The organism is Saccharicrinis aurantiacus (assembly GCF_947489045.1).
GTDB classification, from domain to species: domain Bacteria; phylum Bacteroidota; class Bacteroidia; order Bacteroidales; family Marinilabiliaceae; genus Saccharicrinis; species Saccharicrinis aurantiacus.
Genome location: NZ_CANLCN010000003.1, coordinates 115343 through 173013, shown reverse-complemented (window position 1 = coordinate 173013; position 57671 = coordinate 115343). Strand labels below are relative to the sequence as shown.

Annotated in this window: 36 protein-coding genes and 1 pseudogene (2 of these 37 running past the window's edge); 6 read left to right on the top strand and 31 right to left on the bottom strand. The window is 34.4% G+C overall.

Annotation, left to right across the window (positions count from 1 at the left end; all coding sequences use genetic code 11):
• Positions 1–668: the 3' portion of an NAD(+) diphosphatase gene (gene nudC / locus QMO11_RS05545; RefSeq protein ID WP_282036401.1), read on the top strand. The gene continues 163 nt to the left of window position 1, outside the view; only the last 668 of its 831 coding nucleotides appear in the window; its start codon lies beyond the left edge, outside the window; the stop codon is at positions 666–668.
• A gap of 41 nt (positions 669–709) precedes the next feature.
• Here the strand turns inward: nudC and pnuC are convergent, their stop codons facing one another.
• The 3 genes from pnuC to QMO11_RS05530 all read right to left on the bottom strand — a co-directional run bounded on the left by pnuC (position 710) and on the right by QMO11_RS05530 (position 4731).
• Positions 710–1291, bottom strand: coding sequence for a nicotinamide riboside transporter PnuC (gene pnuC, locus QMO11_RS05540; protein ID WP_282036400.1), 582 nt, complete (start codon positions 1289–1291; stop codon positions 710–712).
• 13 nt (positions 1292–1304) lie between these two features.
• Positions 1305–2075, bottom strand: a complete 771-nt coding sequence (locus QMO11_RS05535; protein ID WP_282036399.1) for a 2OG-Fe(II) oxygenase family protein — start codon at positions 2073–2075, stop codon at positions 1305–1307.
• A 115-nt stretch (positions 2076–2190) separates the two neighbouring features.
• Entirely contained in the window at positions 2191–4731 is a 2541-nt protein-coding gene (locus QMO11_RS05530) for an endonuclease MutS2 (RefSeq protein WP_282036398.1), read from the bottom strand.
• A 165-nt stretch (positions 4732–4896) separates the two neighbouring features.
• Between QMO11_RS05530 and QMO11_RS05525 the strand changes: the two genes are divergently transcribed.
• Positions 4897–5571, top strand: coding sequence for a porin family protein (locus tag QMO11_RS05525; protein WP_282036397.1), 675 nt, complete (start codon positions 4897–4899; stop codon positions 5569–5571).
• Between the two features lie 237 nt (positions 5572–5808).
• Here QMO11_RS05525 and QMO11_RS05520 read toward each other — a convergent pair whose 3' ends face one another.
• The 4 genes from QMO11_RS05520 to QMO11_RS05505 form a co-directional block, all read right to left on the bottom strand.
• Entirely contained in the window at positions 5809–6642 is an 834-nt protein-coding gene (locus QMO11_RS05520) for a hypothetical protein (protein WP_282036396.1), read from the bottom strand.
• A gap of 943 nt (positions 6643–7585) precedes the next feature.
• Entirely contained in the window at positions 7586–8968 is a 1383-nt protein-coding gene (locus QMO11_RS05515; RefSeq protein WP_282036395.1) for a DUF3078 domain-containing protein, read from the bottom strand.
• 101 nt (positions 8969–9069) lie between these two features.
• The gene (locus tag QMO11_RS05510; protein ID WP_282036394.1) at positions 9070–9507 is read right to left on the bottom strand and encodes a methionine-R-sulfoxide reductase; all 438 of its coding nucleotides are present in this window, start codon (positions 9505–9507) and stop codon (positions 9070–9072) included.
• A gap of 50 nt (positions 9508–9557) precedes the next feature.
• Positions 9558–10067 (bottom strand): SixA phosphatase family protein, encoded by a 510-nt coding sequence (locus QMO11_RS05505; protein ID WP_282036393.1) that lies wholly within the window; start codon positions 10065–10067, stop codon positions 9558–9560.
• 77 nt (positions 10068–10144) lie between these two features.
• On the opposite strand from QMO11_RS05505, the gene QMO11_RS05500 reads away from it, so the two are divergent.
• The gene (locus tag QMO11_RS05500; protein WP_282036392.1) at positions 10145–10681 is read left to right on the top strand and encodes a metallophosphoesterase family protein; all 537 of its coding nucleotides are present in this window, start codon (positions 10145–10147) and stop codon (positions 10679–10681) included.
• Between the two features lie 43 nt (positions 10682–10724).
• Here the strand turns inward: QMO11_RS05500 and QMO11_RS05495 are convergent, their stop codons facing one another.
• The 11 genes and pseudogenes from QMO11_RS05495 to QMO11_RS05445 form a co-directional block, all read right to left on the bottom strand.
• On the bottom strand, positions 10725–11849 hold the full coding sequence (locus QMO11_RS05495; RefSeq protein WP_282036391.1) for a hypothetical protein: 1125 nt from the start codon (positions 11847–11849) through the stop codon (positions 10725–10727).
• Between the two features lie 181 nt (positions 11850–12030).
• Positions 12031–13671 carry a glycoside hydrolase family 43 protein gene (locus QMO11_RS05490; RefSeq protein WP_282036390.1) on the bottom strand — a complete coding sequence of 547 codons (1641 nt, stop codon included), beginning with the start codon at positions 13669–13671 and terminating at the stop codon, positions 12031–12033.
• Between the two features lie 468 nt (positions 13672–14139).
• Complete coding sequence (locus tag QMO11_RS05485) at positions 14140–14532, bottom strand: hypothetical protein (protein ID WP_282036389.1); 393 nt, start codon at positions 14530–14532, stop codon at positions 14140–14142.
• 15 nt (positions 14533–14547) lie between these two features.
• The gene (locus tag QMO11_RS05480; protein WP_282036388.1) at positions 14548–23607 is read right to left on the bottom strand and encodes a T9SS type A sorting domain-containing protein; all 9060 of its coding nucleotides are present in this window, start codon (positions 23605–23607) and stop codon (positions 14548–14550) included.
• Between the two features lie 28 nt (positions 23608–23635).
• A complete protein-coding gene (locus tag QMO11_RS05475) occupies positions 23636–24271 on the bottom strand; it encodes a hypothetical protein (RefSeq protein ID WP_282036387.1) in 636 nt (211 codons plus the stop codon).
• Positions 24272–25085: 814 nt separating this feature from the next.
• Positions 25086–25286 (bottom strand): annotated as a pseudogene (locus QMO11_RS05470) (transposase); the annotation flags it as partial.
• 370 nt (positions 25287–25656) lie between these two features.
• Positions 25657–27894, bottom strand: coding sequence for an NADP-dependent isocitrate dehydrogenase (locus QMO11_RS05465; RefSeq protein WP_282036386.1), 2238 nt, complete (start codon positions 27892–27894; stop codon positions 25657–25659).
• A gap of 182 nt (positions 27895–28076) precedes the next feature.
• Complete coding sequence (locus QMO11_RS05460) at positions 28077–28625, bottom strand: hypothetical protein (protein ID WP_282036385.1); 549 nt, start codon at positions 28623–28625, stop codon at positions 28077–28079.
• A 77-nt stretch (positions 28626–28702) separates the two neighbouring features.
• The gene (locus tag QMO11_RS05455; RefSeq protein ID WP_282036384.1) at positions 28703–29803 is read right to left on the bottom strand and encodes a DNA polymerase III subunit gamma/tau; all 1101 of its coding nucleotides are present in this window, start codon (positions 29801–29803) and stop codon (positions 28703–28705) included.
• 160 nt (positions 29804–29963) lie between these two features.
• On the bottom strand, positions 29964–31739 hold the full coding sequence (locus QMO11_RS05450; protein WP_282036383.1) for a hypothetical protein: 1776 nt from the start codon (positions 31737–31739) through the stop codon (positions 29964–29966).
• Positions 31740–31764: 25 nt separating this feature from the next.
• Positions 31765–34827: a tetratricopeptide repeat protein gene (locus QMO11_RS05445; protein WP_282036382.1), complete on the bottom strand. Its 3063-nt coding sequence runs from the start codon at positions 34825–34827 to the stop codon at positions 31765–31767.
• Between the two features lie 219 nt (positions 34828–35046).
• Here QMO11_RS05445 and QMO11_RS05440 point away from each other — a divergent pair, with 219 nt between their 5' ends.
• On the top strand, positions 35047–35772 hold the full coding sequence (locus tag QMO11_RS05440; protein WP_139314954.1) for a cell division ATP-binding protein FtsE: 726 nt from the start codon (positions 35047–35049) through the stop codon (positions 35770–35772).
• Positions 35773–35777: 5 nt separating this feature from the next.
• Here QMO11_RS05440 and QMO11_RS05435 read toward each other — a convergent pair whose 3' ends face one another.
• The 6 genes from QMO11_RS05435 to QMO11_RS05410 all read right to left on the bottom strand — a co-directional run bounded on the left by QMO11_RS05435 (position 35778) and on the right by QMO11_RS05410 (position 42283).
• Complete coding sequence (locus tag QMO11_RS05435) at positions 35778–36428, bottom strand: RNA polymerase sigma-70 factor (RefSeq protein ID WP_282036381.1); 651 nt, start codon at positions 36426–36428, stop codon at positions 35778–35780.
• 396 nt (positions 36429–36824) lie between these two features.
• Positions 36825–38492 (bottom strand): T9SS type A sorting domain-containing protein, encoded by a 1668-nt coding sequence (locus QMO11_RS05430; protein ID WP_282036380.1) that lies wholly within the window; start codon positions 38490–38492, stop codon positions 36825–36827.
• A gap of 241 nt (positions 38493–38733) precedes the next feature.
• Positions 38734–40344, bottom strand: coding sequence for a T9SS type A sorting domain-containing protein (locus tag QMO11_RS05425; RefSeq protein WP_282036379.1), 1611 nt, complete (start codon positions 40342–40344; stop codon positions 38734–38736).
• A gap of 231 nt (positions 40345–40575) precedes the next feature.
• Positions 40576–40920, bottom strand: a complete 345-nt coding sequence (locus tag QMO11_RS05420) for a hypothetical protein (RefSeq protein ID WP_282036378.1) — start codon at positions 40918–40920, stop codon at positions 40576–40578.
• A gap of 158 nt (positions 40921–41078) precedes the next feature.
• Positions 41079–41630, bottom strand: a complete 552-nt coding sequence (locus tag QMO11_RS05415; protein WP_282036377.1) for a hypothetical protein — start codon at positions 41628–41630, stop codon at positions 41079–41081.
• Positions 41631–41725: 95 nt separating this feature from the next.
• Complete coding sequence (locus QMO11_RS05410) at positions 41726–42283, bottom strand: carbohydrate binding domain-containing protein (protein ID WP_282036376.1); 558 nt, start codon at positions 42281–42283, stop codon at positions 41726–41728.
• Positions 42284–42892: 609 nt separating this feature from the next.
• Between QMO11_RS05410 and QMO11_RS05405 the strand changes: the two genes are divergently transcribed.
• Complete coding sequence (locus QMO11_RS05405) at positions 42893–43108, top strand: hypothetical protein (RefSeq protein WP_068475364.1); 216 nt, start codon at positions 42893–42895, stop codon at positions 43106–43108.
• Positions 43109–43186: 78 nt separating this feature from the next.
• Here QMO11_RS05405 and QMO11_RS05400 read toward each other — a convergent pair whose 3' ends face one another.
• From QMO11_RS05400 to QMO11_RS05390, 3 genes are all read right to left on the bottom strand, one after another.
• The gene (locus tag QMO11_RS05400; RefSeq protein ID WP_282036375.1) at positions 43187–45622 is read right to left on the bottom strand and encodes a TonB-dependent receptor; all 2436 of its coding nucleotides are present in this window, start codon (positions 45620–45622) and stop codon (positions 43187–43189) included.
• Between the two features lie 146 nt (positions 45623–45768).
• Positions 45769–47799 carry a thioredoxin domain-containing protein gene (locus QMO11_RS05395; protein WP_282036374.1) on the bottom strand — a complete coding sequence of 677 codons (2031 nt, stop codon included), beginning with the start codon at positions 47797–47799 and terminating at the stop codon, positions 45769–45771.
• 240 nt (positions 47800–48039) lie between these two features.
• A complete protein-coding gene (locus tag QMO11_RS05390) occupies positions 48040–49389 on the bottom strand; it encodes a S41 family peptidase (RefSeq protein ID WP_282036373.1) in 1350 nt (449 codons plus the stop codon).
• Positions 49390–49613: 224 nt separating this feature from the next.
• On the opposite strand from QMO11_RS05390, the gene QMO11_RS05385 reads away from it, so the two are divergent.
• Positions 49614–50441: a nitroreductase family protein gene (locus QMO11_RS05385; RefSeq protein WP_282036372.1), complete on the top strand. Its 828-nt coding sequence runs from the start codon at positions 49614–49616 to the stop codon at positions 50439–50441.
• 42 nt (positions 50442–50483) lie between these two features.
• Here the strand turns inward: QMO11_RS05385 and QMO11_RS05380 are convergent, their stop codons facing one another.
• The 4 genes from QMO11_RS05380 to QMO11_RS05365 form a co-directional block, all read right to left on the bottom strand.
• Positions 50484–52121, bottom strand: coding sequence for an ABC-F family ATP-binding cassette domain-containing protein (locus QMO11_RS05380; protein WP_282036371.1), 1638 nt, complete (start codon positions 52119–52121; stop codon positions 50484–50486).
• 269 nt (positions 52122–52390) lie between these two features.
• A complete protein-coding gene (locus QMO11_RS05375; protein WP_282036370.1) occupies positions 52391–53767 on the bottom strand; it encodes an efflux transporter outer membrane subunit in 1377 nt (458 codons plus the stop codon).
• Positions 53768–53802: 35 nt separating this feature from the next.
• Positions 53803–56994, bottom strand: coding sequence for an efflux RND transporter permease subunit (locus tag QMO11_RS05370; protein ID WP_282036369.1), 3192 nt, complete (start codon positions 56992–56994; stop codon positions 53803–53805).
• Positions 56995–57055: 61 nt separating this feature from the next.
• Positions 57056–57671: the 3' portion of an efflux RND transporter periplasmic adaptor subunit gene (locus QMO11_RS05365; RefSeq protein ID WP_282036368.1), read on the bottom strand. Its footprint extends 494 nt past the window's final position; only the last 616 of its 1110 coding nucleotides appear in the window; its start codon lies off the right edge, out of view — the gene reads right to left on this strand; its stop codon occupies positions 57056–57058.

Below are 57671 nucleotides of genomic sequence, written 5' to 3'. Positions count from 1 at the left end.
CTTCTAGCGGACGTTTTTTATTCACCCTAAATGAGGTACACTGTTACTTAGTTCTGGATTTTAAAATTGAAGAAGAAGAAAACAACTTTATTTATCAGGAAATACGATTTCCGAATGTGATTTCTGCTCCTGAAATAGATTGGGCAAGTATTGTTGCATTACAATTACGTAATTGGTATTTACAGCACAAGTATTGTGGAAAGTGCGGATCTGAAACTCATGCAAAAACAACTGAGCGATGCATAGAGTGCAGCAACTGTGGTAATATCATATACCCAAATATTGCACCTGCTGTGATAGTGGCTATTTTAAAGGGCGATACATTATTAATGGCTCATAATGCCAATTTTCCTGAAGGCTTCTACTCTATTATTGCCGGATTTGTTGATGTGGGCGAAACTGTTGAGCAATGCATACAGCGCGAAGCTATGGAAGAAGTAGGAATTAAAGTAAAAAACATACGCTACTATAAAAGTCAGCCTTGGTCGTATTCAAGCTCGCTTATGCTGGGCTTTATTGCTGAAGCAGATGACGATGCTGTGCTTGAACTAGATAATAAGGAGATTGTAGCTGCCGATTGGTACTCAAAAGACAAACTACCCGATCATCCGAATACCAGAAGTATTGCCGGCGAGTTAATTGAATTATTTAAAAAAGGAGCCTTATAAATTCTCGTTTACAAGGCTCCCTCAATCAATATTTACACAAGTTAATGCACAATATTATACGGCTTATTTTCTTTATTTAGATGCTTTTTCCACTGTATGTAACCAACTACCGAAAACACGGTATAAACCACGGTTAAACCAGCATAATAATCTAAAGACCTGTTGTGGTATAAAAATATAGTGCTCAAATTAATTACCACCCAATAAATCCATCCACTCAATTTCTTTTTAGCTTCAAGATAGCTGGCAATAAAACTAAAAATAGTTGTAGTAGAATCCAGAAATGGACTTTTGGCATCGGTGTAATTAGAGAATACGTAACCCAAAGCATACGACAAAAGAATTCCTACTGATATAATCAGTAAATGGCTAGATGCTTTTACATCGGTAACCTTAAGTTGTTCTTCCGGACTTTTATTCCATAAAACATAACCGTAAACACCAATTATTACATAGTATACATACAAAATTGACTCAGCATACAAGGTTGATCTATAGAAAAGCCAAATACTTACCAAGGAAGATGCAATCCCAAAAAACCAACATATTTTATTCTCCTTTATTATAAAGTATAGATAGGCAAAACCTAATATAACAGCTGTTATCTCTAAAACTAAATCCATTTATTGCTTGATATTAAAATAAGTTTAAATAATCGCGATAATAATCTAACGCATCCACTTGGGTATTTTGTAATGCTATTTTTGCATCAGGTTTAACTAAAGAAAAAAATGCGAATGAGTATCTTTCTTCATCAATATTTGGCAGCTCAACGTGGTGCATCAGTGCAGTTTGTTTTCCGGCTGTGATATATTGCATTAAATAACCATTAAAGGCAAAAACATTCTGTTTCTTCCCCACTATAAAGGATTGATCATTCTGTACATATGCCAAGCCTTCCTCTACCCCAAAGGGAAAAGTTGTAAGTAAGGAGACATCAGAATGGTCCGACAAACGCTTATTATCATTAGCATTTTTACTCCTGTTATTTACTTTAGGATAGTAATTACATGAAACCATATGCCCTACCGATTCTTTATAAAATTCGCGTAGGTTCTGATCTCCTATTTTCTCAATAATTCCTAATTCAATTGTTGAGATAAGCTCTTTTATTTTCTTCCATTCCAAATCAAAGAAATCTTTAAATTCGATAGGGAAATCAAATGAACCAGCGAAATCAGACAATACAAAAGTATGCAACATATCTGAAGGATATTGATTTAAACTATCGGCTTGACCCATATAAGAATAACCATCAAAAGCTCTGTTGTAACATTTTTGTAAATACTGATTCTTATAATCAGAATCCTTACTTAAGAAAGACCGAAAAGCATTACGCAATAGTGCATCCGAAAAAGCAAGCTGAGACGTAGTGGTAATCAATTCTTCATTTATAATGTGGCTCATTAACTCTGTGTTTTGTGCCTCTGTTAAATCACCAAATGAGATAATTGTTCAGTACAAATAAAAAAAAGTGCAACATCGTTAAATATTGCACTCCATATCAATATTATTGTAGTATTTATAAATCTAAATCAACTATAGTTATGCCACTACCACCTTCTTGGATATGTGCATCCTTGCAACTTTTCACATGTGGCATAGTATTCAGCATTTCTCTAATCATGGTGCGCAAAATCCCATTTCCTTTTCCGTGAAGAATCTTCACTTCACTTACTTCGCACATTATGGCATCATCAATATGATTCATAACAATAGCAATGGCTTCTTCTCCTCTATGCCCGCGCACATCCAAATCAGGTTTAAAACTTAATTTCTTAGTACGTACTTTTTCAGCAATACCTGAGCCAAAACTCTGTTGGTTCATACTGCGCATAGTCTGCTTTAATTGCTTATTACTAATTTTCTCTAGTCGAGATACCTTTACTGAGGTTACCATATGACCAAATGCAACTGAAGCATTATTGCCTTTAATGCTCATCACTTCACCTGGAAGCGACTGTCCTTCTAGTTTTACCTTATCACCCTCTCTAATTATGCCATCATCCTCTGGCTTGGCTTTCTTCTTGAGTTTTTTGGGGGCTTGAACCTTTTGCTCTACTTGCTCATCCAACACCTCGTCGGGCCCAGCTTCATCTTTATTTTTCTTACGCTGCTGGCGATTCTTGATGCGCTCAATCTCTTTATCTATTCTGGCCTTTTGCTTATCGTCGGTTTGCTCTAATCGCTCCTTAAATTCATTTAATCCGACACGAGCCTTTTTAGTTTTTTCTTTTTCAGCTTGGCTTTCCTTAATCTCACGAATGGTACGTTCAATACGCTTATTCGCTGTTCCTACCAATTCTTCAGCTTCTTTACGTGCCTTTTCAATTATGAGATTACGCTCTTTCTTACTTCGTTCAAGTTCTGATAAATATTTTGCAGATAACTCTTCAAGCTGCTTGTCTTTTCTGCGAATATTATCGCGCTTCTGCTCCCAGTAGCGTTTATCACGAGCAATCTCACGTAAGTGCTTATCAAAGTTAATATGATCTTCTCCTATTTGCGATTTGGCTCCATCTAACAAATCCTCGGGCAAACCAATTTTACGTGCAATTTCGAATGCAAATGAACTACCGGGCTGTCCGATCAGTAACTTAAACAATGGCTTAATTTGATGCGTATCAAACTGCATCGCGCCATTCTCTATTCCGTTAATACCCGAAGCGTAATGTTTTAAATTGGTATAGTGCGTTGTAATTACACCATTCAATTTCATCTCGTTAAAGCGCTTTAAAACCGCTTCTGCAATGGCTCCACCTAAAGCAGGTTCTGTTCCCGTACCAAACTCATCCACCAAGATTAAAGTTTCAGGAGTTCCATAACGCAGAAAATGCTTCATATTTAACAAGTGAGAACTATAGGTACTCAAATCATTTTCGATGGACTGCTGATCACCAATATCAATAAATATTTGATTGTAAACACCCATTGTGCTTCGGGCATCCATTGGCACTAACAAACCACACTGAAACATATATTGTAACAAGCCAACCGTTTGCAAACATACAGACTTACCACCAGCATTAGGTCCGGATATAAGCACAATACGCTGCTCGGTATCTAACTTAATGGTTAGCGGAACAACTTCTTTTTCTTCAGCCTTATGCTGAAGGTATAGTAATGGATGTACTGAATCTTCCCAATTTACCTCTGGATGATTTACCATTTTAGGCAAACAGGCATTTATTTGAAGCGCAAACTTTGCTTTTGCCCTAATAAAATCCATGATACCCAAAAATTCATACGAGAATATTAAATCATCAAGGTAAGGTCGGATACTATCTGAAAAGTTTACCAAAATGCGAATCATCTCACGCTTCTCAGCATACTCTAATTCACGTATTTCATTATTTACTTCAACAATCTCGGTTGGCTCAATAAACGATGTTTTACCCGTAGCAGATTCATCATGAATAATACCGTTTAGCTTACGCTTATTACCTGCAGGAACTGGAATTACTGCTCTACCATCGCGAATAGCAACATTTGTATCTGCATCAACCAACCCCGCTTTACGCGCATTGGCCAATATGCTTGCCATTTTGCGAGATACTCCGGCTTGTTTTTTAAACTTATCATTACGTATTTGAGCCAATTCAGGAGAGGCATTATCCTTTATCTTCCCAAATTTATTTAAGATACCATCAATACGATCAAAAATATATGGATATACCATTACTTTTGAAGCAATCTCTCTTAGAAATGGGTATTGATTAGATTCTTCCTTATTATTAAAAAATCGTACAATATCTTTAACGGCAGATAACGATCTTCGTAAATCATACAATTCTCGCTCCTCTAAATAAAGGCCTTCAACCTTTATTCTGCCCAAAGGGCCTCGCACATCAATATAATAACTTGTTGGAAATGTGGACTCAGAAACGCAAATTTGCTTAAACTCGTTAGTTTGATTAACCCAGCGGTTAATTACATCGTGCAAGGTTACAAAACGCATTTCACCAACACGCTCTTTCCCCATGCTACTTAAGCACTGTTCTTTTATTAAATTACGAACTTTATCAAAACGGATCTTCTCTTCAAAAAACTCAGGATATATCACTTCGTTGTACTCTATTATTGGTATTGCGCAAAAGTAATAAAATAAGATCGTTGTTTGAAATAATTATAGTGCAGACAAGTTTTTAAAACAATAAAAGCCAAATTTCGCAATTATTAAGTAATATTGTGTCAATATTTAAACATGCTTAATTTTTAAACACTAATTATGAAGAATTTTTTATTGATTATATCAGTTTTATTAATAGCCGCTAATGCAAATGCTCAAGAAGCTTTTTCGTTTGGAGTAAAAGGTGGGGCTAGTTTTTTTAATTATGACACCGAGTTTCTGAATAAACATGATAATCCAAATATCAGTAACTACGAACAAGAAACTCTACCAGGATACAACATTGGAGTATTTGCAAAAATATTTTTAACTGGGCCACTTTATTTTCAACCAGAAGTATATTACTCGCAAAAATCGATGAAAGAAACCATTACAGTGGTTGAAGGCTCAATTCCTTTAAAATTTGCTAAGAATGATGTAATGCATTTCGTAGATGTTCCATTATTGCTTAATGCAACTATCTTTGATTTTACATTTGCCGGCAAAATTTATGGAATGGCAGGACCTAACTTTTCTTTTTTAACAAGTAGTAAAGAAACTTACGGTACAAACTTTGGAACTACGAGCAACCCTAATACTGAAGATTTAATTAAGGATGCCACTGAAAATGATTTTAAAACCCTTAACTATACATTACAGGCTGGTCTTGGTTATGAAATAAGAAAATTTCATGTAGACTTCCGTTACGAAAGAGGTTTAATGAATATGTCAGAAGAAAACTTTGATATGACTTTAAATAACTTCATGATTGGCATAGGTCTTAGATTTATGTAAGCTTACTTAAGCTTAAAATTTAAAAGCGCAATATTTAAACAAGGGCACTGAAAAGTCTCCCCCTACATTAGGGTAAAAATATATAAGGTTGTAGAATGAGTATTTCACATACTTTTAACTACAACCTTTTTTTATGTAATAAAACCTCGATAAGAACTTAGACAACTTAGGGTATAGCTTAACAGCTCGAATAAAGAGCGTGACAATCGCTTGTTATTATTTATTGGCAACTGGTGTTTAATCTGGAATTATTAGATTAATCCCAAATTGATTACAAATAGCTTTTAGTAAATCTGTATTTTCTTCCTCGGTTTTTCCAATACTGGTTCTACCTATTTTAACTATTTCTCCTTTTTTAATTATGAATGGCTTAATAACTGTTGTTCTAGAAATATATTCAATATTTTTAGCATAAAAATATAATACGTCACTCATTGTTAAATCTCGCAATTTTAATTCTTTATACTCTTCCATTATCCCTTTATGGTCTTTAAAAAATTGGCAATCTTTTATAAAGACAATATACCCTCTATTACCTAAAGAGATAAATATTGAACTCGAATTTATTATATGAATAAAATTGAACACTTGCTCCTGCTTGAAAGTAAATTTGAAAACCGATCCGAAAGGGTCTGGACTGCATTTAAAATCTCCAGAAACACAATGTAGATAATGTCTAGCTTCCTCTAACGGATCTTTAGGAGAAATTACATCGCCTATTTTATAACCAGAATTTTTTCTGTCCCATTCAAATATTTTATCTTTGATTGTCAGACAAAAATGAATCTTATTAGCCCAACGCCAAATATCCGAATCGGTTTCAGATTCACTGGAGATAACTTTTTCTATTCTCCCAAATACTTTCCCATTACATTTTGAACAACATGGAACAACTAATTGCTTATATGAAATCTTAGTCTGGTTTGGTAATACTAATTTCTGATCCCACAAATTAAATTTATGCTGTAACCATTTCGGAAATATATGTTCACGTGTCTTAGCTTTTCGCCCACATACAAAACATGTTTCATTATTTATGTCGAAACTTTTAATCTTAGTAAATTGCTCCATATCATTTGCTGCTATCTAACTTATACCCTCACCACATGCATATATCATTCTACCATATATTCTATATACTCACCTCAAAAAGCAACATAAACACAAGTGGGAATACTTAATTCTGTATGAAAATAGCAAAACTTCTGTTATGTTCATCTACATATATTCATTTAGGAATGAAAATGCACCGCCTACAGTATAATTGATGTGCCATATATCATAAACAAGCCTCTTATAGCCTCAAAGCCTGCGCCTAGGGCAAAAAAAGTGCTGCCCAGGATTAAAGAGTGACTCTTTGTCAGAAAAAGGCTGTTCCCATAGGCGAAAAGGCAATTCCCTAAGGTCAAAAGTGACTCCTTGTCATGAAAAGGCGAGGTATAACCTTCAAAAGGCAAGGTATGGTGATTAAAAGTATCATTTTGTCAGACAAGAAGCAATTAGAGGCATCTTCCTATCAAAATTAAATGAACCCAAACTTTGGATCAGAACCAAATATCGTGTGTGATCCAAAACTTTCTAAATTGATCCGTATCTCCCAATTATATTAGGCAGTATTTATAAAAAAGAAAACCGCGATTAGAATAATCTAATCACGGCTTTCAATCTTTAACCAAACCTAACCCTATCTTTAAGAGATTGCTCTCTAATATTTTGAAGTTGATTAAAAGAAATCGCCTCCAGCAGGAGCCTTTGGCGATTTCCAATCTTTAACCAAACCTAACCCTCTTTTTAAGTCTCATATAAAGAAATCGTCTCAGGCAGAACCCTCGACGATTTCCAATCTTTAACCAAACCTAACCCTAAACTATGAGAAAATTTAAGACCTTTAATATTTTGTTTAGCAAATCTTTATTTGCTATTTTTTGTTCTAATTGTGTAGTACAAATATATGGTCTGTTTTTTAATCCACCAAATATTTAAGCAAATAAATGTCAAAAAAATCACATTTTTCTTAAAATTCATAATTGAAACTTACCGAAAAATACTCTCTAAACTGCAGTTTATCAGACTCATTAGTAAAATATCGCAACTGAGTGTTTATTCGAGTAGACAAATACCTATTTATGCGCATATCAAAAATTAATTCCCAATCTACTTGGTAAAAGTTTTGTGCTATCCGGTAATCAACAAAAGCATCTAAATTAGATACTAATTTAAATTCTGTTGATATATCCCATATAAATGTATTCAGCACCGAAAAACCTGTATTATTTGCAGATTTCTTATCTTCCGCAATGGAATATCGGGTTTGATCAACTTTAACGGTATCCATTACATAGGTAAATTTTGTAGACAAAGGAGAAAATAACAATGTGAAATTCTCATTTGGTTTGTAATCCATACCCAGGGAGAATGTAATATATGCAGGAGCCAATAATGACGATACCGCCTTCTCCCCCTCATCTCCATCTACAGTAAATAATTGCGACTTAAAATTAGATACCAAACTGTAGTACCATTTTTTAGATGCCTTTATACCATATTTATTGAAAAGCTCAATTTGATCCGTATTAATCCTTGCGGGATCAGATTCGGAGCTGATGATACCGAGTTTCTGCCTTATATAATTTTCCCATTCAACATTTCCCTGTTTATAATCTGCCTTTAATATTAAATCACTTTGTAATGAAATGGTACTCTCTCCCCCTTTGGTCCAATTGCTTAGGTGAGTTTGTGCGAACTGCAGACTTTCTGTACCTCCGGTATACCATGGGCCTTCTTTTCTAACACGCTTTTCTAATTGCTTTTTTGTTTCATAATTATCATAATCTAACAATAGTGCAATACCCTCTTCTGCAGAGCGTTTACTCAAATACTTCCTATCTGTTATTAAACGATGTGGTTCTGGTATTTCACTCCAAACAAATTCAACTAGCTCGGGATTGGTTACAAATAGCTTTTCACTGCTTTTTACAAGGTTAAGTGGTTCTCCAATTAAACTACTTGTTTTATTAAAGTAGGCTAGACTATCTAAAAAACCCTGCTTAGAACTTAAAAGATAAGTTTTTTCAAGAGTAGGTTGGTAAGCAATTTTTAGATTATCATCAGAATAATACTTAAGCGATAAAGAATACCCCCTGTAATCAGAATCATCAAAATTTTTAAATAATGTTTGATTTCTAATTATACTATTTGAATCAGAAAGATATACTTGTGGATCTTCAAAATCCTGTAAATTTAAATTCTTAAATAGCAATGAGGTTTCATCATAATCAAAACTATCATTTAAGATGATATTTTGTGTAGAATTACGAAGGCTATCTTGAGAATAGATAGAACTATTTAACAAAACTACATAAACAAAAATACAAGATACTTGGAGTAGATAACGCAAGGGGATACACATCTTTATTACAAATCAAAATTTGAGCAAAAATAGTTTTTTTTTGATAAATTAAGTTAATAACAAGAATAATGGAGTGTAAATAAAGCTTTTTATTTGTCTTCAATTTTTAAAGGCTTAAAAATTAATGAAATTGAATTTACACAATGACGTGTGTTTTTATCGGTAAATCCTTCTCCATAGAAAACATGCCCTAAATGCCCATCACAGTTACTGCAAACAATTTCAACTCTATACCCATCGGCATCTCTCACCTTCTTAACTGCTCCTTCTATTTCATCATCGAAACTAGGCCAACCACAATTAGATTCAAACTTATCTTGCGATAAATATAGTGGTGCATTACAGCGCTTGCATTGATAAACTCCTTTTGCCTTGTGTTTATTATATTTGCCTGTATTAGGCATTTCTGTTCCTTTGTTTATTATAACACGCTGTTCTTCTTCAGTAAGCTTATTACAATTCTTATTTTGCGATACCATACTTACAGAGATTAACAATAGTAAAATAATAAAATTGATTGCTTTCATAATTACTTGCATTTAATATGAAACAAGCATCTGCAACTTTAGTTTTCCAATTAATTTGAACCCTTAAACATACTAGGATATAAATAAGTTTCAACACGTCCTTGCCTGGCCTCTATCTGATCCCAAGAGTCTACATCAAATTTTAATACCACAGCCACACCTGTTGGAAAGTGAAATAAATCTTCGGAAGTTAAATTTACGGTAAACCCAGCAATATCAGGATTATGCCCAAACAAAATTACTGACTCTTTCTTATTATCTATACCAGATAAGTATTTTAACATCGTTTCGGTTGTATACCCTTCATATATAAAGCGCTCATAAAAAACTTCGGTTCCCATAGGACCAAGGTATTCTAAAAACAATTCACAAGTTTGTTTAGCTCTATTAGCGCTGCTGCTTATGTATACATCTGGCTTGCAACCAATTTCCTTAAGTTGAGTTGCAATAAGTTTACTATCCTCAATGCCCCTTGGGAGGAGATTGCGATCATAATCTGATCTAGAATAATCAAACAACTGTTCTGTTTTAGCATGCCTAACTAGTATGAGCTTTTTCATCTGTCTTTTTATTATTTACTATTAACATGGCTAAGTTAAAAAAGTACTTTGTGAGTTAAACAAATTTCTACCTATTTTTGAAGCGACTTACTAATATATTTTTAATGATAAAAATTGGTTTACTTTCGGATACTCACTCACATTTCGACCCTCGATTCATCGATCTCTTTGCAGACTGCGATGAAATATGGCATGCTGGTGATATTGGCGACATTAAAGTTTTAGATAAATTACAACAACTACAGGAAACAAGAGCAGTTTATGGTAATATTGATGATGCAATTATAAGGCGTTCTATTAAAGAAAATGAGCGTTTTATGATTGAAGGAGTTGATGTTTGGATTACTCACATTGGTGGATATCCTGGAAAGTATGACCGAAGAGTTAAAGCTGAATTATTTAATAATCCACCAGATTTATTTATTGCAGGACATTCTCATATATTGAAAGTTATATATGATGAGAAATTGCAATGCTTACATATCAATCCTGGTGCAGCAGGCATTAGCGGGTTTCATGCTGTAAGAACAGCTGTTCGGTTTAATTTAGACAATGGAAAAGTTAAAGATCTTGAAATCATAGAATTAGAGAATAAAAGATTTGGTGGCAAATAACTTTATTAATTGATGTTATTAAAAGTTATATTAAAAACTTCAATTAAAATCGGTACACAAACATTAATTGAATACCAGGCCCTTGATACATATTTTTCAAATTTCGCAGATTAGGTAATCGAGTATCATCAGCATTTACATAGGCCATTAAATGTGCCGATAATCTTTTGAAGGTACGCTCCCACTCAACAAAAGTATACCCTTGCTTATTGTCCCAATCGTAAAATATTATGGATTTAAACTTATCTCTATTTGAAATAGGATAAGAAACTTCTAAAGCAGAAATATTACTGCTGTTATCGAAAGAAAAAGCAGATTGATGATAGGATACCAACATATGCTCAAAAGCAAAGTAAAGGCCATTTCCTACTTCAATCTCTCTATCAATACCAATAGTAAGCAATGATTGATTAGAAAATAAGTATAAGCCTTTATTGTTTATATTATTCCATGATGCTTCAACCCAAGCGCCAAAAGTATAGTTTAGCCTCATATCAAATCCGTATTTTCGCTCTCCTAATACGGTTGATTGAAATTCTTGCTCCACATTTATCATTCTATGATGATAACTAAAGGCCATATGCCCCCGCTCGAATGGGTACTTATAACGTCCGCCAAATTCGGGAATAGTGGGTACGCTTGGAGACCAGTCCCATCCCCTAAGATTATCATTCCCATAAAGCGACCATAAACTCAACTTGGATGAGTTGGAGAAAGTGTAAGTTCCATAGGCTGAATAGACACCATCTGTAATCTTCATCGGATCGCGAGGATCGAGAAGATCAAACCACATTAATGGCCGTAACATACGCGCCGATCCAAAACTAATATCTTGTAAGCCTAATGAAAATGAGAAGTTTTCATATAAGTAACTTCCGGCTAAGCGATACAAACTAATTTCTCCATCAGAATTATAATCATCAAAATTAGTATTTATAACTCCCCAGGCATATGCAGCTGCATTAACACTAAACTTATGCTTATTTTCACTTGAATAGTCATATGTTAAGCTTGGTACTATTCGCGCTCCTAATGATAATGGATAATTATTATTACTATGAACCCAAGTACCTATATCACCCTTAAAATAAAGCGAATCAGATTTATTTTGACTACTCAAATGAAAAAGACTAAATACGAAGGAAATTAAAAGAAAACTGGCTCTCATTTACAATTTATAAGTAACCATAAAATTACTAGATTTTAAACTAAAAAAAAGGATATCGCAGACTTGTTTTAATAACTCTAGATATTAAACTATTTATTAGTGTATTACTCTATTATTAAAAACAACAAAGCCAACAGTTTAATACTATTGGCTCTGATGTATTTAAAAATGCACTAAAAACTTATTTTTTTGACTTTAGCTTAAACCAATCAAAAGCTGCCTTTTTATTACTCTCACTACCTTCTGACGTGGCATACATTCCAATATAGGTTCCATTAAATCCCCAAGCTACTTCATCACTAAATGAAGACATATCTTGTACTCCTCCAATTTGTGTTAAGTCTTTGTCTGAACTTCCAAAGAAGAATGTTACATTCAAACCATCACCTACAGTTTTTAATATTACTTGTTTCCCTTTATAAGGCAAACGAGCTATTTCTTCGCTTATTCCTTTTTCACCTTTTACTGTTTTTGCCGTTGTTTTAAGCAAAACAATCTCATTTTTCTGACGAAGTAATTGATAATGAGTTGATGATTTACGATAAAGCACTAAACCTGCTTTCTCATTATCCTTTTTAGAAGAAAACTCCATTTGAGTGGATGCTTCATAATAATGACTTTTAACTCGGCGTGCTAAATAAGAAGGGTTTTTCCACTCATTAACCGTTTCCGGACGTAAATCAATTTGCATTTTACCTTTTACCTGCTCATACCATGATACATTTGGCGTGCGCAAACAATTCCATTCTAAATCAATATTGTCGCCATCAAAATTATTAAGCTCTTTTACTGCAGGTACTGGCGTCCAGGGTAAATTTGGTCTTTGCTGCTCTTCCTTCAGTAATCCGAAACCTGGATTGTACATTAATGTTAATCCACTTTCGTTATTCCAAAGCTCAACCTTTGCAAGAAAAGTTTCTCGTGCTAAAATTGCATGCTTTTCAACAGGACGTTTTGCCAACATAACACTCCACCATTCTCCATTTTGGGTTTGTACTAAATCAGCATGCCCAGTTTGTGTGATGGGATAAGTATAGCCCAAATGGCGATGCGTTAATACTGGGTTTGCATGATTTGGTACATACGGTCCCCATAAATCTTTACTATTAAAAATAGTTACAGCATGGAACTCACTTGTTCCGCCCTCTCCTATTAGTAATACATATTCTCCATTTATTTTATACAAATGTGGTCCTTCGGCCCAACGTGCATTTGAAGCGTGGCCATAAGTTAACTGCTTTTTCTCGCCTAATAACAAACCTTTATCCGGATCAATTTCTTGCATCCAAACACCATTTTTGCCGGGCCATTCCCCTTGGGTTCCATCAACAATACCAGCTCCTGTATAATAACATTTGCCATCATCATCCCAAAATAATGATGGATCAATACCCGGAGCATCATTAATCCACATTGGATCACTCCATGGTCCTGCAGGATTTTTCGCAGTAATTATAAAATTCCCCTTTTGTCCTACCATCGTAGTTATAATGTAAAAGGTACCATTATTATACCTAATACTTGGCGCAAAAATCCCATTCGAGTTTTTTAAGCCATCATTATACTTTATCTGATCAGGACGATGTAAACCATGCCCAATTTTCTCCCAATTTACCAAATCCTTGCTTCTATGAATTGGCAATCCTGGGAACCATTCAAATGTGGAATTTACCATATAATAGGTATCTCCCACTCTGCAAATAGACGGATCAGGGTAGAACCCAGATAAAATAGGATTTTTAAATGTTTCATTAGTTATTTGACTTTCTATTGTGCCAAATATCATCAACAGAAAGAATAAATGGAAATTTCTAAATAACATATCAATTAGAGTTAATTTATTTAAATGATTATTACCTGAAAGATGATAAGCTTTGATCAATAACTCAAGAATTAATACTTAGCAATATATGTACACACCAATACACCCCCCAAATTAGCACAAATTAAAGGTACATTTCTAGACCATGGTAAAATCAACTTATGCATGTTATAATACAATTTTGCGTAATTGATTAGTGCTGTATTTTTAAAATAAATGCACCTACTAAAAAATAAACTGCTATTGGCAGATAAAAAGCTCTATGTGCTAGCTAGTAGAGATATTTTTAAAAAAGCCGTTTCAAACGATTGAACTTACATTTTATTTTTGGCAGATTGATTTTAAGTAAAGATTACAAGCCTTTGGTTATTATTTTTAGTAGATTTTAATTTAAAGATAAGTAAACAAAAATGCCTGGTAGCAAAATACTACCAGGCATCATTATTAAAAATTACAATAAACTAGTTCTTAGTTTATTCTTCGCATCAAATACCTAATAGTTACGGTACTTTCACCAATTGTCATAGCTCTAAATATTTCAAGCTTATCCCAATCAACATATGCAACTGTATACTCTTGTACATAATCATCATCTCCCGTTAAGGTTAACTTATCTGTGCTTTCAGATTGCCAATCTCCAGCAGAAGCGAAATTATCTACATTAATAAATAAAAATTTACCATTATTATTTAAATGTAGTGATGACATGGATACAAACTCTACTTCTCCGTCTGCCATTACATTCTCAACTTCCCATTCACCTGTTAAAATACTTGCAGGCTCTGGTGTTTCTGTTTCAAGGCAGGAGCTTAAAGCTCCTGCAATGAATAACAATAACACTGCTATTTTTATATTCTTCATTTTAATACTGTTTTTTTAGTTTTTAATAAAACGCTCAACAATAGTTTTGTCACCAGCTGTAACCTCAAGGTTAAAGTAACCTTTGCTAACGTTACTTAAATCAATCTGTTTATCAGAGCTAGCATCAGCCTCGTAAGTATATGACCCGAAAAGAGTACCAGATACATCGTAAATCTTCACATTTACATCGCCTTCGTAATTAGCAAGCTTAAGATTTACAAAATTAGTTGCTGGATTAGGATAAATTGATGCTTCGATCTCAGTATCAGGTTCAGTAGATGCTAATTCACCAAATGTAGCTTCTAATTTACATCCATCTGAACTATTTGGTGTTGCAATAACTGAATATTGAGCATCATCGTAAATAGTAATTGAACTTCCTGATTGATTGTTCATACGATTTCCGTTACGGAACCAAACGTAACTGTACGATCCTGAAATAGTTGTTTCAACTTCAAGTACATTACCGTACGCAACAATTTCTATCATACTTGGACTAACTTCAAATGGTAATGACTCTACAGAACAAGCTTCTTCTCCAACCTTTTGCGCAACTATTGCAGCAGTTACTCTACCCGATATTTCAGAAGAAAGCTGCATTGTGAAACTACTGCTACTTGTTGCAACATATGAGTTACTTAAAGTCTCACCAGTTTCGTAGTTAATGATTGAATAAATTGCATTTGTTGTTACACTCGACACAGAAACTTTAACCATTTCTGGATCACAAATTTGAGATGCCTCTGGAACTGATGGTTTAGAATAAATCTCAACACTAACAGCATCAGACATAGGACTTACACAACCAGCTTCGTTCTTTACTTTTACATAGTACGAACCTCCACCATTGGTTAGCGATAGTGTATTTACATCTGAAGGATAATCTGTCATTGGGTAAGAAGTATTGTTTCTATACCAAATATATCCAGCAAAATCTTCTGGTGCAATTAAAGTATACTCACCTTCTCCTTCACAGAATTGAGATTCACCATCAGCAGTTAACATTGGTTTCTCAACTCTTGGCAATACTGTAACTGTAGCGATATCGTACTCACAATTACCGTTTCTAAAACGGGCAGTATAGGTACCTTCTGTTGCATTGCTTACATAGCTCTCTGAAGAGACAGTATACCCATCTTTGTACCAAGTGATGTTCGTTCCGTTACTTTGCTCATCTGCTGTTGAAACTTTTAAGCTAGCACCATAGCAAACTTGCATATCCTCAGTTACCTCAGTATAAGAATTTACAGTTTCATGATTTACAAACATCACATACTCAGGAGTAAACTCAACCGTAACTAGTAATTCTTCAAATATTTTAGCACAGTTTTCGTCGTTATCCCAAACAGCTTCAACATATAGTTGCTGCATGTCTTTCTCAAAGGCTTCTGTAGTAAATGTTACAGTCGAACCTGTTCCAACCACAGTGGCAAATACCTCATTTGAAACCTCATCCTTAAGTAGGTAAGTAACTTCTGCCTGAGTGTTATACATTGTTAACTCGCCCACATTATCATCGCCACATAAAGAAATGTTAGTTGCAGACAATGAAATATCATTAAAAGTATGTAAATCAATAGCTACAGGAGTTGATATGGCACTTACACATTCTTTGTCAAATGCAACATTAGATACTTCAACTTGATAAACTCCTGATTCATTAACTTCAAGAGTTTGGTTATAAGTATACTGCTGTGAACCATCTTTGTACCAACGATAGAATGTGTACCCTTCTGTTGCAGTTAATGTTACTGTTTCAGTTTCACAAGTAAACTCTTCTTCAGGCATTGTAACAGTAGGTTGTTCTGGAACTTCGTATATTTCGATAGCGAATGTTACTGGTTCTAGTAAACTACAGTTTTCATTTAAATCATACTCAATAGTATAATTACCATTAGTTGAATAATCATTGTAGTAAGATGAAGTTGCTACCGTAGTACCATTACGTAACCATTTTGTAGAAACCGAATTCCAAGCACCATCTTTATAATAACCAAAGTAGAAAGTATAAGGATAAGTACCTTCGCATACTTCAAATAATTGAGCTTCCGTAATAGGCTGTTTTACACTATTTGTACCATCGGTATAGTGAATAGCCGGAATTGGATTTATATAAAATTTAGCTTGTTCATTAGGTATTTCTGTAACACATGTAAATGAATGATCGTTAGCTTGAGAAGTAACTTGAACCTCTACAGTTAACTCTTCTGTAAGTAGACCTAAGTTAATATCTAAAGAAGATCCATTATAATAAGGGAACGTTTCTTTATCCATAAGGTCTTCATCCTCTGTATCTACAACAACAGCATCTCCAACAAGCTCACCAGTTACATAATTACGTAGCTGATAAATAAAGTGCTCTTGCACCCCTGAAATAGTTGCAATACGATCAGCCTCAACGCAATTACGATTATCTGCGCTTAAAGTAACATTATTAATTTCAGCTACTTTATATAAGCTTGCAGTCATACGACTTGACTCACCAGATATAGACACCTCATAATCTGATTCTTCATATAATTCAGAAGCAGTTTCATCTTTAACATCAAATTCAAATGTCTGATTCTCGCTCTCGCTGAAATAATCAACTGTATTTAAATGAAGCGTGATAATACCTGAACCTTCTGTAATACTAGTCCATACAATATCTTCACCTTCTAGATCTTCATAGTAACTACCATTTGTAGATTTTAACTTAAGCTCTGCATCTGCTCCAAATTTACCTTTAATACTATAAGTTAAATCAAGTACACCACCTTCACAACCTGGTGTATATACCACATCCTCAATGTTAATTTTTTGAGATGATACAAATTCACTAACAGATTGAGAAATAACTGGAGCGTATGTATAATCAGTAGACATATACTCAAGCGCAATGTTAGATAAGTTAAATGACTCTTTAAACTCTTCAATTCTCCAACGAAGAAGAGCACCTTCGATATTAGCTTCAGATGGAATAGCAATTCTTTCTTCTTGACTCATGTTTTCTTCATCGAAACGCTCATCAGGATAAGAAGCCATTGCAACGTAGGTATAACCACCATCAATAGAATACTCAAGAACTACTTTTTGATTATCAGTAACAGCTAATTCTGTTGCAGCTATATCAAATTTAACAAAGGCTTTATCTGTTAAATCTAATTCTGATGTAGTAGTTAATGTAACACGTGTACCTTCAGAATAATTTGGAAGATTAATTCTACTCTCTTCAAAATCATCAGAACTGTTAAGTACTTTATCATCTATTGACTCATATTTTTCGCCAACAACACCAACTGCACTCTTCATTGATACTACAATCTCGAATGTACGATTTGCACCACCAACAAATGTAGGTATAACAACATTGTTAAATTCAGTGCTTCCTTGTTGAGTAGCTAATAACCACTGATCACCAATTTGATCTGTTAATACTAGGTTATAGTAATAATCGGCATTCGGCGTGCGATCAGAGTTTTCGTAAACACCAGATACACTCACTGTGTTACCTGCATAGATTACTTCCTCTTCGTTAACTACTGTTTTAAGAACTGGGTTGTAAACATTAATTGAACCAGCATATGATCTTAAATCACCATCTTCATCCAATAACTCCTCGTATACATACTCACCATTTGCAACATGTACGTACACATTGTAAGTGCCACGCTCAATATCGTTAGGCAATGTAAATGTAAATACAGTATCGGCCGCTGAAGCAATCATGAATGGCTCTTTTATATAATCTTCGATATAGAAAGAGAATTCTGTACCTTCAGGATAGTTTACAGCATCTGTTGTATAAGTAAACTGTGCTTCATCAGTTGGGAATAATACAGGTTCAAAACCATCTTCATCGCTCACAAGTTCGAAAGTATAATCAGAAACTAATGGTTGAAGAATGTTAACTTCCTGAGATCTAAACTCTTCCTCAGCATCATCATTTACATTAATACTTGGTTCTACAATATTATAAGTACCATAAGTATATTTAAAATTATATACAGCCCACATTTCTTCGTCTGCATCAAAACTTGTTTCTTGAGCAATACGGAACTGAGTAGCAGAAGACAAATATTCCTGAGGTACATCTACAGTAAACACTCTCCATCCTGTTACAGGAAGGTAACCTTGATTTCCAAATTGAGATTGATCTTCACTTATTTTTAAGAAAGTAAAGTTTTCTCCATCAATTGAAACTTCTAACCTAGGTAAGGTTGCTGGGTTTTCAGTAATAGAGTTCGTTGCATATTCAAAAGACAATGTCATATTATTCATACCGAATAAATCATATGCAGGTGTTGTTACTGATCTGTTACCTTCTGCATTCATGTACCAATAAGAATAATCATAATCAAAATCACCTCCTTCAACGATTAGCTCTTTGTTTTCAATATTTATAGTAGTTCCAAATTCGATAGCATCGCCAATATATGGGTATAGTTTTAATTCATAGCGCTTAGCTTCTTCTACCGAATTAGGTATCTTAACAGCTATTGAATCTCCAATTAGTTCATCAGCTATTTCAAGCACTTGTCTTTCAATTAAATCATCTGATCTGTCAAACAACTCAAGTACACCTGCCATTTGAATATCCTCAGTCCACTGACCATGTAATTCGTATTTAACTACAGCTGTATCAGCTAAATAGAAATCGACACTTGTTAATTGCTCAGCATTTAAACGACGCAAGGTTGGTGTAGTTTCGTTAATAAATAACAATTGCATTGGATCCCACTCGCGTGTAGAGATATCAACATGCGAATTTTGAGCCCCTTCAGAAGGATATTGATAAAGCACCTCTCCTTCTTCATCTACAATAGTAGCTTTAACTTTAATATTATAAAGCCCAGTAGTAACATCTACTGAATCTGCTAAAGTAAAATCAAACTCTTGTGTTGCAGCGTCAACTGTTACAGTATGATAGCCGTCGTTATTGTTACATGGTAACATGAACTCAAACATTGTGTTTGCTGGCCACTCAATACCTCGTACTAACTCACCTTCTTCGTCATAAACAGGTTTCCAATCTAATGTAATTGTTTCCCCTTCATGAACCTCTGGTAAAAAGCTATTTTCATTATCATAATCGAAGCTAGTTACCGACAATTGGTAAGCATCAAAGTTGATATATGGTGCATACTCATCATTCTCGAAGTAATTAATTTCGCGCTCTCCAGGTAAACGAAGTACATAATCCAATAGATTATTAATTCCAGAAAGGTGTACATTACTCACTCTCCAAGTATTAATATCAGCTCCTGCTACTACATCTTGTATAAAACGTATATAATTACCTTCAGATAGATACTCTACAGGCATCTCTACTTCGTAAGAGTGTGTTCCTGAGGCATCAAGGCAAGCCAATGAAGCATATTCTGATTCAGGAATCTCTATACTTGTATAAGTTTCTCCATTATCACTTGAAATTTGAACCTTTGGTAAGGTGCTCTCTGTTGGATATTGGATGCTTGCGTAATAATCAAAAGATAAAGTAACTGTTTCATTATAATCAGCTAAATTTTCAAGTTTCTCAACTATTACAATAGAACGCTGTCCTTCTTTTGAGAAATAAAAATCATATCCATCAGAATTAATGGTATATCCATATCCTGTAAAATCACTTGTTACAAACGTTTTGTCAATATCTGAGATTATAGCCTCTTCATCAGCTGGATCAAAAGCAACAATTTGAACATCAAATTTGCTATTCAGATCAAAACCTGCCTCTGTTAAAGCCGCGCTTGTAGGCATTGTTACTATTCGATTTACTAAACCAACGCTAGAATTAATATCTAACATAATATACTCAGAACCTTGCTCAAGATAGATAGCAAACTTAGCGTCGCCCTCTTCTATAGCAAAGGTAGAGTATTGAAACTCCATTTCTTGGGCTGAATAAAACTGTGAGCCATAAAACTCATTAATATCAGAAAGTGAAACTGTTGGATAAGCAACATTAATTTCTTCTGCTGCAGATATAACTTTTCCTTGGTAAGGAGTAATTACTCTTAACTTGCGTAGATTAACATCTGCATCATAAGTAATTCCTAATTTACCACTAGTACCTAATAAATCTTCAGGAACAGCGATATAATCATTAAAATTAATTACGGATGATTGATAAACATTGCTAGAAACAATTGGATTTGTTGAAATTACTTCCCAATCAGAAATATACGGATAAATATAAGCATTATCATAGCTCTCAGATTCTGTTTCCGTAATTACTGTAACATCAGTTAAATACTTTGAGCCTGGTAGTGCCGATGAAAAATCGTACCACCTGTATTCATCATCACGAAAATGCGAAGTTTGATCTTTGTATGAATAACAAGCAAAACTATCCTCACACTCTTTTGGTAATAATGCTACTCTTATACTAGAAACATCACCAAAATAAGCAACTGGTAATTCACCTGCTATTGTACCTGTTGTTCCAGAAGTAAGCTCTTGTTGTGCTATACTCATCCACTCAGAACCATCAAAATACTCTAATGATAAATAAGCGATATCGCTACCAACATTACCATCTAATTTAAATGCTACCTCAATGGTTTTGCCTGCAACATTAAATTCAGTATCATTATCAACAAGATCGTTAGAAACAGATGTAATTTCAACCGAAGGAGACTGAACAGTAAACGGTGCAGATGCCTTATTAGAAAATCCGTCTGCCACAACACTTACAAATAAGTTTTTAAACCCTCCGTTATCAAATGGGATCTTTACATCAAAATCACCGTCCTTTAACTCTTCTAAAGTTTGTAAAAACCTATTATCAACAACATAACCATTATCATCGTAGCTTGTGTAAGTAACTTCAATATATGCATAGTCAGGCAATACAAAGTCAGAGTCTACATCCTTAATAGTAAATGTTACTTCATCACCAGGATATATCAGCTGATTATTGGCATCCTTTAACTCTACGGCCATTGTTGGGGCAGCAATCGAAACATTTGCAGAAACAGGGTTCTCAATAATATTACCCCCTCTACCAGAAATAAACAAATGGAAATTTCTTAACTGCCATGTGTTAATATCTTCACGATTATTATCCGTTATCTGACGGGCACGGAATTGTGTTGTTTCAGAAACAATACTCTCATTAAGACTAAACTCAAAGTATTTACCTGCTAAGCCAACACCATCGACTCCACCTAAGGCAATATTATCACCAAGTTGTGTCCATGTAATACCATTTGTGCTATACTCAATAACAATATCACTACCTGTAGTAGGTACTGCTTCGTTTAAACGTGTTATTGTTGCAGATAATATGGCATTACTTGCGTTAGTGATCTCAATAGGTAGAGTTGTATATTGTCTTGTACCTGATAAGGTAAAATCAATATCGTTACCAGCAACTGAATTAGAACCCATTAAGTTTTCCGCATCAAAGAACATTTCTGTGGTAATAATATCATCGTATCCGTTAGAACCTTCAACAATTTCGTCACCCTCAACTAACATTGCATCAATTTTCATCACCTGACCATAATACATTTCAATGTCACTTGGTATTACGTATTTAAAATTCAATTGATCATTTGCTAAATCAGTAGAAGAAGGTATTACTTTTTGGTATTCACCTGAAGTCCCTTTTACAAATAAAGATAAACCATTGAAGTCATCAATATTTTCAATTTCCATTTTGAATTCTACCTCTTCTCCAGGGTATTTATCACTGTTATTTACAGCAGAAATACTTTTAACGGACGGTACTGGATCAGTATTAACATGTTCTGATACAATTTCAAAATCGCCTAATTTTTGCGTGTAAATTGCTTGAATAGCCTCTCCTTTTACAATTGACATAGAATTTATTGTAAAAGAATTACTATTGGGCGTTAGAGCAGATGCATCGACCTGACGGACACGAAACAATGTTGCTGATTTTAAAGCTGCAGCTGGTAGTTCAAATGCATCAGGGAAGTTTGATGTTGGGAATATTTCGCTTACATCTTCAGTACCATTATTATACTCTAAAGCGGTAAAAGAACTACCTCCATTTGTTGAGTACTCAACCACAAGAGGATAAGTTTGTGAATTTTGCAGATCAAAATCAACAACTAAATTTACATCTCCTTCTATTTCAGTATTTAATGCAAAAGCATTAGTAGTTAGGTAACGGTTACCACTTTTAGTAAATGATATAGGGAAATCAACAACTGCTTCTCTATAGTTTACTGTTATTGTCCAAGTTCCATTATCAACCTTATTAAATGAAGTTCCACATCCTCCAGTATCAGAATTTGAATCCCAGGTTCTATATGCATCCATTTCAAAAACAATAGCGCCACCTGCTGTTACACCATTAGCGATATCTAACGAACGAGTGTAAGAATACGTACCTGCACTATTTCCTGTTCCAGAAGAATAAGAACTTTCGCTTAAACCTCCTGCAGTAATACATGAAACCTTAGAATATTGCTCACTCATATAAGCACCATTTGTAGCTGTCATAGAATAGCTAACATCTGCACTAGTAATCTGAGCCCCTTCCGGTATAGAAACTACTAATTGAGCCTTTGGGAAACACGGCGTTTTCAACTTATGATACGTAGGTATATGTCCTTTTGTATAAGTACTTGTTGCACTACCAACCACATAAACTTCAGACGTTTCACCTCCAACAAGATCATTTATATCATCGGTATAATTCAATTCACTTAAATTATCGAAACGACCTGAAAAGTGACCTGCAAATACAGAATACTCCCCTACCGTATTAATCAAACCGTTTAAAGAATGTGACGACCAATTTGTGTCGAAGTATTTAGTATCAATGATTTGTTCTTTATTTAAATCAGATGCATCATTGCTCTTATTATAATAAAGATAAAGAGGGTCTCCATTATCTAGGCCAACAAAGTTTTCTAAAACAGCTTTAATTAGTGTTTCCCCTGCAACGTATTGATAAACTCGGTTATAATCGTCATTATCCGGCTTGGAATCAGCAGGGTCTGAGCTTTGACTTGCATCAATGCTAAAATTTTGCGCATAGGAATTGTTATGTACTGCTCCAAATAGCAGAGCACATACCATTAACAACCTACACAGCTTAAACGTGTAATTTTTGTTTCTCATGATTTTCTTTTAAAAATTAAGTAAAGGTTTAAAACGCAACACCAATACGTAGCATACTACTTAATGTTGGTTTAAATTGACGCATAGTAGTAGAAGAACTCAACACTTGTTCGTTCCATTTTACTTCAGCGTAATTAATGTTTAAAAACTCGAATCCAACTTCAGCTCCTACATAAAAATTACTACCTTTGATAAAGTAGTCGCCACCAGCTACTAGGTTAACTCCCCAGGCATTGAAGCCTCTTGAATTCTCGTAATCATCTACATCCCAGGCGCCATCAACAGGAGCTCCAGCTTCTGTATCAAAACTTTTTTCTTGCGATGCATAAATAAAATCTACACCTATAAAAGGTATAGCATTCTCACTAGCCGAGATATGATACTCAATACCAGGCCTAATCTCAAAGTCAGCCAAATTCTTTACCGATTCTGCGTTATTTTCCTGATCGCTTACAAAAAGCATATCAGTGCCAATGCTCAAACGAGCTGCAAAATCAGAAAAGAAGTAACGTGCTTTTAAAAACGAGGGCGTGAGTAACGCCTCGCTGTCCACAAATGGCGATGTTCCAATTTCAAATGAAGCAGTACGATCAGAATTTCCTTGCGCAAATACTCCAATGGAAAAAATTAAGAACAACGCACCTGTTGCAACATAATTTCTCATAAAATAGATTATAATTATTAATAATATAAATAACGCGACAAAAATATTACAATTATGTTATATTCAAAATAGAATACATACATATAAACGATATTCATCATTATGGTAGTTTTTTTTAATGTGGTAAGTAACTATACATGGGCTTTCATAATGAAAATACTTTTTATGTGTTATACAACATGTATTTTGGCTTGATTATAACACTAACCTTTTGTTACTATTAAGCCCGTAAACACAGCGCTACAGAGATTTATCCGTAACTCAAAGGAGGTTATTTTTATATGTAAAATTAATTGGATAAAACTCAATATATATTTTATATTAATAAACTATCTAATTTGACGAACACAAAATTGGCAGTGATAAATAAACATAATCACTACACTAATCTCATATTTTACACAAATTCCCAGTGAACATAATATATGTATTTAAAGGACACTTATGTACATACTGTTATGTAAAAGTTACCTACATTAAAACTATTTCTAATAAAAGTGACTTAGGAATAATATCGCAGACTATTAATAGCTTTGCAAAATCATATGATCGTTATACAGCTTTTGTTGATAGGCTAGTAATAGAATTTTAAGGATGAATTTGATTAAAAGGATATACTCAAGAGAAAATAACTTTTTTGAAGGGATAAAAAGAATAATTAACCTGAGTTCGATCTAATACCAATTATATTTTAAAGTGAGCCTTAAATTATTTTGTGTATTTTTAGCCTAGCAAGGCGAAAAATTGAGGCATAGCATGGCTACAGTGATATTTTTTAACGATGGATAAGTTAAAAAGGACGAAAGAATAAGGCTCATTTTAATGTAGTATTGGTATAAGTAGCCTTATTAATATGGTCATCACCTATGATGTATATATTTACAGAGAGCCTCTTAGGTAAGAAATAATATGCTATTAAACTGGCAATTAAATTTGCGAGAAAGTTTTCAAATGACCTGTGTCTTGTATGTTCAATCTGACAGATATTTTTTAGTTCATCATTTACCGTTTCAATGAAAGTGTAGTTTGAATCCGTAAAACCATCCAATTGAGCATTAGCCTCTCTGAGCGCGGTCTTCAAATACCTTATTCTGCTTTTCTCTTTTAATATAACATGCTCTATGGGGATTGAATTTTTGCCACTATATATTTAAAAGTCGGACACACAAATACAACAAATGCTTTATTTATTTTCTCTTCAAATAGAACTTTTCTTACGTCGAATTCACGTTAATTAAATTCATCACCATCAACAGTGTTTTCATTACTACCCATTAGTTATATATTAAACGACGAACGCCCCAAGGATAACCTTGAGGCGTTCAAAAATATTGTACTTACCATATATGTAATTATATATTGGTCCAAAATGAATTTATCAACTTTTATAAAGCTGCTAACAAACTATTAAATGTTGCACTTGGTCGCATTGCTGCAGAAGTTTTCGCATCGCTTGGAAGGAAATATCCTCCACAATCAATTGCTTTACCTTGTGCCTTATTTAGCTCTTCTACAATTACTGATTCTTTAACTTCTAATTCTGTAGCTAATTTTGAGAATCGAATTTGTAATTCAGCATCTTCAGTTTGATCAGCTAAAGCTTGAGCCCAATACATAGCCAAATAAAAATGACTTCCTCGGTTATCTAGTTCCTTCACTTTACGTGAAGGCGATTTATCATTTTTAAGGAATAATCCATTGGCTTTATCGAGAGCCTTAGCTAAAACGATTGCCTTTTTATTATCAGTTTTAATTCCAAGATCTTCGAGAGAAACAGCTAAAGCTAAAAACTCACCCAATGAATCCCAGCGAAGGTGTCCTTCTTCAACAAACTGTTGAACGTGCTTAGGAGCAGAACCTCCTGCACCAGTTTCGTATAATCCACCACCCGCAAGAAGAGGAACAATAGAAAGCATTTTAGCGCTAGTTCCTAATTCAAGAATTGGAAATAAATCTGTTAAGTAATCACGCAATACATTTCCTGTTACTGAAATTGTATCCTCACCTGCTTTTACACGTTTTAAAGTATATTTTATAGCATCAACTGGAGTTAAAATCTGGATATCTAAACCTGCTGTATCGTGATCTTTTAAATACGTATTTACTTTTGCAATAACAGCCGCATCATGAGAACGCGCTTCATCTAACCAAAAGATAGCAGGATTGCCGGTTGCACTAGCTCTATTAACAGCTAACTTAACCCAATCCTTAATCGCAACATCTTTAGTTTGACACATGCGCCAAATATCTCCTTCTTCAACAGCATGCTCAAAAACAACATCACCTGCATTATTTACTACTTTAACAGTTCCGTTTACAGGAATCTCAAAAGTTTTATCGTGCGAGCCATATTCCTCGGCTTTTTTAGCCATTAAACCAACGTTTGAAACGTTACCCATTGTGGTTACATCAAATGCTCCATTGGCTTTACAAAAAGTAAATACTTCTTGATAAATACCTGCATAACACCTATCCGGAATTAAAGCTTTGGTATCCTTAAGGTTTCCATCTGGTCCCCACATTTGTCCTGAAGTACGCAATGCAGCAGGCATAGAAGCATCAATGATAATATCACTAGGTACGTGAAGATTTGTAATGCCTTTATCTGAATTTACCATCGCCATTTCAGGACGTGTTTTATATACATCTTGAATAGCCGCTTCAATCTCAGCTTTTTCAGCTTCAGGTAAGCTAGCTATTTTAGCGTATACATCGCCTAATCCGTTCTTTTGATCAACACCAAGCTCAGCGAATTTATGGGCATATTTTGCAAAAACATCTTTATAGAAAACGGTAACCGCATGTCCAAACATAATTGGATCAGATACCTTCATCATAGTAGCTTTTAGGTGAAGAGATAATAATACATCTTCATCTTTTGCTGCTGTAATTTCTTTTTCGAAATACGCACACAAAGCTTTTTTACTCATTACAGAACCGTCAATAACTTCGCCCTCTAATAAATCAGTACTTTCTTTTAATACTTGTACTTTACCTTCTGCATGTAACTCTATTCTAACTGAATCTGCTTTTGGTGAAACATATGACTTCTCACTTGAATAAAAATCACCTTCAGTCATATGAGCTACGTGAGACTTAGAATCGGCACTCCATGCACCCATCGAATGCGGATTATCTTTGGCATATTGCTTCACTGCAGCAGCTACTCTACGATCAGAATTTCCTTCGCGAAGAACAGGGTTTACCGCACTACCTAATACCTTTGAATAACGCGCTTTTATTTCTTTTTCTGCATCAGTTGTTGCTTCTACAGGGAAATCAGGAATATCATAACCATTATCCTGCAACTCCGCAATTGCTGCAGTTAACTGAGGAATAGATGCACTAATATTTGGGAGCTTAATAATATTGGCTTCAGGGGTTTTTGCCAATTCTCCAAGCTCAGCAAGGGCATCACTTTGTTTTTGCTCAGCTGTTAATTTCTCAGGAAAGGTAGAAATAATTCTTCCTGCTAAAGAAATATCTTTTAACTCTACGGCTACTTCTGCAGCCTCGGTATAAGCTCTAACAATTGGTAAAAAAGAATAGGTCGCCAAGGCTGGTGCCTCATCTGTTTTTGTGTAAATTATTCTTGAAGTCTCTGTCATAATCAATTTTATCATTTGTGATGTTTCATACCTGAAAACATCGTTTTATATAGACTTATTATAGTTTATCAATCTTATAATATTTCTGGTTTAAACAATATCAAACCAAAGAATTAACAAGTAAATTTAAGAAGGGTTCAATATACAATCAAGTATAAATGCTCCAATATTAAATTATAAATACCTGTGTTGTTTAATTACTCAACATCAAGATTAAACTTCTTTGTTAACTCGAGTAACATTGGGTTTTTCTTTAGCATTACTTTTGCTTTATCTGCTGCGGTAAATGCTTTTCCATCATTACTATTATCTAATACCAACTTTGTTTCTAATTGCACATTGGCATTTTGTAAATGATGCCTAAGATGCTGCAATATCAAGCCCTTATTGGTTTTTATTTCGTTTTCTTGAGTTACATTTTTTAAACTCAACTCAATATTATTCCCTTCGATAATATTTGGAACATGCACAGCTATAATACTAGCAAACCTAGGATTTTTCTGTTCTATGCCTCTTCCAAATTTCAACCAAACATCGCGCAATTGGTCCTGATTAAAAGCAGTACTCCAATTAGGATCAACAAATAATTTACTGGTTAGAACCTGCTTACTTTGATTAGGATTTACTTGCGGATTAGGGGCGGGCGGATTATTGCTTAAGGCCGCCTTTAATGAAATGGTTTTTAATGGTTGACGTGTTACTTCTGGTTTATTTGCTTTTACTGCGGGCTTAGCAGGTGTTCGCACACCTGTGGCTTGAGTACCGGTTGCAGCCTTTGGGGCTTGCTTTGTTCCGGAACCGCGTTTTAACTCAGCCTTTTTCTTTACTTTTTTTCAGTTAATATCCGGGCAACTTTTAAGAGGGAGAACTCAACATGTAACCTCTTATTTTTTGCTACCCTATATTGTAAATCGCATGCATTTACTATTTCTAATGCATCCATTAAAAAATTTACATCACACTTGCTGGCCTGCTCGCCATATCGTTCTTTGGTTTTAGTACCAACATCCAATAATTGTATTGTGGCCGGATCTTTACAAACTAGCACATCTCTTATGTGAGAATTTAAGCCCGATATAAAGTGATGGGCATCAAAACCGCGTTTCAATATTTCATCGAAGAGTAACAACACATCGGATGTATTCTCCTGTAAACAAGCATCGATCAATCTAAAATAGAAATCGTAATCTAATACATTTAAATTATCAATAACTTGTTGATAGCTTACCGACTTCCCTGAAAAGGCAATGATCTGATCAAAAATAGATAGAGCATCACGCATGGCACCATCTGCCTTTTGAGCAATAACCGTTAATCCCTCCTCTTCTATTTCAGCAGATTCACTTTTAGCAACATATTTTAAATGCCCTACAGCATCTTCAATAGTGATTCTATTAAAATCGTAAATCTGACATCGCGATAAAATCGTAGGTAGTATTTTGTGTTTCTCAGTTGTAGCTAAAATAAATATAGCATGCTTTGGTGGCTCTTCTAAGGTTTTAAGAAACGCATTAAATGCTGCCTGAGATAACATATGAACCTCATCGATTATATAAACGCTGTATGTTCCTATTTGAGGGGGAACACGTACTTTATCAATTAAGCTACGAATATCTTCTACTGAGTTATTAGAGGCTCCATCAAGCTCATGAATATTGTACGACCTATTTTCGTTAAACGAGATACACGACTCACACTCATTACAAGCTTCGTGTTCAGGTGTAATATTAGAACAGTTGATGGTTTTAGCAAAAATACGAGCACAAGTGGTTTTTCCAACACCTCGCGGACCACAAAATAGATATGCATGTGCTAACTGACTTCCTATTATCGCATTTTTTAATGTGGTTGTTATGTTTTGTTGTCCTACTACTGAAACAAATGTAGAAGGACGGTATTTTCGGGCTGAAACAATATAATCCATAGTATATTTTTTGCTGAATGCAAAGATAAAATATTTACTGATTGAAACAACGGATACATTGATTTGACAAGCCTGTAATTCGGAAAATTACTCTTTAAAGAAACCGAATCTCACTTTAGCAGCTTAAACCACTTTTCTTTAACTTAAGTAAATGAGTTTTTTAGAAACTATAACCTACCCCTACATGCATATTAAGGCGTTGCATCGGGTAGCCATTCCATTGGTAATACTTTGATGCAAACATATTATTAATGTTAGCAAATACATTCCATTTAGAACTGATGAAATACTGCCCTCCTACATTAAAGTCATAAACAGCAGCTAACTCTTTAGCTTCATTAGTTGCTGCATCATAAGCATATCTTTTACCTTGAGTATTCAAGCCGATAGTAATCCAAAGATCTTCCATTGGAGAAAAGTTTGCACGTGCATTTATCTCAACTTCTGGTTTATGCCAAGCGTATTCTAAATCATTTAAGTTCCATCCATTGTATTTTGCAAAAAACAACACATTTAACTTTTTAGTAGGCTCATATTTCAATTCACCTGAAGCACTAAACAAATTACCATCATCATACACAACATCAAATAAGTTGGTTTGATGAGTAGATTTTAGAACATTAGCATCCTCTGGAATAAAAGTACTATAAGATCTATTTACATAGAAATGCTCATTAGTAAAAACAGAATGATCGACACGCGCTACAAAACTTACCGATGAGCTAAAATTTCCTTTTACACCACCAAATAAATGTAAGCCATGAAAACTATTAGCCACCATTTGATCCGATGCTATAAATTGGTTTTCGCGCTGCATTTTTTCGTAATTATTTACAAAATAATCTCCTTTTACACCACCAAAAGCAGTTACGATACCTTCAGCAATAACTAAATCACCCTCGATATGAGGTGCAATATTAAAATCATCGCCAACATTTTCACCATCAACTCCCGTTTGAGCAAACATATCAAATCCTATCCTAATGCTACCCATATCGAATCCGTATTCGATATTAGGAGACAAGTTAGCAACAGTCATTTTGCGTTCGTTAAATTGATAAATCTCGTCAGAATCAGGAACTGAAGCACCAAAATAATCAAAACCTCCATCAATGTTTACCGATAGGTTTTTAGACACAAGAAACTTAACATCACCCTGTATTCCTATATTTCCTTCGCTCACACCAGTTACGTTTGAGAATGTACCCAGATTTAGTTTAATGCTATATGGAGTATCTTTACTTTCTATTTCTTTGTTATTAAAGCCAAGTGTAGTTTTAAAACCACTTAAGCGTTGTCTATCATCATGCAATAAATCACTACCTAATACATTATTTCCTATGTTACTGGTGTATGTTGCCGCTTCATCAATAGTTTGATATCCATAGTATCGGTATACATTATGTAAAAAATCAGCATCTAAAGAAAAGGTGCTCTTTTTCAGAAAACGACGAAAATACATTGATGCATAAGTATCGTGAAATGGTGCTTCTGATTTAGTATCATCCTCTAATGTTACTTTGCCCATTGAAGTGGTATGCGCCACATTTAATCCTAATGCATAATCTTTCGACCTTAATATATTATAGTACAACTCACCATTAACAGTAGTGTAATTTCCTAAACTACCTTTGGCATAAGACTTATCAAGAATCGTTTTATGTTCTGGCTTTAATTTAGCTGCTGTAATTGGCTCAATACTTATACCCGATGACATTGCTTTGGTGAGTATTTCGTAATCAAAATCCATGTTAGGCTGATTACTGTCATCCTCAGCATTGGGTAGCTCATTTATTTTAAAAGCATCAGATATAATAGGCGTATATTCTCGCACTACTTTCACATCTTTATTTACATCATCTTGAGCAAATAGATTTGCTGATAAAACAATGAAACAAATTGAGATTGATATTTTATTGATGTATGTTGAATTCATAAGGATTTTATTACAATAGGTCAATTTACTGAATAGTGATACTGTCTGATTTTAGCTCGCTAACTACTGCCATTTTTCTTTCCAATAGTTTCAAACGCTCCTTAACCATTGGTTTAATATCATCGTCGGTTGCTTGATAGTTTTCATTAATACTTTCGAGGTATTGCTTAGCTTGAAAATACTCTGAACCCGATTCATATATATCAGATAGAAGAATAAAGCATCGGGCTAACCAATACTGATGCGAAGTGCCTTTGTTTGCAAGATCGAACACCTCATTCTCAGCCTTTTCTTTTTCACCTTTTTCGAAATAATAATTGGCTACAATATATCTTGATTCAGCGCCCTCAGCACTTTGCGGACTCTCAGACAATACCTTAAATTCTTCAATGGCTAATTCTTTCTGACCTTTATTTAATAAAGCTTTTGCTTTTAGATATCTTGCCTCGCGTACAATTTCAGCAGCTACCCTATTATTAAGCATTAACTTATCGGCAGCTTCAATACAATCGTTGTAATTGGTTAATTCGTTATAACAGCGCATTACTCCAATTTGAGCCTCTACCTTATTTTCGGCAATCTCTGCAATACTTTCTAATTCTTTAAAAGCCTGAAGGGCATCCGCAAATTTTTGCATCCCAAAACTAATCTCGCCTTTGCGTAATAAGGCATCTTCTGAAAAGATATTTTTGCCGCGCTGAGTAACATTTGTAAAGGCCTGTAAAGCTTCTGCTTTAGCTCCTTTTTTATACAAGCAATCAGCTAAATAATAATTGGCGTTTGTTTCAAATAAACCTTGAGGATATTTATCGAGGTATTTTCTGAAACTTGAAACGGCTGCTTCGCTATTCCCCTCCATATAATATTTTTCAGCAGAAACATAACTTAGTGAATCTTGCTCACGAACATCAATTTGTGCAAAACTACCCAAGCCTTTTGTATATTTTACGTATCCATTTAAATCGTTACGATCCATGTAAATGTTTCTCACACCTTGCAACGAAGCCTGAGCTTCTTCAGAATTTGGATACTCATTTATCACTCTTTTATAAAAGGATAATGAATTATTATAATCGTTATTATTATAGTAAACCAAACCTAATTGTAGCATCGCCTTTTTACTATAACTACTTGATGGGTACTTTTCTTTAATTGTTTTAAATTTTCGAATCGCATCATCATATTTCCCAATAGTTACATAAGATTGCCCCATTTCATATAAAGCATCATCTACATAAGGCGAACTTGGATATTTTTGAACGATATCCTGAAGCTCTGCAATTTTAGCATCGTGCTTTTTCAAAATCCCTAAAGAAATAGCCTCTTGATACATTGCATAATCGGGAGATGATTTAGAAATAGAAGCTCCTTGGTTATAATAAGAAATTGCGGTATTAAAATCGCGCTGTACAAAATAGCAATCTCCAATTCGGTTATAGGCATCACCAATGGTCCTTGATGATTTATCTTTTTCTAAACTGATATATTTTCGCCACCACGATTGAGCCTCTGTATAATTTTTCTGTTTAAACTCGGCGTAAGCAATATTATAATGTGCCAAATCGAAGTGTCCAGTATTAAAGCTTCCCGGATTTAAAATATACGTATTATAATCAGCAACTGCAGCTTCGTATTTTCTTAAACGATACTTTGCTTCGCCCCTCCAATAATAAGCTTTAAGTTCTAAATTATGATTGTATGTTTTGTATTTTAAACTGTACGAAAAGTAATCTATCGCATCAGCAAAACGAAGGTTTGTAAATAAATCTATTGCATGAAAATAAGCAACGCGCTGAAGCGCCTCGTATATACGCGCATTTTTCATTTGAATATTTTCGAGAGCATCTAAGGCACTTTTGTAATTTTTTGTGGTTAAGAATACTCTACCCAAATAATCGTATGCTAAATCAATTTTATCGCTATTCGGAAATTTCTCAATAAAATCGAGAAAAGAATTGATGGTTTCGTTAAACGGAGAAAACGATAATTCATAGTTTAATTTAATGGTATTAAACAAAGCATCCTCCTGAATATCTTTATCAAAACTATATTTTGATGCAGCATCAAATGCAACACGTGCACGCTTCTTCTCATCAGACTTAATATAACAATCTGCCAAATGATAGAATGCATTTTGAGACATTTCATCAGCTTCGCCCGTTACACGAGATAAATTATCAGCAGCTTTTGAATAATCCTTCATATAATAGAAAGAGAAACCAAGGTGGTAATAATCCTCGCGACGTGCCTTTGACGACAAACGAATGGTTTCTTCGAGATACTCTATTGATTTGGCATATTCTTTTTTCGCAAAATAAGCTTCGCCAACAATACGATACATATCTGCCTTGCGCTTGTTACTGCCATTATCGAGCATAGGCAAAGCGTATTCTATGGCCTTATCATACTCTTTCTGAAGAAAGTATATTTGTGCAATATAAAATGGAACTACCTTTGAGAAAGATGGAGAATCGTTAAGCTTATTAAAGCTCTTTAATGCAGTGTCGTAATTTTCTTTGCGATATTGTATGTGCGCGTAATAATAATTGGAAGCTTCGTAATATTTACCATCTATATTCTTCAGATCGTTAAAATAACGATTTGCCACATCAAATTCTTCTTGCTCAAAATGACAATAGCCTTTCTTAAATTTATATTCTTGAAGAGTTTCTTTATCGAGACTTCTAGAGTTTACTTTTTCGAACTGACGAAGTGCAGAGCGATATTTTTTGTTCTTTAATTGAAGATCTCCTAAATGAAAATACGCATAATCCTTTTTATTACTCTCGGGGTGATTATGTATAAACTTCTCAAACAAATAAGTTGCGTCATCGTTCTCAAGTTCTTTAGCACATAAAGCTCTGTAATATTTTGCTTCGGCATACTGATTGGTTTCTGCATCGCGCCAATTTTTCAAAGCTTTTTCAAACTGATCGCGTGCCGAACCATATTTTCCAAGACGGTATAATTCTACACCTTCATCAAATAAATTTATTGGCTGCACAACGCCCAATGATTTTTGAGCTTCTATATTACTGAATATTAAAAGAGTGAGAACTATTACGGATAGCTGCTTAATGTTTATCATTCAATATAAGATTAAAGTCATTCTATTCTTCACTATGATAACGATTATCATAATGATTTATTTTTTAACGGCGCTAAAGATATAAAAGTTTTATTAGTATCCACGTTGATTAAAGAGCTCTATACAGTCATATTTAAACCTATTAATTTAGGGAGGATGAACGCGAATAATCCTAATTATTTTTATATTTTCACAGCAGAATTTAATTAAGCTTTAAATATGAGCAAGCAAGCAGTAGCTATAGAAAACGACAACCAAAATATTGTTGAGTTTAAGAATACCCTAATCAGACACAGCGAAAATATTATACTCAAGGATGTTAACCTTGAAGTAAAGCAAGGTGAGTTTGTTTATTTAATAGGTAAGGTTGGTAGTGGAAAGTCGAGTTTACTAAAGGCCATGTATGCCGAATTGATGCTGCATGAAGGTTACGGCTTTGCTGTTGGTTATAAATTAAAGAGTATTAAATCGAAACAAATCCCCTTTTTAAGACGAAAAATGGGTATTATTTTTCAAGATTTTCAATTATTGAGTGATAGAACAGTTTATGAAAACCTGAACTTTGTTTTAAAAGCTACTGGTTGGAAAAATAAAAAGGAAATGGATATCAGAATCCGTGAAGTTTTATCACAGGTAGATATGGTTCATAAGGGTTACAAAAAGCCACACATGTTATCAGGTGGCGAACAGCAACGCATTGGTATTGCTAGAGCTTTATTAAATGAGCCAGAACTTATTTTAGCAGATGAGCCAACAGGTAACCTTGACCCAGAAACTACTGATGATTTAATGAAATTATTACACGAGATTTCCTCGTTAGGGAAAACAGTGATAATGGCTACCCACAACTACAATATTATTAAAAAATACAAAGGAAGAACTTTGCTTTGTCAGGATGCTAAACTAAAAGAACCTGAAACAAGTGAACTAGAACTAGATAACTAATTTAACTAACTCAGCTGTTGCCATATTAATGGAAATAGCAACAAATAATCCTTTAGCTCGAGCTTTAAATGTTTTAATGCTCGGGTCATTCGGGCCTCAACAGTTTTTTTACTGATTCCAAGTTTATCGGCTATCTCAGCATTTTTTAGATCTTCGAATCTACTCATCTCAAAAACAGTTCGCACCTCTTCTGGTAATTTATCTAAGGCTGCTTCTATTTTAATTTGTAATTCATCGGCAATCATCACTTCATCACCAATACGTTGTAATGATTGGTATTGCATTTCCAATTCATGATGCTGTATAATATCATAATGCCTTATCGCCGTTTGCTTGTTCCTGATAAAGTTGAGACTATTGTTTTTTACAATGGTATATAAGAAGTTGCGAATATTAGTATTGTCGTTAATACTCTCCCTTATCTCCCATAATTTTAAAAAAGCATCTTGCACTATTTCTTGTGCATGCTGCTGATTATTTAAATATTGCAATGCTAGGTGGTATAAAACATCGTAAAACTCAAAGTATATAGCCTCGTAAGCATGCTTATTACCTCGCTTAAGTGAAACTAAATCAATTTTGAATGGAACTAAATGCATATCTAAAAATAGGTGACTAATTAAACTATCAATACTAATATTTACACAAATTAACATCTATTTGTAAATAGAATCGTGCCTGAAGGTTTATATAATGTACCTGCGAGTCATGAATACAATTATCTTCTCACTATTTTTAATGATTTCATTAACGAATACCTCCCTTTCATTTAGCAAGCCAATATTTCACTAATGCATATTAATCTCATCAACATGTAAGCTGATATTTCAATGTGGGAGTACAATCTTATCAAGATATTTCCACTCCTTTCTGCATTGGATATTACCCTTTCAATAAAATCTCTAATATTTCAGGTTGATACCCAATATTTCACTAAACCTATAGTCCTTTCGCGACTTGCAGAGCTTTTTTTGATGAAGTTTGCCTGTAAACAATAAAAAAACCTCAATAGAAATTATTCCATTGAGGTTTTTATTACGATAAGTATTAGACTATTTTATCTGAACTTTTTCAATCACTTTGGTTTCATTACTTACAATTTCAACAATGTATAAACCTTTGGCCATATCGCTTACATTAATTGTAGTTAAGCTTGAACTATTAGTCAAAACTTTAATTTTATTACCCGAAATAGAATATATAGTAATTGTACTTCCTACAGGCGAAGCTACATTAATTAATGCGCTTGCCGGATTAGGGTATATTTTATAATCAAAATCCTCGTTTCCATCTACCATTGTAGCATCATCAGCAGTTAATGGTACAGTAAAATCAGTGCTGGCATCAGAAACTGTTATGGTTGATGTAGCATCATAAAACCCATTCTTTGTAGCTGTATAAGAATACTCTCCTACTTCAAGCGCATCTGTTGTGCACATACCCTGATTATCGGTTATGTAGTTTTGATTATTAATAGACACAGACGCTCCTGATACAGGATTACCATTGTCGTTTCTTACCAAAGTAAAGGTTACAGGGTGAGCCTCTGTTTTCACAAACGAAATATCATCGATATACATACTGCCTACATTTGTACCTACTACTTTAGGTATATTAAATGTCATAGCCATTTCTGTTAAAACAGGCTCACCAACTACTACATCATCAGGGTTATAGTACACCAATTGTGTTAACTCAACCCACTCATCTCTTGCTATATCATTAGGCAACTCCCACTTTATAGTTTGATAACCAGATCCAGAGGCTGCTTTCACATTGGTTAAGAATTCGCTAAAATACGTTTTATTACTCTCTACAAATACTTTTAAAGATGCAGCATAATATGACCCGCTAATTACTTTAAAGTAACCTCCTTTTCCTGAAGTTGAAGAGACAGGCAATTTTGTATCTTCTGCATAGTCAGGATCTGCAATCACTTCTAAAGCATAAGCTCCAGTAGCTACTTCATCAGTACTTAGCATTGCGTGAGTTCTGTGTTTTTCATTAATCCACCAAGAATCTGGCCCATACTCAAAACCAAAATAAGAGTAATCCATAATAAAATCAGGATTATCAGTGTCAATTGGATCTTCAAGTTTTATATCATCAATATATATATAACCTGCTCCTGAGTTTGGACGATAATCTCCTAAGACACGAAGCTGTATCTGCTTTGGTTTTTCTGCTTTTGTACCTACTGTTGGTATATTTATAGTAGCTCTAAGCGTAACCCAAGCATCACGAACGGTAACACTTGATAAATCCCATTGCGTTTGCGCCCATACATTTGTAACACCATCATCATAATTATCCTTAGGGTCAGAATAAATAGTTTTTATTTTATCTATAATGGTATTGTCTCCAGATGGTATATAAACCTTGAAAGATAACACATAATCTCCTGGAATTGTTACACTTGGTTCTGAGCCTATTTTTGCTGTAGCACCGCAGTCAGCACGCCACTCCTTATCTGCATTAAGCGAATAATCATCTGACCCAATTTTTAAACTATAAGTACCTTCTGATGCAAACTCATTACTTTGTATCATATGATTATTAGCATCAGCCGTAATCCACCATCCAAAAACTAAGTTTGATCCATCTCCATTAATATCAGCATCTTCAAATCCATAATAATCTGATTGCAAATATTGTGCATTAGTATTTACCGAAAGTAACAATAATGCCATTGCCATTACTAATTGTAATTGTTTGTTCATAGTATAATTTTTACTTATTCAACTTTACGTTATACACAAATTAACACTTGATATTTTGTTAATATGTATAGCTGAATAAATACCGTGTACTTAAGAATAATCACACTTATACACTACTCACAACCTATTACTTACAAGCAAAAGACAATAACAATCATTTCCTTTTACCAAGCAAAATACAAACAAAAAAAGCTGATAAGAGTGGCTCTTATCAGCTTTTAAATATTTATTCAATGTATTTTTATTGTATCTGAATCTTCTCAATTATTTTAGAACCTTCGCTCACTATTTCTAGAATGTATAAGCCCTTAGCCAAATCAGTAACACTAATTGATGTTAGCTCAGAAGTAGTATTAATAACTTTTGCTTTATTACCCGAAATTGAATAGAACGAAACAACGCTTCCTGCAGGCGCAGCAACATTTACAACAGATGTTGCAGGGTTTGGATAAACTGCATGCTCGAAATCGCTTGGGTTACCAATATTAGTTGATGTTTCCTCCAATTTAATGTAGCGGAGGTCGATATTATTGATATCAGTTAAGACAAAAGAACCTGTTGCTTCTTTATAACCTAGAGCATTAACAGCATAGTTAAATGTACCTGAAGTAACAGAATTACCTTGATAATAGAATTCTGAATTGTTCTGGGTAAGAGCAACAGAACCACCTGCTCCATCTGTTAATACAACAGTAGCGTCAGTAATATCCGTGTTTAAATCATTGTCAGCGACAACAGCTAAGTTAATATTATATCCACCCTCTTTGATCATAAGGTTTCTGTTTCTTGCTGTAAACTCAGTAGTACCTGTTAAAGTGTTAGTTCCTTGAAATTCGTAGGTATACGTACCTGCCTCAAGACCAGCTATCCAAGCACGACCAGCTGCATTGTTAGTAGCTTTTGCAAAAACTGTTTTATCATTAATATCCTTAGCTATAACGAGTTTACCACCTAATACTTGATCACTTGCATCCGTTGCATTTACAACAATTTGTGCAGAAGCAGCAGATTTTAAAACAACATCAACTGCTCCAGCAACTGGAACATTTATAACTTGATAATCCATTGCATAACCAGTTCTGGCAATCACAACTGAATTATCACCCTCATACATAGAAACAGTAACTAAACCATTATCATCTGTTGAGTATGTGGCATCGTCTACTGTAATATTTGCAGATTTTATTGCAGAACCACTTTCATTTTTTACTAAGAAATCAACATCATACTCTAGAGCCGCTTCCGTAATAACAATATCATCCAAATAAATAGAACCTGTACCAGAAACTTTAACCATCCTAACCTGTAAATTAGCATCACCATTAGCTGACAAATCTGATAGATCAACCTCATGGCTTACCTCAACCCACTTACCGGTTTCTAAATCAGCAAAAGCAAAAGGCAATATAGTAGTGTTACTCGTACCATCATTAATTCTTAACTGAAACGTGCCTGCTGTAACTGTTCCATCAATAAAGACTTTCATATTGACATCATAAGTCCCCCCTACAATAGCTGTTAATGTACTTACTGGTGTACCTGATGTATAATCATTATCTCTAACAGTATAGATAGTATTAGTTGTTTCCGTACTTTGGATCTCATATTTAAGAGAATTATCTCCACTAACACTCATTGTTTCAACAATGGTAAAGTTAGCATCTAAGGTAATTGTACTAATTTTAGTACCCCATTTACCAGTTTGCCCTGCATCACTGTCCGTATCAAAGGCATTACCATCATTTCTCACTTCAAAACTATAAAAGTTATCGTCAATTAAATTTTGAGCACCAACATTAAACCCAAATGTTAGCATGATAGCTATTAAATAAAAGTGTAATTGTTTTTTCATAATTGTAAATTTTATGTAGTAGTTTGTGTAAATATTATTTATCAATATTTGATAACACTAATTAACAGGTTTCCTATTTCCTGCTTGTTCGGTACAATAACATTCTTGTTCTCTGTGATAAACTCGAAATTATCACTCAATATAATTCACTATCAAACAGACAATAACATCTACAAACAAAAAAAGTCAGCACGGATGTGCTGACTTTAATAACTAATGCAAAAAAACGGTTTATTTCTTCTTCTTATGAGCGTAAAGTTTATTCATTTGTTCTTTACTACACACTTCTTTAATTTTTGTCATAGAAGCTTTATTTACTTCTTTTACTTTAGCCTTATACTCATCGGTACCTTTTCCTAACTCATTGTAGGCTGCTGCACGCTGAATGTATTGTTCTTTTTTAATTTCGTAAACTTTAGTTTTTTGGTCAGTATCTAATCCCATAACCTCAACCATCTCATTTACTTCTCCATCTAGTTTTGCCTGCATTTTCGGTTTCATTTCTTGAGCAAATATATTACTCATTCCTAATGTTAAAACAATCGCCAATAACGCTACTCTCAAAATACTCCTCATCTCTTATTATTTTTATAAATATGTAAGAACCTCAACTATAAAGCTGGCTCAATAATTATTTTTACATTTTAAAATTACAACCTAAGGTTACCTTATGTGAGCTGCGGAGTACAAACATTGTGCTAGAGTGTATGAGTGATCTACTTTTATTAATAAACTTACATTTTCTGAACCTTGATCCTGTCTAAATAAAAAATTCCAGGACCACCAAATTTAGGATTTTTAGAAACCGAGATTATCATCGACGAATTAATAGGCTCTTCAACAACCAACCTTTGAGCCAATTCAACCCATTGCCCTTTTGGTGCTGAATAAAGTTTCCAAACCAAATGTACAAAAGGAGAATTATTTGATTCTTTAAACTTGATGCCAAAACTTTTGGGATAGGTCTTATTTATCCAAACATTTGCTGTTACTTTATATACACCAGGCTCAAGAATAACCTTCTCGCGTATTGTAGCATTTGCCTTTGCGCCACAGTGCATTTGTATATTCTGACTTACATTTGAATAATCATCGCAATCAAATTTTAAACTAAAATTTCCATCAAAAACATTTTCATCTGTAAACGACCAATAGTCTTCTGACTGAATATACCATTTAGATGGTTCTTCAAATCCATAAATGGCATCATCAAGTAAGTTTTGTGCATGTATAGTTGCTGTGCCTATTAATAAAAATAGACAAAACTGAATTTTTAATAATTTCATATAATAATGTAGTGTGTGAGTGTGTTTGTTTAGAACGAAGTAGCCATGTTAAATATTTATTCTTTAACACGGCTCTTCAAGAGTTTAATTAAGTTCTATTGAGTTATTTTAATATCATCAATATATAATACTCCTGCTCCACCCCATTTAGGATTTGTTGAAACTTGTATCGCCATTTTTGTTGACACCGCTTTTTCAAGTGTAAACTTTTGTGTTAATTCTACCCATTCTCCCTTTACGGTTTTTTTGAGTTTCCATGAAATTTGAACAAAAGGTGAAGAGCCATTTGCTGCCAAGTTAGTACCAAACGAAAGTGGTGCATTTTCGCCAAGCCAAACCATCATAGAAATTGTGTAGGTACCAGGATATAATTTTACTGTACCATCATTTGGTTTATCTCCAGTAGTTCCTATTTGTGCGGCCATATTACTACCCTTAACTGTAGATAAATCATCGCAGTTAAACTTTAAGCTTTGCTTACCTTCAAAAGCTTTTTCTGATGTGAGCTCCCAATTTGCTTTGTGCTGTATCCATAAGGCTTTACCAGGATTCTCAAACGTATATACATCGCTATTTAATAAATTATTTTGCGCTGTAGCATTTAATGAAAATGCCATAATTGCGGCAACAATTGTTGTTTTAATAAATTTCATCTTGTGTTATTTTATGTTATACAATTATATTATTCAATAACACAAATTAACACTCTTACTAATTTACAATTGAACTAGCGAATCTAAACCCTGTACTTTTCAGTAAATACATCCTTTTACTAATTATATATTATTGACTGTATGCGCATAACATACGTGATGCATATTATCAAATTCCTAAGAGCTCTAAATATAAATGAGAATACCCCCTAGTTGGCACATTAACAATTTAACTTAATATTAGATAAATAATAAGACGTTTATATGTTTTGACCAAATGATCTCGTATAGGCATTTACATTTTCAGTAAGAACCGCTACAATTATGTGACTTTTGGGGAATATCTTGAGGTAACTTCATTTTTTTAAAATTAATTAACACACATGAAATGCACTGATTTCAATATAAATGAGCGAAATCACACATATATAATGACTTATGTCATACTACGATTTATTTTGGCATTATTTTTGATTATCATAAAAATATAAGGGTTAAAAGTACAACCTTTTCAATAGCTAATAAGTATAAGTAATTATACTAACCATAATGATTTTAATATGTGCAATCAATTCTGACTAAACATTAGAATTTTAAAACTGTAGGATTATGAACTTACGAATCACATCAAAAGCTAAAAACAACCAGATTTCATTTTTAATTGCATTAGATAATTTTATATCTAAAAGTCCAACAATGGCAATTAAACGCCTGAATCAGTTTTTATCAAAACGAAAGCCTGGCTTTAACTTAAGAGCTGATGAAAATACAAATCATCGTATTGATTTGTATGATGGAAATAAGTTAATTGCTTACTATAACTAAGCTTATAAATATATATTAACAGAAAAGGGTATCTAGCTAGATACCCTTTTCTGTTTTGTATGTCCTCTACTTTATATTTTAAAACTCTTCATCACCTCCAAAACCATCAGGACCACCTTTCTTTGATCGTGGTGATTTATAATTATTAAAACGATAACTCACTGTTAAGGTTACTAAAGGTGCATTGTAGGAATGATGTGAATATTCGTAAAAATCTTCACCTTGCGATACACCTGCTCTTCTGTTTTGATTAAATACATCTCGCACTTGCAGCACTCCTGTAATATTTCTATCAAACATTTCTTTTCTAAAGGCTAAATCAGTACTAACAAAACTTTCTCTGTACCCTTGCGCTGTAATTTGCTTGCTATTGTATCGAGTAAATGCCTGTATCTGTGTAGTTTTATTAATTTTAAACGTGTTATTTAACCTTGCATTCCACATAAAATCACTTCTACTAAAATCTACACCATTATACATACCTGTTACTTCGTAGTCGTACATACTTCCCGATAAATCAGCTCGCCACCATTTAAATGGATCAAAACTAAAGGTAGCATCCAAACCTAAAGAATAGTCTTTACCAACGTTCTCTGGTGAACGCATCATAATGTTATCTTGATATACAGATCTAATCCACTCAACTTTATTATGAGTAACTCGATAATAAGCTTCGAAATTGATAAATGCTTTATCCCATTTCTTAAGGTAAGCAATTTCTAAAGCATCAATATATTCTGGTAATAAATCAGGATTACCTTGTCGCACATTAAAAGCATCCGTCCAAGTTACAAAAGGTTCAAGATAATAGCTTCTAGGGCGTTGAATTCTTCGAGTATAACTAGTCATTAACTCTTGTTCGTGAGGTAATTTATAGGATAAATGAAGAGTTGGAAACCAATCTACTCTATTAATTTCAGATTTTGTTTCACCAATATCTTCAGCACCTGAGTTAATTAGTTCAATGGTTCTATCCGTATACTCAGCCCTTAAGCCTAACTGATATCCAAATTTCCCAAGCATACTCGCATATGTTGTATATAGCGCGTGTATATTATTAGTAAATGAAGTTGTATTGGAGTAAAGAGGATCTTGCTCGTAATTGCCATTACCTAAACTATCAATAGCCAATCCTGTTTCATCAGTACTTGTCCTTACTTCTATCTGATAGCCTGATTCTAACTTACCATTATTACCTAATGGCAAACTATAATCAATATTACCCTGAAACATATTCACGGGGCCATCTTCTGTACTTTTTCGACCTTCCATTTTGTTCCCGGCAGCATCGTAAAGTTGATTTTCATTAGACTCTTTACTATTCATTGACCTATTAGAGGCTGTTACTTTTAACTCATGCCCATCCGTATTAAATTTATGCAGGTAGGTAGCACTTGCTGAAAACATGTCGCTACTACGTAATCCATCTTCATTACTTGTATATCTGTATGGATCAGGACTTGTATTGCTCCACTCACTATAGTTTAAATTAGATATAGTATTATGACTGCGTTTCCCTATGTTCAGATCAATTTTGATAGTATTCATTGTATCAATTTTCCAATCAAAACCTCCTCTGATATTACCTCGGTACATTTCACGTTTTAAAGTACCATCATTTGATAAGTAGTTCGTTTCATCTCCGTTGTACGACTCTCTATCTAAATATTGTTCACCGTTTAACCTACGATCGTTATAATCTCCCGCTAGGTAATACCCAAATTTTCCTTGACGATAATTAAATAAGAAGTCGCCACCATAACCCATCGTTCCTCCATTAACATTTACCACTCCATTTACACCCTGAAGCATATTCTTTTTAGTAATAATGTTAATGATACCACCTGTACCTTCAGGATTATATTTTGCTGAAGGATTGGTAATAATTTCTATATTATCAATGGATGATGCTGGAATCTGCTGCAAGGCTTCTGATGCTTCAAGCACACTTGGTATACCATCAATTAACACCATAAAATCGCTACTGCCTCGCATGGATACATTACCTTCGATATCCACTGTCATTGATGGCACATTCTCCAATATATTAACTGCAGAACCCGATACTGCTGTATATTGCTTACTAACATTTACTATTTTCTTATCAATTTTATAATCAATAGCTGCCCTTTCAGCAATTACTTCTACCTCTTCAATACTTTCAGTATTTTCTTTAAGACCTAGTATTCCAATATTTGCACTTCTTTGCCCTTCTATTAACTCTACCTTATCTACTCTCTGAGTTTCATATCCCATAAAACTTAGTTCTACGTAATATTTACCATTCTCAATATCTGGAACTCGAAAAACACCATCACTTTTTGTAATAGTACCCGTAATCAATCTGCCCGTTTCAGCTTCATATATGGCAACCGAAACATACTCTAATGGGCGACGAGAATTGGCATCAACAATTTTTCCTTTAATAACGCCATCTACTGCCTCTGCCGGATTAGACATTGCACTTGGTAGATATAAAAATAATAGAAGGTTAATAATAAGTACTTGCTTCATTATAATATAGATATGTTTTTAATCAACTAGTTTAAAATGCAAAAATACACTCTTGCACTATATAAAGACGACAAATAAACTAAAAACCTTCACTCTATTTATAATAACGCCTATGAAAATGTAAAAAAGTATTTTTATACCTACGCTTACCTATTTCTAACATTATTGTTATGCTTTAAGGTAAGTAAAGCATCTTCAACAGTATGAACAGGAGCACCGCAAGCATTATCATTACAAATATAGAAAGTCAGGTCTTTACTATTTTTCCCTTCTGTTATCGGCAAGTTACTATCTGCCGATGCTAAAAATACAAATGGATTAAAGTCTGTTATCAATTCATTATGGGCTTTTTTTATGTCGCCGCCCGAAATAACCAACTCATTAGTACCATAAATAAAAAATAGCTTTAAGCGCTGCCAATTGGCATAATATTTCCCATGCTCGTCAATTTTCCCTGAAAGATTCTTAAGCATTTGCAACGAGGTGTGATACCCTTCCTTATGTAAAAAATATTTACTTAAGCGGTATATATTTATTGCCATAACGCTATTAGAAGCCGGTATTACATTATCTGAAATCTCAGACTTACGAACTAGTAATGGTTCATCAAGAACCGAAGCGTAATAAAATAATTGATTATCTTCGTTAAAGAAATGTGCCCTAACGTACTCTAATAAATTATTCGCTAATAAGATCCATTGCTCATCAAAAGTCACCTGATACAAATCAATCCAAGCATCAATAAGCATGGCATAATCGTCTAAAAACGCATTTATACTTCCCTTATCTCCTTTTAAACTGCGCCATAAGGCTCCATTATCTTGAAATACTTTTGCCTTTATAAACTCAGAACTCTCAATAGCCTGATTTAAATAAGCCTCGTTACCCAAGGCCTTGTAAGCCTGAACTAAACCTTTTATTGCTATTGCATTCCATGATGTTAGTATTTTATCATCCAACAAAGGATAAGTTCTAGTTATTCGTTGCTTGTATAATATTTGCTTGCTTTTATTCAGTTTTGAATTTAATTCATCAAAATCAACGTTTAAGCGATCAGCAAACTCTTGTATACACTGGGTTTGAAACAGAACATTTTTACCTTGCTCCCAGTTACCGGATTCTGAAATATTAAAGACCTCACAAAACAAACTAGCCTCATCTCCTAACAAAGCCTCAATTTCAGATTTAGTCCATACGTAATACTTCCCTTCTTCACCTTCACTATCGGCATCTTTTGCTGAATAAAAACCACCTTCTGGCGTCTTTAATTCGCGTGTTATGAATGCTATTGTTTCCTCAACTACTTTCTTATATAAAGGATTTTTAGTTAAACGATAAGCTTTAGAATACACTTCAATAAGTTGCCCCTGATCATATAGCATCTTCTCGAAGTGAGGAACCTTCCAAAACTCATCAACAGAATATCGGGCGAAACCACCACCTAAGTGATCAAAGATGCCTCCAAAGGCCATCCTAGTTAATGAAGTATTTACATAATTTAGAAGCGTCTCATCTTCGGTATTTGATAAATACGACAAAAAGAAATTGAACTCAACTGGCATTGGAAATTTAGGTGCTCCTATATTTCCTCCCCAAACCATATCCAAATTATCTTTCCATGAGGTAATGGCTTCTTGCAAACTATCTTCAGTAAATAAGGCTGAATCTTTTACCAAACCAACAAAATCCATTCGTTCGATACCATCTTTAATTTGCTTACCTAAATCAACTAATCTTTCTGGTTGATTATTAAATATCTGATTAATCTCATTTAGTAGATTAATCCATTGTCTCTTCTGAAAATATGTTCCTGCAAATACGGGTGTTCCATCTGGTAAAGTAATAATATTTAGAGGCCACCCTCCCTTACCAGTAGTTAAATGTGCAACATCCATAAAAACTTGATCTAAGTCCGGACGCTCTTCTCTATCTATTTTAATTGATACAAAATCCTGATTCATTAAAGCTGCCACATCAACATCGCTAAAACTTTCTTTCTCCATAACATGGCACCAATGACAAGCTGCATAACCTATTGAGATAACCATTAATTTATTCTCATTTTTGGCCTTATTTAAAGCTTCGGTATCCCACGGATACCAATTCACTGGATTTTGGGCATGCATTAATAAGTATGGACTCTTTTCATTTATTAAGGCATTGGTTCTATTACTCATGTACTCTTTATATTTATATCTAAAAAATCATCTGAGCCTCCTTCTCGCACTTCAGTTTTTTACTATCTATTGCTACTTCCTAGCAATACATTAGCACCATATGGGCAACTAATCATAGTAAAACTGATCACAACAGCTCCAGTCATATTAACATCAGAGAGGGTCTTTAGTTCTATAAACGCATAAAAAAAGAGCTATCTCGAAAGAAATAACTCTTAATAAAATTTTAGTAGGGATAAATTAAGGTAAGGATAAATACATTTTGTTTTCTAGAGGGTGCTCATAAGGCTTTGGCATACTAATATATTGCATTTTACTTGAACTACTTTTGAATACTTCATTATCCTCACCGGAATTATTTATTAGATTAAATGCAGCATTCATGAACGGATCATCATCAGCTCCTAGTTCAGCATAAAAACTATCGTACATCTGAATTTGAGGAGATAAACCAATGGAATAATCTATTGAATTGTTAACATTCTCAGCTTTCATAACGATTGGTTGTATAGCCCAGCCATGATCACTATCTGGATCGTTAATTGTTATAGAACCATAATATTTACCATGTGTTTTTTCACCTATTTGAACCACATTCATATAAGGTGCTAGTGCATAAATTAGCATTTCACTAGCTGATGCCGTAGATGAAGTGGTTAGTACGTATAAGTTTTGAAGGCTTAAATTATTCGGATGCTTTAAAAACCTATCTATAAATATACTTTCATCATCAGGATACTTAGTAGCTAAATAATCACTCACTGTATTATTATAAGATGATCTTATAAATACTTCATCTGCTATGGATGATGGCCCAATCATTGAAGCTAATAACTTTGCTGTTGCTACAGATCCTCCTCCATTATATCGTAAATCAAGAATTAAATCTTGTACTCCTTGTTCTTTAAACTCAGCAAATAGGCTTTCTAAATCGGCACTTAAGCTTGAAATAAATGATGTATAAGCCAAATAAGCTATAATATGCCCATCTCGGTCCTGAACATGTGTTTTCAATATAGGATTAATATGTATTTCTTCAGGGGATAACACAATTGGCTGATCTAAGGGTTCAGCTACACCACTTTTCATTGTTCCTAGGGTAAGCGAAATAGATTCATTATCAAAAAGCTCAGCGTATGTGTTTTTATTTAAAGAATGTCCATTTACTTCTATTATAATATCTCCTCTTTTTAAATTAGCTCTTGATGCGGGGGTATTGGGGTAAACGAATTCAATAAAACCAATCCAATCAGAACTTCCTTCACTAATTAATGCCGGCCTAACAGAGTAACCATATTCTTTACGTACTCCATTAAAATAATCAACTAAGCCCTGATAGTCACTCGTAATAAATGACCACTTATCAATTGAAGAATACAATAACTTATCAAAATATGCCTTACTATCTGTATGTTCATGAGAAGATAACTCCGGCATCTGATCTGCCCAATAATAATTGGTGGACATACTCTCATGAATGAATTCATTAACTTTTTCTAATTGGGAAAGTTCTATTTGCTTATCTTTTTTGCATCCAACGCATAAAAAAACTGCAATTAGGATTATAATAGCAGAATCAAATAATTTCATAGAATTGATAAATTGTTTTATTTATTAGATCTGCAACTTAAATATATCATATGATAGATGCCAACAACATACACTGTATTCGTTATTGTACATTATTGTAACTTATGAAAGTGCACTTAATAATGAATATAAATTAGACTAATAGCAGGGTGTTTTAATGCTTATTTTTCGATAAAATAAGTTTTAATATATCTTTGTGCCTACCAGTTATTAAACAAATTATGATGATAGATTTTAAAATAGATATTGAGAAATGCACCGAGTGTAGCCTATGCTCTAAGGAGTGCCCAACCTTGATAATTGACGGAAAGAAAGGTATTCCTGAAATAAAAGAAGGTAAAGAAAAACAATGTATAAAATGCCAACACTGTTTAGCTGTTTGTCCAACGGGTGCATTATCTATATTAGGTAAAAATCCTGAAGACAGTGTTTTGGTAAAAGGCGAAATTCCTTCCACGAACGCCATGAAACACCTTATACAAACCAGAAGAACTATTCGTAAGTATAAAGATGAGATTTTAAGCACTTCTGAATTGGATGATTTATTGCAAACAGCGGCTTTTGCACCTACTGGTCATAATAAGAATCAAGTACTTTTAACCCTTACTAAATCAATTGAACAACGCGATAAGCTAAGAGTTTTAGTGTATGATGCTATAAAAGAAGTAATGGATGCAGGCAAGTTACCTGACTCTCTTGCCATGTTTGGAAGTTTTCAGAAGGTATGGGACAGCAAAGGTATTGATGTGTTGTTTAGAAATGCACCCCACATTATTTTAGCTTCTGCTCCTAGTTCTATTAACTCATGTGTTGCCGATTGTGTTATTTCTCTTACTTACATGGAACTATATGCAAACACCAAAGGTATAGGTACTCTTTGGGATGGATTGGCGAAAGTTGTATTTGATAAAATTGCTCCTGAACTAAAATTGCAGTTAGGTATACCTGAAGAACATACTTTAGGGTATATTATGGTTTTTGGTAAACCTGCGGTTAAGTACACTCGGTCTGTACAAAGTGAAGGCTTAAATGTAAATACATTAAATTTATAATAACAACTCCCCAACACTCACATCGAGTATTGGGGATAATTCTTATTTATTAGCTTCTAATTCGGTAAGATGTTCCATTTTTTTACGTTCTAAGAACTCCTGTATTCCTTCAAAGTGTTCTTTTACTTTCTTATTTCCAAACTCATATATCTTACTGATTAAACCATCCAAGAAATCACGATCGTGACTTACCAAAATCAAAGTTCCATCGTAAGCCATTAGGGCTTGTTTTAAAATATCCTTAGTTCTTATATCTAAATGATTAGTAGGCTCATCTAATATTAAAAGATTGTATGGTTCAAGCAAAAGCTTAATCATAGCCAAGCGAGTTCGTTCACCACCTGATAAAACTTTTACCTTCTTTTCTAAATCGTCGCCTCTAAACATAAAGGCTCCTAGTATATCTTTTATCTTAGTTCTAATTTCTCCTTTTGCAATATCATCAATAGATTGAAATATAGTTAACTCCTCATCCAGTAATGAAGCTTCATTTTGAGCAAAATAACCCACCTTAGTATTGTGCCCCAAAGTTAGCTCTCCATTGTGTTTTAACTCACTCATAATGGCCTTTATCAAGGTAGATTTACCTTCACCATTCTTTCCTACAAAGGCCACCTTCTCCCCTCTTTCTATCGCAAATGAAACCTCAGAGAAAACAAGATGATCATCGTAAGTTTTCTCCACATCTTTCGCAATTACCGGATAATCGCCAGAACGAGGTGCAGGAGGAAACCTCAATCGTAAATGTGAAGTATCTACTTCATCTACTTCGAGAATTTCTAATTTCTCAAGCATTCTAACGCGAGACTGTACTTGATTGGTTTTTGAATAGGTTCCTCTAAAGCGCTCAATAAATTCCATATTATCAGCAATCATCTTTTGCTGCTCATCATAAGCCTTCTGCTGCTGTTCTCTTCGCTCTTGGCGATGTATCAAATACTGCGAATAGTTAACCTTGTAATCATATATACGTCCCATCGTTACCTCAATAGTACGTGTGGTGATATTATCGATAAAAGCTTTATCGTGCGAAATAACAATAACAGCCTTAGCACTATTTATTAGGAAATCTTCAAGCCACTGAACCGATTCAATATCGAGGTGGTTGGTTGGCTCATCAAGAAGTATTAAATCCGGATCGCGCAAAAGGATTTTTGCTAACTCAATACGCATTCGCCAACCTCCACTGAATTCTTTAGTTGGTCGAGTAAAATCTTCCCTTAAAAAACCTAAACCTAATAATATCTTTTCAACCTCTGCATCAAAATTTATTTCGCCAAGGCTGTATACTTTTTCGCTCAGGACACTAACCTTCTCAATAATTCCGTAGTATTCTTCACTCTCATAATCAGTTCTTGTTTCTAACTGCTTATTGAGTGCTTCCATTTCTGTTTGCATCTGTATAAGCTCACTAAAAGCTTGCGATGCTTCTTCAAAAACAGTGCGGTCATTATCTGTCATCAAGTGCTGAGGAAGGTATGCTATAACAGAATCGCTTGGTGCAGAAACTCTACCCATCGAAGGAGCCTGAGCGCCCGCCATTATTTTTAGTAATGTTGATTTTCCTGCTCCATTTTTTCCCATTAAAGCAATTCGATCTTTTTCATTAACTACGAATGAAACATCTTTGAAAAGTGTACTCCCTCCAAATTCTACTCCTAAACCTTCTATCGAAATCATTTGTGCTATTTTTATTTCAGGGCGCAAATATAATTAGTATGTTTTTATATTAATTATCCAGTAGAAAGAAAATCGAAGATTAAGAGAACTATTTTTAGAGGAGAAATTATTGATTGGGGTTATTATGGATAATCTTTTTAAACTTAAAATCAGATAGCCACAAAATTTATTTATAAAAAGAGAGGCCATCTCATTTGAGACAGCCTCATTCTTATTAGTTCTTATTCTATATACTTTTAATCTATATTCTAATACTGAAAGTAGATTTATTAATTACGCCATCCACCGCCAAGGGCCTCGTAAATTGATATCATTGAGGTAAGTTTCGATACTTTTATGTCAATAATATTTATTTCGGCATTGAGTTCTGAATTTTGAGCAATTAAAACCTCTAAATAGGTTGCAAATCCACTGGTTAAAAGATCTTCAGAGTATGTTACTGCCTTATTTAAAGCCTCTAATTCATCAGATTTAACTTTGTACTTTTCAGTAGCTGCTTGGTAGTTAATTAAAGCATCAGACACTTGTGTTGATGCACCCGTAATAGATTTTTTAAAATCGATAAAAGCTTGTTCTTGCTGTGCCTTTGCAACCTCAAGAGCTGTTCTATTTCTGCGTTTGTTAAAAATTGGCTGCGTTAAATTAGCAGCTGCGTTATACAGCAATGCGTCTTTATTAAACCAAAGTGATGGATCCATAGCCTGTAAACCACCAGAAGCACTTATGCTAATGTTTGGGTAAAAACTAGTACGAGCCACATTGGTTTGCTCAAAAGCCTGCATAAGCCTGAACTCCGCAGCACGCACATCAGGACGATTGGCCAATAATAAGGCTGGTACGCCAGTTTCTACCGATTTATCTGTATTGATATCATTTAACTGACTTCTTTTTATATCTGCATACTCACGACCCAACATTAGGTTGATTGTATTCTCTAGTAGCATCTGCATCCTATTAAAGTCAACCAATAGCGCTTCTGTTGAATGTAGTTGAGCCTTTGTTTGCATCACTCCTGCTTCGTTAACTCTACCACTCTTTTTTAGCTCCATCATTACCTCAAAACTTTCCTTTCTATTGGCAATGGTTTTATGCATCAAGTCAATTTGTGCATCAGCCTTAATCAACTGAAAATAAGCCGAAGCTAAATTAGCCACTAAAGCTGTTTGTATGGCTTTGGTATCTTCTTGCACCTGAAATAAAGTGGCTTTAGCAGCATTCTTATTGGCTGTTATTCTCCCCCAAATATCGGGCTCCCAAGTTAAGCTTCCCTTAAGACTGTACTCTTCAAAGCTAAGTCCTTGCATCCACGATTGATTGGACATCTTATTTTCGGCTACACCTAAATTAGCCGATAAGGTTGGCATATATTCAGCTTTCCCTTGTTTAAATAAAGCCTCAGCGGCAAGTACTCTTTGGTAAGCCATTAATAAGTCGAAGTTATTCTCCAATGCCTCATTAATTAAGTCCTTTAGAGTTGGATCAGTAAAAAACTCGTTCCAAGGCATTTCAGCTAAGGAAGTGGAGTCTTTTAATGTTACATCGCGATAAGCCTCAGAAATTTCAAGCTCAGGTCGCGTGTATTTTTTGGTAACTAAGCACGATGTAAATATCATGCTTAGTAGTATTATATAAGTAGTTTGTTTCATATTTAATTTTACTCTCATTAATTAATCTGTTGCAGTTAATCAAACTTCTTAACTTTTTCTTTGTCGAACTCTAACTCATCCACATCTACCAATTTTTGTGTAAAATGCTTCGTACCACCTTTTATGCGTTCCTGTAAAGACTGGAATATCACAAACAAGGTTGGTATTACAAATACCCCAAGCACAGTTCCGATGAACATACCACCTACAGCACCCGTACCAATGGATTTGTTACCCATTGCACCAGCTCCTGTGGCCACCATTAAAGGAATAAGACCTAGAACACAGGTAAACGAAGTCATAATAATTGGACGCAGACGAACACGCGCTGCATCAACAGCCGACTTGTATAAAGAATCTCCATTACGTCGGTTCTGAAGGGCATACTCCACAATTAATATGGCATTTTTACCCAATAGTCCGATCAACATGATGAGTGCCACCTGGAAGTAAATATTATTCTCTATTCCGAATAAATTGATAAATACAATGGCGCCAAATACCCCAACAGGTAATGATAGAAGAACCGAGAAAGGAATGATATAACTTTCGTATTGTGCCGATAGTAAGAAATAAACAAATATTAAACTCAATGCAAATACAATAGCCGAATCGCCACCAGATTTGCGTTCTTCTCGAGTCATACCAGAAAACTCATATCCAAAACCAGTAGGGAGTGTTTCTGCCACCTCTTCAATGGCTTTAATAGCATCCCCAGAACTATACCCCGGTGCTGCTGCTCCAATTATTTTAGCAGCATTAAACAAGTTGAAACGCTCTACCAAATCGGGACCATTTGTTTTAGTCATAGAAACAAACTGACTGATAGCAACCGATTCGTTTTTACCATTTCTGATGTATATATTATTTAAAGCTTCCGCCGTTGCTCGTTCTTCAGGACGCGCCTGAATCACTACACGATATTGTTTACCAAAACGGTTAAAATCGGAAATATATCTACTACCAAAATAAGCTTGCATTGTACTAAATAATGTACTTACATCTAAGCCCGCTTCCTTAACTTTTTCTACATTAACCTCCATCTCGTATTGCGGATATTTGGTAGAAAATGTAGTAATTGCATAAGCTACTTCTGGTCGCTTATTAAGCTCCATCAAAAAGGCCTGTGCTTTGGCTTCCATATTTTTTAGGTCGCCACCTGTTTTATCTTGTAACTGAAATTCGAAACCTGAATTGTTACCGAAACCACGTACGGTTGGAGGCGTAAAAAATAAAATATTGGCTTCTTTAATATGAGCTACTGCACCATACAATTGCTTAACAACAGCATTTACTTGCTCATTATCTTTTGTTCGTTCATCCCAAGGATTCAATTTAATTACCGCAAAGGCTCTTGACGATCCGTTGGTACCACTCATCAAACTAAAGCCATTGATAAACATTCTGGTTTTTACAATTGGCATGGCAGCAATAATATCATCTAGCTGTTCGCCAATTGCAGTGGTTCTTTCTAAGGTTGAACCTGGCGGAAGTTCAATATCACAATAAATAGTTCCTTGATCTTCTGCCGGGATAAACCCTGTAGCAGTAGTATTAAATAACCAAACGGTACCTACCACACAAATAATCAGGAATAAAATTGGTATCCACATTTTTTTAAGGAACACCTCTACTGTAGACACATATTTATCAGTTATTTTATCAAATGATTTATTAAAACCATCGCCAAGTTTAACAGTAATACTTTTGTAGTTTTTTGTTTTTCGTTTGTGCACTGGTTTTAAAAATAGAGCACAAAGGGCAGGACTTAAAGTAAGCGCATTTACAGCCGATATAATAACAGAGATTGTTAATGTAATGGCAATCTGACTGTAAAACATCCCGGCAGGACCACCCAAAAAAGTAACGGGTAAAAATACTGCTGCTAAAACTAGTGTACCAGAAATAATAGCACCAATAATCTCTTTCATGGCCATGATAGATGCCTTACGAGCACTCTCAACACCCTCATCGAGTTTTACATATACGGCTTCAACAACTACAATGGCATTATCTACCACAATACCAATGGCAAGTACCATGGCAAACATGGTAAGCATGTTTATAGAGAAACCAAATACCTCAAGAAAAAAGAATGTTCCGATAATGGCTACAGGCACTGCTATGGATGGAATTAAGGTTGCTCTAAAATCTTGTAAGAATACAAGTACCACAAGAAATACCAATACAAAGGCAATGGCCAATGTTATTAGAACTTGACTAATTGACTCATCAAGGAAATCTTTAGTATTCATCGGAATCACATAATGTACTCCTGGAGGAAAATCTTTCGCAGCTTCGTCAAGTGCCTGCTCCAATTCAATAATAATATCGTTGGCATTTGAACCAGCAGTCTGTTTAATACCAAAAGCAACAGATGGATTACCTTCTGTAACGTTGGTTGACATATAACTAAAAGCACCTAGTTCAATATCAGCAACATCTCTTAATCTTAGGAAATCTCCATTTCCCTCTGTGCGGATGATAATATTCTCATATTCTTTTTCTTCAGAAAAAGTTCCTTTGTAACGAATGGTATACTCAAAAACCTCAAACGAATTTTCTCCAAACTTACCTGGAGCAGCTTCTATATTTTGCTCTTGAATGGCACGAGCTACATCATCTGGCAATAAGCCATAAACAGCCATTTTATCTGGCTTAAGCCAAATACGCATAGAGTAATCGCGTGCACCAAAGGCATCCACATCGGCAACACCTTCAATACGCTGAAGCACAGGGATGAGGTTGATTTTTGCATAATTATCTAAAAAGTTAAAATCGTAATCAGGATTCTCAGAATATACCGATGCAAACATCAATACACTGTTTTGTACTTTTTTTGTTTCAATACCTGTTTGGACAACTACCTGCGGTAGCTTATTGGTTACTTTTGCAACACGGTTTTGTACATTTACTGCGGCAATATCTGGGTCGGTACCCAATTCAAAGAATACACTAATTTTAGCGGAGCCCGAGTTACTTGAGCTTGAGCTAATGTAACTCATGCCTTCCACACCGTTAATGGCTTCTTCTATTGGTGTAACAACACTCTTTAGAATAGTCTCTGAATTTGCACCTGGATAGGTTGCACTAATGGTAACTGTTGGGGGAGCAATATCTGGGAATTGCTCTATTGGTAATCCGGTAATGCCCATATACCCTAGCAATACAATAAGTATGGATATAACAGTTGACAGAACAGGACGTTCTATAAATTTCTGAATCATATTAAATGATAGTTTGATAAGAAAAAATGTGGGTAATAACGAATAGGACTATTGAGAAATTTTAATTCAAAATAGTCATTCCCTCGCGTACTTTAATGATACCTTCGGCAATAATCTCATCGCCAATATTAATGCCCGATTCGGCAATATAGTTATCCTCAAAGCGATTGTTGTTTACCTTAATTTCCTTTGATACAGCCTTACGGTTTTCATCTAGTTTATAAACAAAAAGTTTTCCTTGTAACTCAAAGGTGGCTGATTGTGGCACTAATAACGCATCATTAAGCGCAGAAGGTACTTTAACCGTTCCGCTACTTCCGGTGCGGATTAACATATCCGGATTTGGAAATACTGCTTTATAACTCACACTTCCTGTTCGCGGATTAACCAAGCCATTGATAGCAACAATCTTACCCGTATGTTCGTAAGTCGATCCATCGGCCAAAAGCAATGTAACATCGGGCATAGCCATAATTCTTTCTTTTTGACTCATCCCCTTACTACCTCTGTTAAAGGCTAATAATTCTTTTTCGGTAAGGGTGAAAAAAGCGTATACTTCGCTAATATCAGAAACCGTTGTTAACGGAAGCGGTGTTTGGCTGCTAACCAATGAGCCCAATTTGTAGGGTAAATCGCCAACAACTCCATCAACAGGACTTTTAATAACGGTGTAAGAT

What these genes read in the sequence shown, in the direction of transcription:
- QMO11_RS05490 (WP_282036390.1), bottom strand. Translation starts at nt 13,671, where the DNA reads ATGTTATTTAGAAATTTCCATTTATTCTTTCTGTTGATGATATTTGGC.
- QMO11_RS05465 (WP_282036386.1), bottom strand. Translation starts at nt 27,894, where the DNA reads ATGATAAAATTGATTATGACAGAGACTTCAAGAATAATTTACACAAAA.
- QMO11_RS05425 (WP_282036379.1), bottom strand. Translation starts at nt 40,344, where the DNA reads ATGAAAAAACAATTACACTTTTATTTAATAGCTATCATGCTAACATTT.
- QMO11_RS05435 (WP_282036381.1), bottom strand. Translation starts at nt 36,428, where the DNA reads ATGTTAATTTGTGTAAATATTAGTATTGATAGTTTAATTAGTCACCTA.
- QMO11_RS05375 (WP_282036370.1), bottom strand. Translation starts at nt 53,767, where the DNA reads ATGAAACAAACTACTTATATAATACTACTAAGCATGATATTTACATCG.
- QMO11_RS05510 (WP_282036394.1), bottom strand. Translation starts at nt 9,507, where the DNA reads ATGAAAGCAATCAATTTTATTATTTTACTATTGTTAATCTCTGTAAGT.
- QMO11_RS05370 (WP_282036369.1), bottom strand. Translation starts at nt 56,994, where the DNA reads ATGATTCAGAAATTTATAGAACGTCCTGTTCTGTCAACTGTTATATCC.
- QMO11_RS05390 (WP_282036373.1), bottom strand. Translation starts at nt 49,389, where the DNA reads ATGAAATTATTTGATTCTGCTATTATAATCCTAATTGCAGTTTTTTTA.
- QMO11_RS05410 (WP_282036376.1), bottom strand. Translation starts at nt 42,283, where the DNA reads ATGAAATTTATTAAAACAACAATTGTTGCCGCAATTATGGCATTTTCA.
- QMO11_RS05525 (WP_282036397.1), top strand. Translation starts at nt 4,897, where the DNA reads ATGAAGAATTTTTTATTGATTATATCAGTTTTATTAATAGCCGCTAAT.
- QMO11_RS05485 (WP_282036389.1), bottom strand. Translation starts at nt 14,532, where the DNA reads ATGAAGAATATAAAAATAGCAGTGTTATTGTTATTCATTGCAGGAGCT.
- pnuC (WP_282036400.1), bottom strand. Translation starts at nt 1,291, where the DNA reads ATGGATTTAGTTTTAGAGATAACAGCTGTTATATTAGGTTTTGCCTAT.
- QMO11_RS05440 (WP_139314954.1), top strand. Translation starts at nt 35,047, where the DNA reads ATGAGCAAGCAAGCAGTAGCTATAGAAAACGACAACCAAAATATTGTT.
- QMO11_RS05400 (WP_282036375.1), bottom strand. Translation starts at nt 45,622, where the DNA reads ATGAAGCAAGTACTTATTATTAACCTTCTATTATTTTTATATCTACCA.
- QMO11_RS05415 (WP_282036377.1), bottom strand. Translation starts at nt 41,630, where the DNA reads ATGAAATTATTAAAAATTCAGTTTTGTCTATTTTTATTAATAGGCACA.
- QMO11_RS05385 (WP_282036372.1), top strand. Translation starts at nt 49,614, where the DNA reads ATGATAGATTTTAAAATAGATATTGAGAAATGCACCGAGTGTAGCCTA.
- QMO11_RS05420 (WP_282036378.1), bottom strand. Translation starts at nt 40,920, where the DNA reads ATGAGGAGTATTTTGAGAGTAGCGTTATTGGCGATTGTTTTAACATTA.
- QMO11_RS05445 (WP_282036382.1), bottom strand. Translation starts at nt 34,827, where the DNA reads ATGATAAACATTAAGCAGCTATCCGTAATAGTTCTCACTCTTTTAATA.
- QMO11_RS05495 (WP_282036391.1), bottom strand. Translation starts at nt 11,849, where the DNA reads ATGAGAGCCAGTTTTCTTTTAATTTCCTTCGTATTTAGTCTTTTTCAT.
- QMO11_RS05505 (WP_282036393.1), bottom strand. Translation starts at nt 10,067, where the DNA reads ATGAAAAAGCTCATACTAGTTAGGCATGCTAAAACAGAACAGTTGTTT.
- QMO11_RS05520 (WP_282036396.1), bottom strand. Translation starts at nt 6,642, where the DNA reads ATGGAGCAATTTACTAAGATTAAAAGTTTCGACATAAATAATGAAACA.
- QMO11_RS05455 (WP_282036384.1), bottom strand. Translation starts at nt 29,803, where the DNA reads ATGGATTATATTGTTTCAGCCCGAAAATACCGTCCTTCTACATTTGTT.
- QMO11_RS05430 (WP_282036380.1), bottom strand. Translation starts at nt 38,492, where the DNA reads ATGAACAAACAATTACAATTAGTAATGGCAATGGCATTATTGTTACTT.
- QMO11_RS05380 (WP_282036371.1), bottom strand. Translation starts at nt 52,121, where the DNA reads ATGATTTCGATAGAAGGTTTAGGAGTAGAATTTGGAGGGAGTACACTT.
- QMO11_RS05395 (WP_282036374.1), bottom strand. Translation starts at nt 47,799, where the DNA reads ATGAGTAATAGAACCAATGCCTTAATAAATGAAAAGAGTCCATACTTA.
- QMO11_RS05405 (WP_068475364.1), top strand. Translation starts at nt 42,893, where the DNA reads ATGAACTTACGAATCACATCAAAAGCTAAAAACAACCAGATTTCATTT.
- QMO11_RS05480 (WP_282036388.1), bottom strand. Translation starts at nt 23,607, where the DNA reads ATGAGAAACAAAAATTACACGTTTAAGCTGTGTAGGTTGTTAATGGTA.
- QMO11_RS05535 (WP_282036399.1), bottom strand. Translation starts at nt 2,075, where the DNA reads ATGAGCCACATTATAAATGAAGAATTGATTACCACTACGTCTCAGCTT.
- QMO11_RS05475 (WP_282036387.1), bottom strand. Translation starts at nt 24,271, where the DNA reads ATGAGAAATTATGTTGCAACAGGTGCGTTGTTCTTAATTTTTTCCATT.
- QMO11_RS05450 (WP_282036383.1), bottom strand. Translation starts at nt 31,739, where the DNA reads ATGAATTCAACATACATCAATAAAATATCAATCTCAATTTGTTTCATT.